The sequence below is a fragment of the Streptomyces caeruleatus genome (assembly GCF_001514235.1).
GTDB classification, from domain to species: Bacteria; Actinomycetota; Actinomycetes; order Streptomycetales; family Streptomycetaceae; genus Streptomyces; species Streptomyces caeruleatus.
Genome location: NZ_KQ948939.1, coordinates 56,336 through 110,570, shown reverse-complemented (window position 1 = coordinate 110,570; position 54,235 = coordinate 56,336). Strand labels below are relative to the sequence as shown.

The 54,235-nt window shown below is 70.3% G+C and carries 55 protein-coding genes, 1 tRNA gene and 1 pseudogene (2 of these 57 cut by a window edge); 36 read left to right on the top strand and 21 right to left on the bottom strand.

From position 1 onward, the window contains the following. Positions 1–846 carry the 3' portion of a GntR family transcriptional regulator gene (locus AQJ67_RS36585; RefSeq protein ID WP_062723797.1) on the top strand. The gene continues 63 nt to the left of window position 1, outside the view, so the window shows 846 of its 909 coding nt (coding positions 64–909); the start codon falls outside the window, past its left edge; it ends in the stop codon at positions 844–846. A gap of 5 nt (positions 847–851) precedes the next feature. On the opposite strand, the gene AQJ67_RS36580 is transcribed toward AQJ67_RS36585, so the two are convergent. Beyond that, positions 852–1,904, bottom strand: a complete 1,053-nt coding sequence (locus AQJ67_RS36580; RefSeq protein ID WP_159058901.1) for a hypothetical protein — start codon at positions 1,902–1,904, stop codon at positions 852–854. 107 nt (positions 1,905–2,011) lie between these two features. Between AQJ67_RS36580 and AQJ67_RS36575 the strand changes: the two genes are divergently transcribed. The 4 genes from AQJ67_RS36575 to AQJ67_RS36560 all read left to right on the top strand — a co-directional run bounded on the left by AQJ67_RS36575 (position 2,012) and on the right by AQJ67_RS36560 (position 6,912). Then, entirely contained in the window at positions 2,012–3,205 is a 1,194-nt protein-coding gene (locus AQJ67_RS36575; RefSeq protein WP_341846185.1) for a phosphotransferase, read from the top strand. Positions 3,206–3,289: 84 nt separating this feature from the next. Beyond that, positions 3,290–4,447: an aminoglycoside phosphotransferase family protein gene (locus AQJ67_RS36570; protein ID WP_341846184.1), complete on the top strand. Its 1,158-nt coding sequence runs from the start codon at positions 3,290–3,292 to the stop codon at positions 4,445–4,447. 50 nt (positions 4,448–4,497) lie between these two features. After that, a complete protein-coding gene (locus AQJ67_RS36565; RefSeq protein ID WP_062723793.1) occupies positions 4,498–5,124 on the top strand; it encodes a TetR/AcrR family transcriptional regulator in 627 nt (208 codons plus the stop codon). A gap of 60 nt (positions 5,125–5,184) precedes the next feature. Then, on the top strand, positions 5,185–6,912 hold the full coding sequence (locus AQJ67_RS36560) for a HelD family protein (protein WP_062723792.1): 1,728 nt from the start codon (positions 5,185–5,187) through the stop codon (positions 6,910–6,912). A 295-nt stretch (positions 6,913–7,207) separates the two neighbouring features. Here the strand turns inward: AQJ67_RS36560 and AQJ67_RS36555 are convergent, their stop codons facing one another. Further along, the gene (locus tag AQJ67_RS36555; protein ID WP_062723791.1) at positions 7,208–8,050 is read right to left on the bottom strand and encodes a nitroreductase/quinone reductase family protein; all 843 of its coding nucleotides are present in this window, start codon (positions 8,048–8,050) and stop codon (positions 7,208–7,210) included. Positions 8,051–8,235: 185 nt separating this feature from the next. Between AQJ67_RS36555 and AQJ67_RS36550 the strand changes: the two genes are divergently transcribed. Then, positions 8,236–8,859 (top strand): RraA family protein, encoded by a 624-nt coding sequence (locus tag AQJ67_RS36550; protein WP_062723790.1) that lies wholly within the window; start codon positions 8,236–8,238, stop codon positions 8,857–8,859. Positions 8,860–9,020: 161 nt separating this feature from the next. Further along, positions 9,021–9,539, top strand: coding sequence for an HAD domain-containing protein (locus tag AQJ67_RS36545; protein ID WP_062723880.1), 519 nt, complete (start codon positions 9,021–9,023; stop codon positions 9,537–9,539). Here the strand turns inward: AQJ67_RS36545 and AQJ67_RS36540 are convergent. Continuing rightward, positions 9,508–10,410 carry an NAD(P)-dependent oxidoreductase gene (locus AQJ67_RS36540; protein ID WP_062723789.1) on the bottom strand — a complete coding sequence of 301 codons (903 nt, stop codon included), beginning with the start codon at positions 10,408–10,410 and terminating at the stop codon, positions 9,508–9,510. The genes AQJ67_RS36545 and AQJ67_RS36540 overlap by 32 nt on opposite strands. 51 nt (positions 10,411–10,461) lie before the next feature. On the opposite strand from AQJ67_RS36540, the gene AQJ67_RS36535 reads away from it, so the two are divergent. Then, on the top strand, positions 10,462–10,809 hold the full coding sequence (locus AQJ67_RS36535) for a winged helix-turn-helix transcriptional regulator (RefSeq protein ID WP_062723788.1): 348 nt from the start codon (positions 10,462–10,464) through the stop codon (positions 10,807–10,809). Between the two features lie 197 nt (positions 10,810–11,006). On the opposite strand, the gene AQJ67_RS47960 is transcribed toward AQJ67_RS36535, so the two are convergent. From AQJ67_RS47960 to AQJ67_RS36520, 3 genes are all read right to left on the bottom strand, one after another. Then, a complete protein-coding gene (locus AQJ67_RS47960) occupies positions 11,007–11,246 on the bottom strand; it encodes a hypothetical protein (protein WP_062723787.1) in 240 nt (79 codons plus the stop codon). Positions 11,247–11,394: 148 nt separating this feature from the next. Then, entirely contained in the window at positions 11,395–12,255 is an 861-nt protein-coding gene (locus AQJ67_RS36525; RefSeq protein ID WP_062723786.1) for a GNAT family N-acetyltransferase, read from the bottom strand. Next, positions 12,219–12,734 carry a DUF4259 domain-containing protein gene (locus AQJ67_RS36520; protein WP_062723785.1) on the bottom strand — a complete coding sequence of 172 codons (516 nt, stop codon included), beginning with the start codon at positions 12,732–12,734 and terminating at the stop codon, positions 12,219–12,221. Before AQJ67_RS36520 ends, AQJ67_RS36525 begins: the two co-directional genes overlap by 37 nt. A 159-nt stretch (positions 12,735–12,893) precedes the next feature. On the opposite strand from AQJ67_RS36520, the pseudogene AQJ67_RS49810 reads away from it, so the two are divergent. The 3 genes and pseudogenes from AQJ67_RS49810 to AQJ67_RS36505 form a co-directional block, all read left to right on the top strand. After that, positions 12,894–13,260, top strand: a pseudogene (locus tag AQJ67_RS49810) (helix-turn-helix domain-containing protein); the annotation flags it as partial. Positions 13,261–13,796: 536 nt separating this feature from the next. Beyond that, positions 13,797–14,528, top strand: coding sequence for a hypothetical protein (locus AQJ67_RS36510; RefSeq protein ID WP_062723783.1), 732 nt, complete (start codon positions 13,797–13,799; stop codon positions 14,526–14,528). A gap of 189 nt (positions 14,529–14,717) precedes the next feature. Next, positions 14,718–15,050 (top strand): DUF2516 family protein, encoded by a 333-nt coding sequence (locus tag AQJ67_RS36505; RefSeq protein WP_030052179.1) that lies wholly within the window; start codon positions 14,718–14,720, stop codon positions 15,048–15,050. A gap of 35 nt (positions 15,051–15,085) precedes the next feature. Here AQJ67_RS36505 and AQJ67_RS36500 read toward each other — a convergent pair whose 3' ends face one another. From AQJ67_RS36500 to AQJ67_RS36490, 3 genes are all read right to left on the bottom strand, one after another. Next, positions 15,086–16,381 carry a PP2C family protein-serine/threonine phosphatase gene (locus AQJ67_RS36500; RefSeq protein ID WP_062723782.1) on the bottom strand — a complete coding sequence of 432 codons (1,296 nt, stop codon included), beginning with the start codon at positions 16,379–16,381 and terminating at the stop codon, positions 15,086–15,088. Positions 16,382–16,698: 317 nt separating this feature from the next. Continuing rightward, positions 16,699–17,784 (bottom strand): C40 family peptidase, encoded by a 1,086-nt coding sequence (locus tag AQJ67_RS36495; RefSeq protein ID WP_062723781.1) that lies wholly within the window; start codon positions 17,782–17,784, stop codon positions 16,699–16,701. Between the two features lie 164 nt (positions 17,785–17,948). Beyond that, complete coding sequence (locus tag AQJ67_RS36490) at positions 17,949–18,737, bottom strand: class I SAM-dependent methyltransferase (RefSeq protein ID WP_107123069.1); 789 nt, start codon at positions 18,735–18,737, stop codon at positions 17,949–17,951. 308 nt (positions 18,738–19,045) lie between these two features. On the opposite strand from AQJ67_RS36490, the gene mshA reads away from it, so the two are divergent. Next, on the top strand, positions 19,046–20,353 hold the full coding sequence (mshA, locus tag AQJ67_RS36485) for a D-inositol-3-phosphate glycosyltransferase (RefSeq protein ID WP_425264205.1): 1,308 nt from the start codon (positions 19,046–19,048) through the stop codon (positions 20,351–20,353). Then, complete coding sequence (locus tag AQJ67_RS36480) at positions 20,346–20,867, top strand: type III secretion system chaperone family protein (protein ID WP_062723779.1); 522 nt, start codon at positions 20,346–20,348, stop codon at positions 20,865–20,867. Before mshA ends, AQJ67_RS36480 begins: the two co-directional genes overlap by 8 nt. Positions 20,868–20,928: 61 nt before the next feature. Here the strand turns inward: AQJ67_RS36480 and AQJ67_RS36475 are convergent, their stop codons facing one another. Further along, the gene (locus AQJ67_RS36475; protein ID WP_062723778.1) at positions 20,929–21,735 is read right to left on the bottom strand and encodes a helix-turn-helix transcriptional regulator; all 807 of its coding nucleotides are present in this window, start codon (positions 21,733–21,735) and stop codon (positions 20,929–20,931) included. A gap of 49 nt (positions 21,736–21,784) precedes the next feature. On the opposite strand from AQJ67_RS36475, the gene AQJ67_RS36470 reads away from it, so the two are divergent. Then, positions 21,785–22,240: a DUF2000 domain-containing protein gene (locus AQJ67_RS36470; RefSeq protein ID WP_062723777.1), complete on the top strand. Its 456-nt coding sequence runs from the start codon at positions 21,785–21,787 to the stop codon at positions 22,238–22,240. Positions 22,241–22,305: 65 nt separating this feature from the next. Here the strand turns inward: AQJ67_RS36470 and AQJ67_RS36465 are convergent, their stop codons facing one another. Beyond that, the gene (locus AQJ67_RS36465; RefSeq protein WP_062723776.1) at positions 22,306–23,571 is read right to left on the bottom strand and encodes an MDR family MFS transporter; all 1,266 of its coding nucleotides are present in this window, start codon (positions 23,569–23,571) and stop codon (positions 22,306–22,308) included. Positions 23,572–23,745: 174 nt separating this feature from the next. On the opposite strand from AQJ67_RS36465, the gene AQJ67_RS36460 reads away from it, so the two are divergent. The 3 genes from AQJ67_RS36460 (at position 23,746) to AQJ67_RS36455 (ending at position 28,938) form a co-directional block, all read left to right on the top strand. Further along, positions 23,746–24,507, top strand: a complete 762-nt coding sequence (locus tag AQJ67_RS36460) for a phosphoglyceromutase (RefSeq protein WP_062723775.1) — start codon at positions 23,746–23,748, stop codon at positions 24,505–24,507. 171 nt (positions 24,508–24,678) lie between these two features. After that, positions 24,679–25,137: a hypothetical protein gene (locus AQJ67_RS47955; RefSeq protein ID WP_159058900.1), complete on the top strand. Its 459-nt coding sequence runs from the start codon at positions 24,679–24,681 to the stop codon at positions 25,135–25,137. Between the two features lie 141 nt (positions 25,138–25,278). Next, positions 25,279–28,938 carry a glycosyltransferase family 4 protein gene (locus AQJ67_RS36455; protein ID WP_062723774.1) on the top strand — a complete coding sequence of 1,220 codons (3,660 nt, stop codon included), beginning with the start codon at positions 25,279–25,281 and terminating at the stop codon, positions 28,936–28,938. Between the two features lie 11 nt (positions 28,939–28,949). Here AQJ67_RS36455 and AQJ67_RS36450 read toward each other — a convergent pair whose 3' ends face one another. The 3 genes from AQJ67_RS36450 to phoU all read right to left on the bottom strand — a co-directional run bounded on the left by AQJ67_RS36450 (position 28,950) and on the right by phoU (position 31,634). Then, entirely contained in the window at positions 28,950–29,654 is a 705-nt protein-coding gene (locus AQJ67_RS36450) for a hypothetical protein (RefSeq protein WP_062723773.1), read from the bottom strand. Positions 29,655–29,844: 190 nt separating this feature from the next. Then, positions 29,845–30,171 (bottom strand): carboxymuconolactone decarboxylase family protein, encoded by a 327-nt coding sequence (locus tag AQJ67_RS36445; protein WP_062723772.1) that lies wholly within the window; start codon positions 30,169–30,171, stop codon positions 29,845–29,847. A gap of 761 nt (positions 30,172–30,932) precedes the next feature. Then, positions 30,933–31,634 (bottom strand): phosphate signaling complex protein PhoU, encoded by a 702-nt coding sequence (phoU, locus tag AQJ67_RS36440; protein ID WP_062723771.1) that lies wholly within the window; start codon positions 31,632–31,634, stop codon positions 30,933–30,935. A gap of 341 nt (positions 31,635–31,975) precedes the next feature. On the opposite strand from phoU, the gene phoR reads away from it, so the two are divergent. After that, positions 31,976–33,268: a two-component system sensor histidine kinase PhoR gene (phoR, locus tag AQJ67_RS36435; RefSeq protein WP_062723770.1), complete on the top strand. Its 1,293-nt coding sequence runs from the start codon at positions 31,976–31,978 to the stop codon at positions 33,266–33,268. Between the two features lie 5 nt (positions 33,269–33,273). Then, complete coding sequence (phoP, locus tag AQJ67_RS36430; protein WP_004000192.1) at positions 33,274–33,945, top strand: two-component system response regulator PhoP; 672 nt, start codon at positions 33,274–33,276, stop codon at positions 33,943–33,945. Positions 33,946–34,077: 132 nt separating this feature from the next. Here the strand turns inward: phoP and AQJ67_RS36425 are convergent, their stop codons facing one another. Next, positions 34,078–34,785 carry a copper chaperone PCu(A)C domain-containing protein gene (locus tag AQJ67_RS36425; protein ID WP_062723769.1) on the bottom strand — a complete coding sequence of 236 codons (708 nt, stop codon included), beginning with the start codon at positions 34,783–34,785 and terminating at the stop codon, positions 34,078–34,080. Between the two features lie 616 nt (positions 34,786–35,401). Between AQJ67_RS36425 and AQJ67_RS36420 the strand changes: the two genes are divergently transcribed. The 6 genes from AQJ67_RS36420 to AQJ67_RS36395 all read left to right on the top strand — a co-directional run bounded on the left by AQJ67_RS36420 (position 35,402) and on the right by AQJ67_RS36395 (position 41,812). Continuing rightward, positions 35,402–35,884: a CarD family transcriptional regulator gene (locus tag AQJ67_RS36420; protein ID WP_003953493.1), complete on the top strand. Its 483-nt coding sequence runs from the start codon at positions 35,402–35,404 to the stop codon at positions 35,882–35,884. A 286-nt stretch (positions 35,885–36,170) separates the two neighbouring features. After that, positions 36,171–36,947 carry a 2-C-methyl-D-erythritol 4-phosphate cytidylyltransferase gene (gene ispD, locus AQJ67_RS36415; RefSeq protein ID WP_062723768.1) on the top strand — a complete coding sequence of 259 codons (777 nt, stop codon included), beginning with the start codon at positions 36,171–36,173 and terminating at the stop codon, positions 36,945–36,947. Beyond that, a complete protein-coding gene (gene ispF, locus AQJ67_RS36410; RefSeq protein WP_062723767.1) occupies positions 36,937–37,434 on the top strand; it encodes a 2-C-methyl-D-erythritol 2,4-cyclodiphosphate synthase in 498 nt (165 codons plus the stop codon). Before ispD ends, ispF begins: the two co-directional genes overlap by 11 nt. Positions 37,435–37,596: 162 nt before the next feature. Continuing rightward, positions 37,597–38,994 (top strand): cysteine--tRNA ligase, encoded by a 1,398-nt coding sequence (gene cysS, locus AQJ67_RS36405; RefSeq protein ID WP_062723766.1) that lies wholly within the window; start codon positions 37,597–37,599, stop codon positions 38,992–38,994. A 98-nt stretch (positions 38,995–39,092) separates the two neighbouring features. Beyond that, the gene (gene rlmB / locus AQJ67_RS36400) at positions 39,093–40,034 is read left to right on the top strand and encodes a 23S rRNA (guanosine(2251)-2'-O)-methyltransferase RlmB (protein WP_062723765.1); all 942 of its coding nucleotides are present in this window, start codon (positions 39,093–39,095) and stop codon (positions 40,032–40,034) included. A 134-nt stretch (positions 40,035–40,168) separates the two neighbouring features. Then, positions 40,169–41,812 (top strand): DoxX family protein, encoded by a 1,644-nt coding sequence (locus AQJ67_RS36395; protein ID WP_079056398.1) that lies wholly within the window; start codon positions 40,169–40,171, stop codon positions 41,810–41,812. A gap of 398 nt (positions 41,813–42,210) precedes the next feature. Here the strand turns inward: AQJ67_RS36395 and AQJ67_RS36390 are convergent, their stop codons facing one another. The 3 genes from AQJ67_RS36390 to AQJ67_RS36380 all read right to left on the bottom strand — a co-directional run bounded on the left by AQJ67_RS36390 (position 42,211) and on the right by AQJ67_RS36380 (position 44,776). Then, positions 42,211–42,942, bottom strand: coding sequence for a nucleotidyltransferase family protein (locus tag AQJ67_RS36390; protein ID WP_062723878.1), 732 nt, complete (start codon positions 42,940–42,942; stop codon positions 42,211–42,213). Between the two features lie 77 nt (positions 42,943–43,019). Continuing rightward, entirely contained in the window at positions 43,020–43,475 is a 456-nt protein-coding gene (locus AQJ67_RS36385; protein WP_062723763.1) for a hypothetical protein, read from the bottom strand. A 209-nt stretch (positions 43,476–43,684) separates the two neighbouring features. Continuing rightward, a complete protein-coding gene (locus AQJ67_RS36380; RefSeq protein WP_062723762.1) occupies positions 43,685–44,776 on the bottom strand; it encodes an ABC transporter ATP-binding protein in 1,092 nt (363 codons plus the stop codon). 216 nt (positions 44,777–44,992) lie between these two features. Here AQJ67_RS36380 and AQJ67_RS36375 point away from each other — a divergent pair. The 5 genes from AQJ67_RS36375 to AQJ67_RS36355 all read left to right on the top strand — a co-directional run bounded on the left by AQJ67_RS36375 (position 44,993) and on the right by AQJ67_RS36355 (position 47,409). Beyond that, a tRNA-Thr gene (locus tag AQJ67_RS36375) sits at positions 44,993–45,070 on the top strand. Positions 45,071–45,267: 197 nt separating this feature from the next. Continuing rightward, a complete protein-coding gene (locus AQJ67_RS36370) occupies positions 45,268–45,504 on the top strand; it encodes a hypothetical protein (protein WP_062723761.1) in 237 nt (78 codons plus the stop codon). A gap of 336 nt (positions 45,505–45,840) precedes the next feature. Beyond that, positions 45,841–46,212, top strand: coding sequence for a hypothetical protein (locus tag AQJ67_RS36365; RefSeq protein ID WP_062723760.1), 372 nt, complete (start codon positions 45,841–45,843; stop codon positions 46,210–46,212). A 195-nt stretch (positions 46,213–46,407) separates the two neighbouring features. Then, entirely contained in the window at positions 46,408–46,725 is a 318-nt protein-coding gene (locus AQJ67_RS36360; protein ID WP_062723759.1) for a hypothetical protein, read from the top strand. A 336-nt stretch (positions 46,726–47,061) separates the two neighbouring features. Next, positions 47,062–47,409, top strand: coding sequence for a hypothetical protein (locus AQJ67_RS36355; protein WP_244190708.1), 348 nt, complete (start codon positions 47,062–47,064; stop codon positions 47,407–47,409). A 153-nt stretch (positions 47,410–47,562) separates the two neighbouring features. Here the strand turns inward: AQJ67_RS36355 and AQJ67_RS36350 are convergent, their stop codons facing one another. The 3 genes from AQJ67_RS36350 to AQJ67_RS36340 all read right to left on the bottom strand — a co-directional run bounded on the left by AQJ67_RS36350 (position 47,563) and on the right by AQJ67_RS36340 (position 49,088). Continuing rightward, the gene (locus tag AQJ67_RS36350; protein WP_062723758.1) at positions 47,563–47,856 is read right to left on the bottom strand and encodes a hypothetical protein; all 294 of its coding nucleotides are present in this window, start codon (positions 47,854–47,856) and stop codon (positions 47,563–47,565) included. A 266-nt stretch (positions 47,857–48,122) separates the two neighbouring features. Next, on the bottom strand, positions 48,123–48,407 hold the full coding sequence (locus AQJ67_RS36345) for a hypothetical protein (RefSeq protein WP_062723757.1): 285 nt from the start codon (positions 48,405–48,407) through the stop codon (positions 48,123–48,125). A 201-nt stretch (positions 48,408–48,608) separates the two neighbouring features. Beyond that, a complete protein-coding gene (locus AQJ67_RS36340) occupies positions 48,609–49,088 on the bottom strand; it encodes a hypothetical protein (protein ID WP_062723756.1) in 480 nt (159 codons plus the stop codon). Between the two features lie 419 nt (positions 49,089–49,507). Here AQJ67_RS36340 and AQJ67_RS36335 point away from each other — a divergent pair, with 419 nt between their 5' ends. From AQJ67_RS36335 to AQJ67_RS36310, 6 genes are all read left to right on the top strand, one after another. Continuing rightward, a complete protein-coding gene (locus tag AQJ67_RS36335) occupies positions 49,508–50,278 on the top strand; it encodes a hypothetical protein (RefSeq protein WP_062723755.1) in 771 nt (256 codons plus the stop codon). Between the two features lie 75 nt (positions 50,279–50,353). Continuing rightward, entirely contained in the window at positions 50,354–50,635 is a 282-nt protein-coding gene (locus AQJ67_RS36330; protein WP_062723754.1) for a hypothetical protein, read from the top strand. Positions 50,636–50,709: 74 nt separating this feature from the next. Then, the gene (locus AQJ67_RS36325; RefSeq protein WP_062723753.1) at positions 50,710–51,987 is read left to right on the top strand and encodes a wax ester/triacylglycerol synthase domain-containing protein; all 1,278 of its coding nucleotides are present in this window, start codon (positions 50,710–50,712) and stop codon (positions 51,985–51,987) included. A 26-nt stretch (positions 51,988–52,013) separates the two neighbouring features. Continuing rightward, positions 52,014–52,289 carry a phosphopantetheine-binding protein gene (locus AQJ67_RS36320; protein WP_062723752.1) on the top strand — a complete coding sequence of 92 codons (276 nt, stop codon included), beginning with the start codon at positions 52,014–52,016 and terminating at the stop codon, positions 52,287–52,289. Next, entirely contained in the window at positions 52,286–53,503 is a 1,218-nt protein-coding gene (locus AQJ67_RS36315; protein WP_062723751.1) for a beta-ketoacyl-[acyl-carrier-protein] synthase family protein, read from the top strand. Before AQJ67_RS36320 ends, AQJ67_RS36315 begins: the two co-directional genes overlap by 4 nt. Beyond that, positions 53,500–54,235, top strand: partial view of a wax ester/triacylglycerol synthase domain-containing protein gene (locus AQJ67_RS36310; protein WP_062723750.1) — the 5' portion only. The gene runs 545 nt beyond the window's last position; only the first 736 of its 1,281 coding nucleotides appear in the window; it begins with the start codon at positions 53,500–53,502; its stop codon lies off the right edge, out of view. Before AQJ67_RS36315 ends, AQJ67_RS36310 begins: the two co-directional genes overlap by 4 nt.

The window sequence follows — 54,235 nt, the reverse complement described above, 5'->3', positions numbered from 1 at the left end:
GGCGGCAGGGCGTTCCACCGGGTCGCCGACGAGCTACGGGCTCGCATGGCGGACGGTAGGTACCCGCTGCGCTCCTTCCTGCCGTCCCAGCGTGATCTCGCCGAGGAGTTCGCGGTCAGCCGCGACACGGTCCAGCGCGTCATCCGGGAACTGGACAGCGAGGGGTGGACCGATACCCGGCAGGGAAGCGGCTCGCGCGTCGTCAAGAGTCAGCGCATCCAGTCGTCCACGCCCAAGGCGACCAGATCCCGCTCCGGCGCGACGCTGGCGCCGCTCATCAGCGAGGCCTTCGAGCAGCCGGAAGTGACCCTCGCGGTCTACACGCTGACGTCCGAGTCCCTCGACGCGCACATCCGGCTCCAGGTGGAGCGGATCCGCAACGGTTCCATCGTGCCCGAGCGCATCACCTTGCGGATGATCCTTCCCGCCGAGACACAGCACCTCCCTTATCCGCGGGTCAAGGAGGACAGGAACGATGAGCGCCTGCACCAGCGTCTGCGTGAGATCACGGAGCGGCACACGAAGTCGCTACGGGAGTCGCTGAGGGCGCTCAGGACCGAAGGGCTGGTGTCATCGGTGGAGGTGGAGATCCGCCGAGCACCGCTCATCCCGGCCTTCAAGCTCTATCTGCTCAACGGTGTCGAAGCGTTGCACGGGATGTACGAAGTGATCGAGCGGGAGATCGAACTGGAATCCGGTGAGGAGGTCACCTCGCTCGACGTTCTGGGCCTCGGCGCCACACTCACGCACCATGTGAAGGACACGGACCCGAACTCGCAGGGGACCGTCTTCGTGGACAGCATGCAGTCCTGGTTCGAGTCGGTCTGGCGACTGCTGGCCGTGTGACCGGACTATCGGGGCGCGGTGCGGTCCTCCGGCGGAATCCAGCGCGGGTCCGGAATGACCGGACGCGCCGGCTTGATGGAGTTCAGGTTTTCCCAGAGGTTGCGGTGCCATTCCATGTGATGCTCCGCCACCTCCCGGGTCGAGGTGGTCTGTGAGCGCCTGTCCCAGCCGATGATGCGGGCCTTCCCGTACTTCATCACGTAGCCGGCGGTGTCGAGGATCCGATAGGAGCTCTCATGCCAGCGGACGCGGGTGTCGACGATGCCGTAGGGCGCGTAGAAGAGCTTCTCCTGATTGAGGATGTAGAGCTTTCGCTCAGGTATCTGCGGGGACTCCCGCACCTCGCAGGAGATGGTGATGTGCGGATTTCTCTCGTGGACCCGGTCCAGCAGGTCCTTGAGGTCGTTCCAGTTGGGTTTCGTGAAGTCGTCCCGCATCCGCTGACGGTTTTCCTCGGAATCCTCGAAGTGGACCGTGTCGGTCGGAAGTCCCGAGTGCTCGGGGGCGGGCACCAGCTTTCCCGGCAGGCTCATCGGCAGGTTCAGATGGGCGATGATGACGCGCAACGTCAGTTCTCGTGTCCGCATGTGCTCGTCGCCCATCCGCTCCAGCGGTTCCCGGAGCAGATCGAGCAGCGTCTGCATGGTGAACCCGGAGAAGTCGACGCGCACGTGCCGCGCTTCGAACGCTTCCTTGATCGGGGCCCGCAGGTCGCTCAGATTGGCCAGGACATAGACGCCGGACACCTCCTGAGAGGTCGGTTCACTGATGGCGTCGAACAGTACGAGGGCCAGGAGTGCCGCGAAGGAGCCGCCCAGGAATCCCTGCCCCTTGAGTGCGTCACCGAGCGGGTCGATGATTTCGGCGGCGATTCCGAGCGCGGCGACCAGAGCGAGAAGCCATTTGACGATGCGCGGCTTCCATTCGTTGAGCGAGTCCCGGATTCGCTCGAGTCTGGACGGGCTCTCGTCACCTGGCCTACGAGGAGTCAACCTCCACCCCCTGTGCGCGCCGCGGATGCGAGGCGGCGGCGCTCGCTGAGATCGGCGATGCACCATGATGCCTCGCTCAACTGCACTACACCAGGAGGCCAGTTCGACATGCGCAGTGCCGTCGCACAGGTGCTCGTCCAGTCGCCGTTGAGTGGGGCCGAGGGCGGCTCCGTATGGCTTCTGGCACGATGCACGGGCGAAGGGGAGTAACGTACCTCCACTTCTGTATCTCTCGGAGAGATCCGAGGCGAAAGAAACGGGCAATGTCACCCGAAACGGCTTCCATCGCTCGACTGCGCGCGGTCGAGGTCAGTGGTGACCAGAGCCTGGTCGAAGGCCCACTGCAGGGCTACCACCACGAGACGTATGTGTTTTCCCTGCCTGGCGGTACGGGTACCGCGGGCCCGATCCGCTGCAAGTGCCGGGAGCCGCGTACCAATCTCCTGTGGTTCGATCGAAGGTGTTTCGCCTCGGAGGAGCAGTTGCTGCGGGCTCTGGCCGGCCGGATCCCCCATGTTCCGGACATCATCGAGGTGAGCGACCTCGGGCTCCAGCGTTTCATCGAAGGGCGGACGCTGGGGGCTTCCCACGCGTCCGGCAGACCTGTCCCGGAGCCGTTCGTCCGGCAGATCATCGGTCTCTTCGGGCAATTGGTTCGAGTGACCCCGCAGAATCTTTCCGTCGAACGACGGTGCGCCACCGAGGATCAGCCCTTGGACGGTGACACCGATGGCTTCCTCGAACGGCTGGTGTGCTTTGCCGAACAGCGGGTCTATCTGGAGAACTCGAAGCAGTTCGGCGAGCTCTTCGCGGAGCTGGGTGTGGGTGAGGAGGCTTTCAAGCACCTCAGGGCGTATGTCTCGGGTCTCAGCTCGCGCCCTTTCTGTCTGCTCCACGCCGATCTGCACCGCGAGAACTTCATCATCGACGCCCAGGCAAGACTCTGGACCATCGACTGGGAACTGGCGATGTTCGGAGACCCCCTCTACGACCTCGCCACCCACCTCTATCTGATGGGGTATCCGGGCCGCCAGGCTTCGACGATGATCGAGCAGTGGTGCAGAACCGTTGAGGCCGTACGCCCCGGAAGCGCCAACGGCTGGCATCACGATCTGCGAAGGCTCATCGGCTTCAAGAAGGCGCAGTCCGTGTTCACCGACGTCATCCGGATGGCCCTGTCGTTGGAGGCCGGTCCGACGGCCGACGGTCATCGGACCGCTCGGGTGGCGGTGAAGCTGCGGAGGGTCCTGGCCGAAGCGGTGGTGCCGCTCGGACTGGATTCGGTGCCGAGCCGCAACCACATCACGACGGCGCTGGAGCGCTGGCTCAGGGATCGCATGTGCGGGCCTGGAGGGGCGGAGCGGTGACGCGGCCTGGGAGTCGTCAAGTCGCCGCTCTATCGTGGTTGTTCGTCCGGTCGCTCGTCCCGTTGTTCGTCCTTCCCTCTTCGTGTGTCATGCCAGGAGCTGCCAGTGGATGTACTGGATGTACGTGCTGCCCAGGGCTCCTTGCGGAATGAGCCGTCACACTCCGTTTGTGACCGCTTCGTCAGACGCGCTGTGCGTGCGGGGGTCAGGAGCGGTGGATACCACAATCACAACTACGTGTTGCCGTTGACCGAGGACGTGGCCCGGCTCGTGGGCCGTGACAAGGGGACCCGTGTGACCGTGCGGATTCGGCGCATGGACGCGCTGCCGGTGGTCATCAGGACATGGCCGGAGGAATCGGCCGTCCTCGACGCGGTCCAGGGCGTGCTTCCCCACGTACCGGAGTGCCTCGCCACAGGGAACGACTTCGCCATCCACAGCTATGTGGAAGGAACGCCGCTGTCCGGGGTGTGCGGGGACAGCGAACCTGTCGGCCTTGAGGTCGTGCGTGCGCTGACCGGTCTGCTGGCCCGGACAGCCCGGGTCGGCCGCGCGGCCCTGCCCCCGCTGCCCGCGCTCTGGCCGGCCGACGACATGGACAGCCGGGGCTATCTGAGGACTTTGGTGCGCCTGGCCGACCTTCATATCCGGCAGCCCAACTGGCGGACCTTCGGCGGCCTGTTCGCGGCACTGGGCATCCCGCAGGACGCGCTGAGCGACCTGGCCGCACGGGTACCGGAAATGGCCGAACGGCCGTACGGCCTGCTCCACGCGGATCTGCACCGCGACAACGTGATCACGACCCGCACCGGCAGTCCGCCCCTGATCTGCGTCGACTGGGAACTCGCGACCTACGGCGATCCGCTGCACGACCTGGCGACGCACCTCGTCCGTATGCGGTACCCGGAATTCCAGTGGGACGAGGTGACAGCCTTCTGGGCGCAGGCCATGGAGCCGGTCCGCCCGGCGGCGGTGCGCGGACTGGCCGAGGACCTGCGGCATTACGTCGACTTCGAGCGTGCGCAGTCGGTCTACCCGGACGTGATGCGGGCCGCGAGGTCGTTGGAGGACACCCTGGACGACAAAGGGCTGGACGAGGCGACGCTCTCCGTGTGGCGGGCCCTTGAGGCGGCGGCGGAGCCGCTCCGGCTCAGTAGTGTGCCGAGCAGGCCCCAGATCGAGCGGGTTCTGGTGCGCTGGGCGGTGTCAAGGGCCGGCAACGGACTGGCCCCGGCCGCCTAGCAGGTCGGCGACTCCATCCGCTTCATCGCGGGGTGCGTAGGCTCAACCGCATGAGCAAGCCAGGCACCCCCGGGACCGGCCTCCGCGCACGCAAGAAGCAGCGCATGTACCAGACCGTCTCGGACACCGCCGTCCGCCTCTTCCTGGAGAAGGGCTTCGACGCGGTCTCCGTCGCCGACGTCGCCGCCGCGGCGGAGATCTCCAAGCCGACGCTGTTCCGGTACTTCCCGACGAAGGAGGATCTCGTCCTGTACCGGTTCGCCGATCACGAGGACGAGGCCGCGCGGGTGGTGCGGGAGGGGCCGTCGCCGGTCGAGGCGTTGCGGCGGCACTTTCTCGACGGGCTGGAGCGGTGCGACCCGATCACCGGGCTCAATGACCATCCCGAGGTGCTCGCCTACCAGTCGATGCTGTACGGGACTCCCGCGCTGGTCGCTCGTATGTACGGCTATCTGGAGCGTTCGGAGGCCGCGCTCGCCGAGGCGCTCGGGGGCGGGCTGGAGGCGCGGCTGGCCGCGGGGCAGATCGTGGCGGTGCAGCGGATCCTGGCGCAGGAGAACTGGCGGCGGATCGCGGCGGGGGAGCGGGCGGCCCAGGTGCGGGGGGATGCCGTGGCGGCGGCCGAGCGGGCGTTCGGGGTGCTGGAGGCAGGGCTGCCGGGGCTGGTCGCCTACTGACTGAACTGAGGCGGAGTAAAAGATTTAACCCGGTTACGTTATTTGGGTACGCTCCATGGAATGACGTCACCCGACCCTGCCCTCCGCCAGCACGGCCTCAGCCAGCAAAGCCTCCACCACGCCCTCCACCAGGAACGCGCCCACCACGACCGCTGCCGGACCGCCCTCGCCGCCATGGTCGACGGCGCCGACGAACAGGTCGTCGTCGGTGAGAACGCCTCCGCCTCCGGCGCCGACGCCGAGGTCCTCGGGTACCGGCTGCGCAGCCAGGCCAAGGCGATGCACGAGCTGCCCGAAGGGCCGTTGTTCTTCGGGCGGCTGGACTTCGGCGGCCAGGAGCGGCAGCAGGCGCTGCACATCGGGCGGCTGCGGATCAGCGAGCACCCCGCCGAGCCGCCCCTCGTCGTCGACTGGCGCGCCCCCGTCTCCCGCGCCTTCTACCAGGCCGGCCCCCGCGACCCGCAGGGCGTCGCCGTACGCCGGCGCTTCGGCTGGGCGCCGGGCAGCCGCGGGGACTCGGCCGACCTCACCGGCCTGGAGGACGAGCACCTCGGGACGGGCGAGACGGGGACGGGCGAGTCGGGGGCGGGCGAGTCGGGGACGGGCGAGTCCGGGGCGAGCGAGATCGTCGCGCGGGAGATCGAACGGCCCCGCGTCGGTCCCATGCGGGACATCGCGGCCACCATCCAGCCCGAACAGGACGATCTCGTACGAGGCGACCTCGCCCTCTCCGTGTGCGTCCAGGGCGCCCCCGGCACCGGCAAGACCGCCGTCGGCCTGCACCGCGCCGCCTACCTGCTCTACACCCACCCGCAGCGCATCCGCCGCGGCGGCCTGCTGATCCTCGGGCCGAACCCGACCTTCCTCTCCTACATCTCCGAGGTGCTGCCCGCCCTCGGCGAGACCGGCGTACGCCAGTCCACGCTGCGGGACGAGATCGCCCGGCATCCGGTCAAGGGGGCGGACGACGAGAGGGCGGCCGTCGTCAAGCACGACGCCAGGATGGCCGAGGTGCTGCGGCGCGCCCTGTACGCGCGCGTGGGCGGGGGCGAGGGCATCGGTCCGCTGGCCGTGCCCGAGGGGTCGTATCGGTGGCGGGTGGCGGAGGGCGAGCTGCTGCGGATCGTGGCGGGGGTGCGGGCCGAGGAGCCGCCGTACGCCGTGGGGCGGGAGCGCGTGCGGACGCGGGTCGTGCGGCGGATCCTGGAGCAGGCCGAGCGGCGGGGCGGGCCGCCGGGCGCCGCGTGGCTGCAGAAGATCTCGCGGGCGCGGGCGGTCGGGGAGTACGTCGACGCCGTGTGGCCGCGGGTGCGGCCGGAGGAGGTCGTATGCCGACTGCTCATGGATCCGGACGTGCTGGCGCTGGCCAACCGGCTGCTGGAGCGGCTGGACGTGGCGGTGCCGGCGGCCCGTTCGCTGCGGGGCGACGGGGAGCTGCGGTTCCGGGCGGCCGACGGCGATCTGCCGGGGGCGGTCGCGGGTGCCGTACGGGACGCGCTGGGCCGGGAGGGGTCCGTCGGGGTCGTCGCCGCGGACGGGGACGTCGACCGGGTCCGCGAGGCGCTGCGGGCGGCCGGGATCGAGGCGGGCGGCGCGGACGAGCTGGGGGCGCGGGTGGCCGTCGTACCGGCGAGTGTGGTGAAGGGGCTGGAGTACGACCATGTCGTCGCCGTGGAGCCGGCGGCGATCGTGGAGGCGGAGGAGCGGGGGCTGCACCGGCTGTATGTGGTGGTGACGCGGGCGGTGGCAGGTCTTGAGGTGGTGCACGGGAGGCCGCTGCCGTGGTGAGGGGGCTGGGCTGCGGCGGCCGCGGGGGGCGAGGGCCCCGAGTGGCGGTGGCCGCTGAGGGTGAGGGGCCCCGAACGGCGGTGGCCGCTGAGGGTGAGGGCCCTCGAACGGCGGTGGCCGCTGAGGGTGAGGGCCTCCGAACGGCGGTGGCCGCTGAGGGGGAGGGCCCTCGAACGGCGATGGCCGCTGAGGGTGAGGGCCCTCGAACGGCGGTGGCCGCTGAGGGGGAGGGCCCTCGAACGGCGATGGCCGCTAAGGGCGACGGCCACGAGCGGCGACGGCCTCCCGTGCGCTGTCACCCCGCGTCGAGAAGCGGGATCAACTGCCCCTCCTCGTACGTCAGATGCGCCTCCAGTGCCGCCGTCAGCCGTTCCACCTCGGCGCGGGCGGCCGCCGGGTCCGCGTCCGCGGCGGACACGACGCGGCGCAGGTCCTCGACGAGCTCGGCGATCCGCTCGTGCTCCTCGCCGAGCCGGGCGAGCGCGGGCGCGAAGTCGGGGTGGCGGTCGGCCAGGACCGGGAACATGCCGATGTCCTCGCCGGTGTGGTGGTTGTGCAGGCCCGCGCAGAAGGTCAGGCAGTTGACGCGCAGCTGGGCGCCGAGGGTCGTGCCGTCGCCGGTGCTCATCTCCTCGCGGATCAGGGCGAGTTCGCGGCGGAAGGCGTCGTGGACGACCTTGATGGCCTCGCCCATGGAGGAGGCGTTGATGTTCGGGGGCCCGCCCTGGGCGATCTCGTACAGGGCGACCACGGGAATCACCCGCTCCGTCTTCTCCTGGTACGCCGCCCAGCCCGGATCCGCCTCCACGGCCCGCGCGAAGGCCCGGTCACGCTCCTCGCCGTCGAGGACGACGGCCCGCGCCTCGTAGGTGAACGCGCCGCTCTCGATGGTCACTCGCGGGTTCGCCCGGAGGTTGTGGAACCACGCCGGGTGCTTCGGGGCGCCGGCGGCCGAGGCGATGACCAGGACACGGTCGCCGCCGTCGGGGAGGTAGCCGACGGGGGTGGTGTGCGGGCGGCCGGTGCGGGCGCCGGTGGTGGTGAGCAGAAGGAGCCGGGCGCCCACGAAGTAGCCGCCGACGCGACCCTTGTTGGCGCGGAACTCCTCGATGACCTGCTGGTTGAAATCGTGGGGCAATGCTCTCTCTTTCTCTTCCTCTGTCGCTGGATGTCCGTGCGGAGGGCACGGAGGGGATGGCGAAGAGAAAGAGGCGGGCTCCTGGCCCGCCGCCACAGCCTCACTCAGAGGCCGGGCAACACCCAACTCGCTCACGGCACATGGCCGACCCGGCAGTCATGGCTCAGGACGGTACCGTCCGTCCCATGACGACCGCCACGCAATTCCAGGACATCCCCACGACGACGCTCGCCGACCTGCTGGGCCGTGCGCAGGTCATGGGCATCGGCATCCGCCCGCTGTGGGGCCCCGTCCCGCGTGTCGCCGGCCCCGCGTACACCGTGTCGTGCCCGCCCGGGGACAACCTGATGCTGCACGCCGCCATCCACCGCGCCCCGGCCGGCTCCGTGGTGGTCGTGGAGTCGGGCGACCTCGACTACGCCCTGGCCGGCGGAAACGTCTGCGCCGTCGCCCAGCGCCGCGGAATCGCCGCGTTCGTCGCCGACGGCGTGATCCGGGACCTCGCGGAGGTACGGGAGGCGCGCTTCCCGGTCTTCGCGCGGGGCGTCGTCCCGATCCCGGGCACCAAGGCGGCCGTACGGCCGTTGAACGAGCGGGTGACCTGCGGGGGCGTGGCGGTCGACGCCGGGGACGTCGTGGTCGCCGACGAGGAGGGCGTCGTGGTCGTCCCCGCGGCCCGCCGGGAGGAGATCCTCGCGGCCGCCCGCGCCAAACTGGCCAAGGAGGCGGACGAATCCCTCGACGACTGGGAGACGGCACACCGGGCCCGGATCGACAAGATCCTGGCGGAGGGCGGGTTCGAGGGGTGAGCTCGCTGCCACCGGGGCCGTCGGGGCCGTCGGGGCCGTCGGGGCCACCTGGGCCACCTGGGCCACCTGGGCCATCGGGGCAACCGGGGCAACCGGGGCCGTCGGGACCTGTGGGGCCTGCGGGTGCTGCTGGCCCTGCGGGACCTTCGGTGTCGCCGTCGGTGCTCGTGTTCCTGGACGTCGACGGCACGCTGCTCCCGTTCGGGGCGGACCGCCCGTATCCCGTGTACGAGGCGGCCCACCCGCTTCCCGAGACGGCCACCCACCCCCTGCTCTCCCGCGTCGACCCCGCCCTCGGCGACCGCCTGACCGAACTCGCCGCGCTCGGCTGTGAGCTGGTGTGGGCCACGACCTGGCTGGACGACGCGAACACCTGCCTCGCCCCCTGGCTCGGACTGCCCGCGCTGCCGGTGGTGGAGTGGCCGGACGAGGGCGACGAACCGCGGCTCGGGCCGCGCGGCCTCCACTGGAAGACACGGCCGTTGGCGGCGTGGGCCGCGAGGCGGCCCTTCGTCCGGGTCGACGACGAGATCACCGACGCCGACCGGGCCTGGGTGGCCGGCCACCACCGCGCACCCGCCCTCCTCCACCGGGTCGACCACCGCCGTGGGCTGACCGAACGGGACTTCGCCGTGCTGGCGGAGTGGGTCAGCGCAGGTGGCGGCCCAGCAGCTCGCTGACCCGCATGTATCCGTCCGTGCCGTGCCCGAGGGCGATGACGCGGCGGGCCTGGCCCTCGATCGCGCGCATGACGGAGGCGTCGATGCCGTGGGCCTCGGAGGCGTGGACGATGTGGGACATGGTGGAAACGCCGGAGGTGATCGGGTTGAGCTCACCGGAGTAGGTGGCGTCGTCGACGTCGCCCGCGAACTCCTCGAACAGCGGCGGCAGGATCGTCGCGATGCCCTGCGCGAAGGGTGTGAGTTCCCGCGCGCTGACGCCCTCGGCCCGGGCCACGGCCAGCGCGTGCGCGAAGCCCGCCATCGAGGTCCAGAAGATGTCGAGCAGGGCGACGTCGTAGGCCGCGGCCCGGCCGATGTCCTCGCCGAGGTGGGTGTGGGTGCCGCCGAGCGCGTCGAGGACCTGCCGGTGTTCGCCGTAGAGCTTCGCGGAGCCGCTGTAGATGAACACCCCCTCCGGCCTGCCGATGGTCGTGGTCGGCGTCATGATCGCGCCGTCCAGATACCGGATGCCGTGCGCCTCGGCCCAGTCGGCCGCGTCCCGTGACCGGTCCGGGGTGTCGGCGGTCAGGTTGACCACCGTACGGCCCTTGAGCGCGTCGGTGACCGCGTCCTGCCGCAGGACGGCGTCGGCGGCGTCGTAGTTCACCACGCAGACGACGGTCAGCGGACTGGCGGCGACCGCCTCGGCGGCGGACGCGGCGGACGCGGCGGACGTGACACCGCGGTCGACGAGCTCCCGGTCCCGCCCCGGCGTGCGGTTCCAGACGGTGACACGCAGCCCCGCGTCCAGGAACGCACCGGCCAGCGCCCGGCCCATCGGGCCGAGCCCGATGACGGTGACGGCGGTCTCGTGGTCGAAGGTGGGCATGACTCAACTCCCTGTAGGGTGACGATAATTGATGACAAAAGGGGTGGTGACATGTCGCGTCGGCGCCATGATCCGAACGTCTGCGGAGTGACCGCCGCGCTCGCGGTGGTCGACGGCAAGTGGAAGACGTCGCTGCTCTGGCTGCTGGAGTCCGGCCCTCTCCGCCCGGCGGAACTGCGCCGCCGGCTGCCCGGCCTCAGCGAGAAGGTGCTGACGCAGGCGCTGCGCGAGATGGAGACGGACGGTCTGGTGGACCGTGAGGTGTACGACGTACTGCCGTTGAAGACCGTCTACTCACTGACCGGGTTCGGCCGCGACCTGGCCGAGGCTCTCGGCCCGCTCTCCGACTGGGGCCACCGCCGCCTGGAGCGACTGACCGGCGCCCAGCCGGTCTCCTGAACCGAAACGCCACCTCCGTCCGACACGTGCCACCGCCGTACGACTCCCCAGGTGACCGGGCGGGTCCGGCGCCTCGTCGATCACCTGCATCAAGGGTCGGACGGCGGGGGCGCGCTGCCAAGTACCCACAAAAAAGTGGGTATCGGAGTGAGGGCTGCGGCAGCGGGGGCGCGGACGCCTGGAAGGGCGGAGGGGGCCTAGAGCACGCGGAGGTTGGCGATCGGGATGTTCCACTCGTTCCGCTCGATGTTCCCGTGGTCGTCCTGGGCCTGGGCCTGAGGCTGGGCCTGAGGCTGGGCCTGGGCCTGGGCCTGAGGCCGGGGCTGGACCTGGGTATGGAGCTGAACCTCGGGCTTGGCCTGGGGCGCGGCCGGTAGCGCGACCGGCGTCAGGCCGGCGACGACAGCGGTCAGAACGGCGGCGGCAGCACGCTTCACGATTCCTCCTCGACGACGCCCGTACCGACCACCCTGCGCCGGGCCGCCGCGTCCGCCCGCGCGGACACGCCGTGCGGGCGACGGGTTCAGCCGCTCGGTGGCCGGGGCCGGGGGCGGGCGCGGGGGCGAGGGTGGGGGTGGGGGCGAGTCAGGAGAAGTCGTATGCCGCCCAGTCGGTGAGCGTGCGATAGCCGAGGCGCTGGTAGAGGGCGTTGCTGGTGGGGTTGGCCAGGTCCGCGAAGAGGACGACCTCCTTCGCGCCGGCGGCCAGCGCGGCCCGGCTCACCTCCGCAGCCGCGGCCGCCGCGTAGCCGCGACCGCGCAGGTGGGCCGGGGTGTAGACGATGTCCACCTGGATCTGGCCGCCGATCAGCGGGTTCATTCCCGCGATGGAGACCGGCGTGCCGTCCGGGGTCTCCCAGAGGGTGTAGCGCTTGTCGGCGTAACGCGTACCGGCCCACGACTCGGCGTCGATGGTGATGTCCTCGCCGACGGCCTTGGCGAACTCGCTGCACCAGAACATGACCTGATCGAGATCCTCCTCGCCCAGGACCCGCCCCCGGCCGGCCGGCATCGGGTCCGGCGGGGTGAGTGTGCCGAGGCGGTACAGCCGGAGCCGGATGTCACGGAGTTTCGGGGTGACGCCGGTGTGCCGCTGCCAGGCCTCGGCGAAGGCGGTGGCGGTGCCGTGGTCCGCGCTGACGGCGGGGAGGGAGTGCCCGAGTGCGGAGAGGTGGGCAGCGAGGCCATCGGCCTGCTCGGGCGTGAGCGGGGTGACGCACAGCGCGCGGGGCGAGAGCCGGTAGAAGGCGGCGCGCACCTCACCGGCCTCCTCCAGCACGCCGTAGACGGGCGCCTCACTCCCAAACGCCTCCGCCCCACGCGTCCGCACCCTCTCGGCCCACGTCAACGGCATGACATGCATCCCGGGCCGTGACCGCAGAAAGCCTCCGGCTCGGGCGAGGAAGTCGTCTACGTCTTGGGCGAGATGCCAGTCGTCTGGGCGCATGGGGGCAGCATTCCCGACGGGGTGGGTGGGGGCGCGGTGTGTGGTGGCGGGGGTGGCGGGTTCTGGCCAACTGGGGTGGTGGCCAGCGAATCATGGATCCGCTGCACCTCCCGGCGCCAAGCGGTGGCGTCGTTGCCGTCCACCCAGCCCTGGGTCATCTCGGACCCGTCTTCCGTGACCCGGCGAAGGGCCTCGCGAGCCAGTGCGCGCAAGGAGACCGGCAGTTGGGGGAGCGGCTCCCTCGGCCCGTCATCCGGGTCGATCACCATCCTGCTGCCGGGCACCTGAGCGGCGACCAGGGCAGCAGCGGCGACGGCTTCCACTCCGTCTCCGCCGTCCACCCGCGGGCCGGAATCAGCAACCCGCTGGAGGGTCTTCCGCAGCAGCTCGATGACCTGCTCGGGCGAGAGTCCCTCCAGCTCATCGACGAAGTCTGCGGCGAGGTCACTGTCGAAGGGACCGGTTCCCCACGTACCCATGCTCGGCTCCTGATCACGCTGGACTGTGGCGAGGGCAGCGTGTCAGCAGCCACTGACAGTGGCCCCGGAGATCTCCAAGTGCCCCCGTTCGAAGTGTCATGGCGCACTTTTGCAAGCGGGTGCTTGCAATAGTTAGCGACGGTGAGGCAAGGTGGGGACATGGCATCGCTCAACGTCGGCAATCTCGGTGAGTACCTGCGCGAGCAGCGGCGCACTGCGCAGCTGTCGCTGCGGCAACTCGCCGATGCCGCCGGGGTGTCCAATCCGTATCTGAGCCAGATCGAGCGCGGGCTGCGCAAGCCGAGCGCGGAGGTGTTGCAGCAGGTCGCCAAGGCGCTGCGGATCTCCGCGGAGACGCTGTACGTGCGGGCCGGCATCCTCGACGCCGAGCGGGACCGGGACGAGGTGGAGACGCGCGCCGTCATACTCGCCGATCCCACGCTGAACGAGCGGCAGAAGCAGGTGCTGCTCCAGATCTACGAATCCTTCCGCAAGGAGAACGGGTTCGGGATATCCCCCGAGGCGGGCGAGACGGACGAGGCCGCCGAGGCGGTGCAGCGAGCAGCCGAAGCCGTCTCGGCGGGCCAGGACACGGCGCACTCCGAACAGGGCGATACGACCGGCACGGACCGCACCGGCGGCGCGAACGGCTCGACTGGCTCGCACGGCACGGCCGACGCCGACCGCAAGCCCGCCGCGCGCCGTACCCGTAAGACCGGCAGCACCAGCAGCACCAGCAGCACCGGTAGTACCGGTAGTACCGGTAGTACGGGCAGTGCTGGCAGCACCGGTAGTACCGGCAGCACTCGCAAAACCGGCACCACCCGCAACACCCGCACGCCCCGCAACACCCGCACGCCCCGCAACACCCGCACGACCCGCAACACCCACACCTCCGACGGCAGCGCCGCCGCCCCGGAGAACCCGATCGACCCCCAGCAGTCGGCGGGCTGACCACAAGCTGCCGTACGCGCGACCCCCGTCCGCGTCGGCAGGCATCGGCCCGGCCGATCGCGGGGACCCAAAACCCTCACCTCAGAGCAAACCGGGAGGACCATCACCATGGCCATCACCGACGACCTGCGTAAGACCCTCAGCGACCCGACCCCGCTCTACTTCGCCGCCGGCACCGCCGACCTGGCCCTCCAGCAGGCCAGGAAGGTGCCCGGCCTGGTGGAGCAGCTGCGCGCCGAGGCGCCGGCGCGGTTCGAGGCCGTACGCAACACCGACCCGAAGGCCGTCCAGGAGAAGGCCACCGCCCGCGCCAAGGAGGCGGGTACCAGGGCGAAGGAGGCTCAGGAGAGCTTCCAGACGAAGGTCAACGAGTTCGTCAGCGGCCTGGACGCCGACATCAAGAAGTTCGGCACCAACCTGGACGCGGACTTCAAGAAGCTCGGCAGCAACCTCGACGCCGACCTGAAGAAGTTCGGCGAGAGCGCCCAGGACATCGCGCTGCGCACCCTCGGTGTCGCCGCCGAGTACGCCGTGAAGGCCCGCGAGACCTACGAGAAGGTCGCCGAGCACGGCGAGCAGGCCGTGAAGACCTGGCGCGGCGAGGCAGCCGAGGAGATCGAGGAGCTCGCCGTGGCCGTCGAGCCGAACGCCGAGCCGGTCGAGGTCAAGGCGGACAACACGAACAACACGAACAAGACGAACAACGCGGGGAAGGCCGAGGCCAAGCCGGCCGCGACCACGCCCGCCGCCGAGGCCGCCCCGGAGAAGAAGGCCCCGGCCAAGAAGGCGCCGGCCGCGCGCAAGACCACCGCCAAGAAGACGACTCCGCCCGCCAAGTAACCCCCTGGCCTGCTTCCGGGCCGGCCCGCCCCACGTACCTCCAGGTCACCCGGGCGGGTGAAACGGGGCCGTCGGGCACGGGCCGGGCACTTCACAGGTGCTCGGCCCGTTGTTCGGGTAGCCGGCCTGCGCTTGCGGGTACGGTGACCGCGTAGATACGAGCCGAGTCGGGTGGTGGACGTAGTGCTGATGCAGGGCTTCGCGGGGTTCATGTGGCTGCTGAGCATGGCCCTGATCCTTTTCAGCGGCTTCGCGTTGATCGACGCGGCCATCCGCCGCGAGGACGCCTACCGCGCGGCCGACAAGCAGACCAAGCCGTTCTGGATGATCGTCCTCGGGCTCGCCTTCGTGGTGAACCTGATCTTCAACATCCTGTCGTTCCTGCCGATCATCGGCCTCATCGCCACGATCGTGTACATGGTCGACGTACGCCCCGCGATCAAGGGCCTCCCCGGCGGCGGCCGCAGCAGAAAGGGCTCAAGCAGCGACGGCCCGTACGGCCCGTGGAACGGCGGCCGCTGATCAACGCCCCCCGGCGGTGACGCCCGGCGAGCCCCTCAGACCCCCCGGTCCAGCAACAACACCGCCACGTCGTCCGCCAACTCGCCCCCATTGAGGTCCCGGACCTCGTTGACCGCGGCCCGTAGCAGCGCCTCACCGCGCAGCCCCTCGGACAGCTGCCGACGGACCATGGACACCATGCCGTCCTGGCCGAGCCGCTCCCGCCCCTCACCGACGCGCCCCTCGATCAGGCCGTCGGTGTAGAGCATCAGGGACCACTCCGCCCCGAGCTCCACCTGCATCCGGGGCCAGCGAGCGCCGGACAGCAGCCCGAGCGCGGGCCCGTTGTTGTCGTACGGCAGCAGCCGTGCCGCCCGCCCGGGCCGGGCGAGCAGCGGTGACGGGTGCCCGGCCAGGCACAGCCCGGCGCGTCGGCCGTCCGGCGCGATGTCCACCGTGCACAGCGTCGCGAAGATCTCGTCGTCGGCCCGCTCATGCTCCAGGACCTGCTGCAGCGTGCCCAGCAGCTCGTCGCCGCACAGCCCCGCCAGCGTCAGCGCCCGCCAGGCGATCCGCAGCTCCACACCGAGCGCGGCCTCGTCGGGCCCATGGCCGCAGACGTCGCCGATCATGGCGTGCACGGTGCCGTCCGCGGTCCGGACGACGTCGTAGAAGTCACCGCCCAGCAGCGCACGCGAGCGCCCCGGCCGGTACCGCGCGGCGAACCGCAGCGACGAGCCCTCCAGCAGCGGCGTCGGGAGCAGACCGCGCTCCAGGCGACGGTTCTCCTGGGCCCGCATCCGGCCCTCGGCGAGCCGGCGCTCGGCCGTGTCGGATCGTTTCCGCTCGACGGCGTACCGGATCGCCCGGCTCAGCAGCCGCCCGTCCAGCTCGTCCCGGAAGAGGTAGTCCTGCGCGCCGACCCGCACGGCCTCCGCGCCGCGCTCGGCGTCACCGGAGGCGGTGAGGGCGAGGACGGCATGACGGGGGGCGAGCTCCAGGACGTGCTTGAGCACGCCGAGCTCGTCCTCGTCGTCAGTGCGGCCGGGCAGGGCGAGGTCCAGCAGGATGCAGTGGACGTCGTCGGTGAGCAGCCGCTCGGCCTCGGTGAGGTTGCGGGCGGTGCGCACCCGGATCGGCTTGCCGGCCGAGTCGATCAGTTCGGGCACGATCGCGGAGCCGCCGGGATCATCCTCGATCAGCAGCAGCGTCAGGTTGGTGTGGCTGGTGTTCTCGACCGTCGTTTCCTTACGCGGGGCCTCTTCCGTGGAGGAGCCGCCTGGGGACGCGGCCTGCGCCTGACCACTTTCCACGGCCGGGATCGCTCTCTGCCGCGGTATGGGTACGGGCATCTCTTGAGTTCCTTCCCTCCCCCCGAGGGCATGGTGGGAACGAGGGGTCTCGATCCACCGACGGGGACCATAGCGGTTGTCGGCGTCGCAACGGAATGGTGTGGCGCACGTCGGCTGGGCGCTGGCCGCTGTCATATGCCGCGTTCCCTACCGCAGTTGGACAGCCCGGGGGACGCTCGGGGATGACGAACGTCACGTCAACAGACAGACGGAAGCCGGGCGGCGTGGGTTGGGTCACGTGGCGCGGATCACGGTCCGCCGCCCCGGCATCCCCCCGACCCCGCCCCGGCCCCCGCCCCGTAAGTCACCCTCAATGCCTACGCATCAGGGCGAACCACTCCGAGGATCGGCATCGATCCGGCCCCCGCGACCGTCACCGTCCGCCCCGGGCGCGGGGCGTGGATGATCGCGCCGTCGCCGACGTACAGGGCGACATGGCTGGCGTCGTCGTTGTAGATGATGAGGTCGCCGGGGCGCATGTCCTCGATGTCGATGTGCCTGAGCTGCTTCCACTGCTCCTGCGAGGTCCGTGGAATGCCGCTGCCGGCGCTCGCCCAGGCCTCCGAGGTGAGACCTGAACAGTCGTATGTCTTGGGCCCCTCGGCGCCCCATTCATACGGTTTGCCCAGCTGGGCCGTGGCGTATTCGATGGCCTTGCGACCCTTTTCAGATGCCTCGCCCTTGATGTCCTTCAGGATGCCGGAGTCCAGCCAGGCGGTCTGAGCCTTGTGCGCGGCCTCCGCCTCCAGCTTGGCGAGGCGCTCCTTTTCTTCCTCCTCCAGCTGGGACTCCAGCTTCTCGGCCGCCGCGATCTCCTTCTTGATCTTCTTCTTGGCGGCGGCCTTGGCCTTGCGGCCGTCCTCCAGCTTCCGCCACTGGGCGGAGGCGTCCTTGGCGTACTGCTCCAAGTCCTGCTGGGTGCGGGTCATTTCCGCGAGCAGCCCCTTGGTCGCGCGCTGCCCCTGCAGCACCCGGCCCGTGCCGTCGAGGAACGCCTGCGGGTCGTCGCTGAGCAGCAGATGCGCCTCGTCGGGCAGCCCGCCCGAGCGGTACTGGGCGGCCGCGGCGGCGCCCGCGCGCTTCTTCAGGTCGGCGAGCTTCTCCTGGCCTTCGACGATCTTCTTGGCCAGCGCGACGATCTGGGCGGACTGCTCGTCGGCGGCCTCCTCGGCGGCGTTGTACGCGTCGGTGGCGACGGCGGCCGAGTGGTAGAGCTTGGCCAGCTTCTTGCGGACGGCCTCAAGGTCGCTGTTCGACGCGGCGCTCGGGGTCGGGGTCGGGGTCGGTGAGGTACTCGGGGTCGGTGAAGGTGCCGCGAACGCCGTTCCTGGTGCCCCCAGAACGGTGACCGCGCAGACAACGGTCACGGCCGCAGCGACCAGGCCGCGCTTGCCCGAACCCATACCAGTGCCCCCAAACTGATGTCCCGTCAGTAACTTACGGGGGATCGTGCCATGCCGGCGCGCAAAGTGACAGAGGTCTGCTTCCCCCCTTTCCCTCCCCGTCATGGCGATCTCCCCGCCTTTGTGACGAACAACTCCCGGAGATCGTTCCCACGGCCCCGCCCTCACCCGCGCGGCGCCAACGCCTCCCACCGCACCGTCACTTCCCCCTGCCGCCACCGCCCCGGCCCGTCCACCACCGGCCAGTCCACGGCAAGGTCCCGCACCGCCCGGATCCACCGCTGCCGGGCACCGTAGGAGGCATAGGGCGCCGCGGCGGCCCAGGCCCGGTCGAAGTCCCGTAGAAACGCATGCACGGGCTCACCGCTCACATTGCGATGAATCAGCGCCTTCGGCAGCCGCTCGGCAAGGTCCGAAGGCCGCTCCAGCGACCCCAGCCGAGCCGCGAAGGTCACCGTGCGAGGCCCCTCCGGCCCCAGCGCCACCCACACATGCCGCCGCCCGACCTCGTCACAGGTCCCTTCGACCACCAGCCCGCCCGGCGCAAGCCGAGCACACAGCCGCTCCCAGACCCCCGCGACCTCCCCCTCCTCGTACTGCCGCAGCACATTGGCGGCCCGCACGAGCATCGGCCGCTCCGCGACCGGAATCTCGAACCCCCCGTGCCGAAAGACCAGCCCGTCCCGCTCGTACGGCCTGGCGGCGGCAACCCGAGCCGGCTCGATCTCCAGCCCGACCACCCGCACCAGAGGCGCGACGGCCCGCAACCGCCCGAGCAACTCCACAGCGGTCCAGGGAGCGGCCCCGTACCCGAGATCAACAGCCACAGCCTCACCGGCCCGCCGCAACGCACCCCCGTGCACATGCGCGATCCACCGGTCCATACGGCGCAACCGATTCGGATTGGTGGTCCCACGGGTCACCGTCCCCACGGGACGAACGCGGGCTGTCATGCGTACGAGATTAATTCCCGCCCCAGCCGCCCCATCACCCGCACCGGCGCAACGGCGCGGCCCCGACCCACCCACTCACCGAACCGCGCTACGCGAACCCCCACCGGACAGCAACGGGCCGCCGCCGGCATCCCGGCCCAACCGCCGGAGGCACCACGCACTACACTCCCGAACAGTTGAGCGACACCCGGTAATTCCTAGGCAAAAACCACCCCACCAGGAATGGGAACCCCGCCCTCCGCTGTTGCACCCCCTTGGAGGGCCCACACCCTCCCCCAGGCATGCCCGCAGCCAAGGAGGACCGCCACGTGAGCCACTACGTCAACCGGCTCGGGTGGCTCCACCGCCGCCCCCGCCGCGTAGCCATGCTCAGCGTGCACACCTCACCGCTCCACCAGCCCGGCACAGGCGACGCCGGCGGCATGAACGTCTACATCGTGGAGCTCGCCCAACGCCTCGCCGCGATCAACATCGAGGTCGAGATCTTCACCCGCACCACGGCGACCGACCTCCCGCCCACCGTCGAGCTGGCCCCGGGCGTACTCGTCCGCCACGTGGACGCGGGCCCGTACGAAGGCCTCAACAAGGAGGACCTCCCCGCCCAGCTCTGCGCCTTCACCCACGGCGTGATGCAGGCCTGGGCCGGCCACCGCCCCGGCTACTACGACCTGGTCCACTCCCACTACTGGCTCTCCGGCCACGTGGGCTGGCTCGCCGCGCAGCGCTGGGGCGCCCCCTTGGTGCACGCCATGCACACCATGGCCAAGGTCAAGAACGCCAACCTCGCCGACGGCGACACCCCCGAACCCGCCGCCCGGGTCATCGGCGAGACCCAGATCGTCACGGCCGCGGACCGCCTGATCGCCAACACCTCCGAAGAGGCCGACGAACTGGTACGCCACTACGCCGCGGCCCCCGACAAGGTCGCGGTGGTCCACCCCGGCGTCAACCTCACCCGCTTCTCACCGGCCGACGGCCGAGCCGCCGCCCGAGCCCGCCTCGGCCTTCCCCAGGACGCGCTGATCCCCCTGTTCGCGGGCCGTATCCAGCCCCTGAAGGCACCGGACATCCTCCTGCGCGCCGTGGCCGTCCTCCTCGACGAGCACCCCCACCTCCGCTCCCGGGTCCTCGTCCCGATCGTCGGCGGCCCCAGCGGCAGCGGCATGGCCAAGCCCGAAGGCCTGCAGAAGCTCGCCGCCCGCCTGGGCATCGCGGATGTCGTACGGTTCCGCCCACCCGTCGGTCAGGAGCAGCTCGCGGACTGGTTCCGCGCGGCGTCAGTGCTGGTCATGCCGTCCTACAGCGAGTCCTTCGGCCTGGTGGCCATCGAGGCGCAGGCGGCCGGCACGCCCGTCCTCGCGGCAGCCGTGGGCGGCCTGCCGGTGGCGGTCCGGGACGGCCGTACCGGCTATCTGGTCCAGGGCCACAACCCGGCCGACTACGCGCGCGTGCTGCACGGATTCGCCGAGAACCCCGACCTGGCCCCGCGGATGGGCGCGGCCGCGGCCCGGCACGCCCAGTCCTTCGGCTGGGACACCGCGGCCGCCGCCACGGCGGACGTCTACACGGCCGCGACCCAGGCCCACCGCCGTCGCGTACGCTCCCACCATGGCTGACGCACAGAAGGCGGAGCAGGTCGCCGCGCAGGTCGTCGAGGGGGCCCTGAAGGACGCCGACCTCGAATGGGAGAGCCCGGCCCCCGGCAACTACGTCGTCAAACTGCCCGGCACCCGCAAACTGTCGACGACGGTCTCCCTCCTCGTCGGCCGCCACTCCCTCTCGCTCAACGCCTTCGTCATCCGCCACCCCGACGAGAACGAGTCCGGCGTCCACCGCTGGCTCCTGGAGCGCAACCTCAAGCTGTACGGCGTGAGTTACGCCGTCGACCGGCTCGGCGACATCTACGTCACGGCCAAGCTCCCCCTGTCCGCCATCACCCCCGACGAGATCGACCGTCTCCTCGGCCAGGTCCTGGAGGCGGCGGACGGCGCCTTCAACACGCTCCTGGAGCTCGGCTTCGCCTCCGCGATCCGCAAGGAGTACGAGTGGCGCGTGGCGCGCGGCGAGTCGACACGCAACCTGGACGCGTTCGCGCATCTGACCAAGCGATCCACCGTATCCACCGACTGAACTCCCGCCTGGAGCTGTACGGCACGACGGACGCCGTACGCCCGCGCACTGTGTACGACGCTCAGCGCGCGCTGCCGCGATAGCGCCCCGGTGGCACGCCCACCAGCTTGCGGAAGTGCCGGGTGAGATGGGACTGGTCGTAGAAGCCGGTCGCGGTGGCCACCTCGGCCGGCGACCGGCCCTCCAGGAGCAGCCGCCGCGCCCGGTCGACGCGGCGGGACATCAGGTACTGGTGCGGGGCGATGCCGTACGCCGTGCTGAACGACCGTACGAGATGGGCGGGATGGGCGTGCAGCAGCCCGGTCGCCTCGTCGAGGGCGAGGCCCCGTACGACGCGCTCGTCGAGGAGTTCGCGCAGCCGGCGGGCGAGGGCGGGGTCGCGGCGCGGGACGTCGGTCACGGCCTCGGGCCGCAGGTGGGCGCGCAACCGGTCGCCGATGAGGGTCAGCCTGCTGTCCGCCTCCAGCTCGTCGCCGGGCCGGACGAGGGCGGTGTGCAACTGGCCGACGCGCCGCCGGAGCACCGGGTCCCGCAGGTCGGGGGAGTCGACCGCCCGGCCGATCAGATCGTCGCCCAGCCGGCTGCTGTCCAGGTACAACACCCGCTTGCGGAAGCCGTGCGGGGTGGCGGGGGAGCCGTTGTGCGGGACGTGCGGCGGCAGCAGCGTCACCGTGTCGTGCGGGGTGCCGTGCTCGTGCCGTTCGAGGTCGTACCGGACGGCGCCGTCGTCGACGATCAGCAGCGTCCAGGCCTCGTGGACGTGCATCGGGTACGCGTACTCGGTGAAGTGGGCGTGGAAGACCTCGGTGACGCCCGGGACGCAGGGGCGCCACGCGGAGACTTCCTGGCGGTTCCGTGCGGCGGCCATGCAAAGAACGTACAAGACGGGGCCGTACGGCGGCCGCGAGTCTCGTCGTATGAGCGACGCGAGCCACACGAGCCGTACGACCGACCAGGCCCCTGTCCGTTTCGACACGAAGATCGCCGTGCTACTGCGCGACGACCTGGAGACCTGGCAACGCCTGAACGTAACCGCGTTCCTGGTCAGCGGCCTGGGGACCCAGCTTCCCGAGGTGATCGGGGAGCCGTACGAGGACGCCGACCAGGTGCCCTACCTGCCGATGTTCCGCCAGCCGGTGCTGGTCTTCGAGGGCACCAAGGAGACGCTGACGACGGCCCACGCGCGCGTGCTGTCCCGTGCCCTGCCGCGCGCGGTCTTCACCTCCGACCTGTTCACGACGGGCAACGACCGGGACAACCGGGCGGCGGTGCGGGCCGTGCCGACGGGGGAGCTGGATGTGGTGGGGCTGGCGGTGTACGGGCCACGGAACGCGGTGGACAAGGTGTTGAAGGGAGCGCGGATGCATCCGTGAGGTGCGAACGCGCTCGGGGCTGGTCAGGCGGGGCTGGTCAGGCGGGGCTGGTCAGGCGGGGTTGGTCAGGCGGGGCTGACCTCGGGCTTCGCCGTGGCGGCCGGGGCTTCGTCGGTGGCGGGCTCCTGAGCGTCCAACCGGCGCATCAGGACGGCGTACCCGATCGCCGCCACCGTACCGATGACCGCGCACATGCCCCACAGCCACTCGGCGCCGAAGCGGTCGATGACGAGGCCGGACATCAGAGGCGCTACCAGGGCCGCCACCGACCAGGACAGGGTGTACATGCCCTGGTAGCGCCCCCGCCCCTGGGTGGGGGACAGCCGCACCACGAGACCGGTCTGGGTGGGCGCGTTCAGCATCTCGCCCAGCGTCCACACGCACACCGTCAGCGCGAAGACGCCGACCGAGCCGGCGAAGGCGGTGAGCCCGAAGCCGTAGCCGGCGAGCAGGGACGAGACGACGAGGATGCGGGCCGGGTCCCGGCGTTCGATGAACCGGGTGACCGGGATCTGGAGCGCGACGATCAGCACCCCGTTGACGGCGAGGGCGAGCCCGTAGTCGGCGGGCGAGAACCCGGCCGTGCCCATCGCCACCGGCAGTCCGACCGCCCCCTGCTGGAAGACGAGGGCGACGAGGAAGGACAGCCCGACCACCCCCATGAAGCGCCGGTCGCGCAGCACCGTCCCGAGCCGGACCTCGTCGCCGCCGCCCTTCCCCGTGCCGGTCTGCCGGGGCGGCCGCGACTCGGGCAGCTTCACGAACACCACGACCGCGCAGACGGCCGTCATCCCGGCCTCGATCAGGAACCCGGCGAGGTAACTGACCTCGGCGATGAACCCGGCGGCCATCGAGGAGACGGCGAACCCGAGGTTGATCGCCCAGTAGTTGAGGGAGAAGGCGCGCACCCGGTCCTCGGGCCGGACGATGTCGGCCATCATCGCCTGCACGGCGGGCCGGGAGGCGTTGGAGGCGGCGCCGACGAGGAAGGCGACGCCGGCGATGGCGACCGGGTGGTGCATGAACCCGAGGAGCGCGACGGAGGCGGCCGTGGACGCCTGCGCGACGAGCAGGGTGGGCCGCCGCCCGAGCCGGTCGGTCATGACCCCGGCGCCGATCGACGAGACGACCCCGCCGAGGCCGTGCAGCGCGGCGACCAGACCGGCGTAGGTGGCGGAGTACCCGCGGCCGAGGGTGAGGTACAGGGCCATGAACGTGGCGACGAAGGCCCCTAGCCGGTTCACCAGCGTGCTGGTCCACAGCCACCAGAACTCGCGGGGGAGCCCGGAGACGGTTTCTCGGGTGGCGCGTCTCAGGGCGGCGACGGACATGCGGAATCCCCCACGGAGGTAATCGGATGTAGCCCGGATGTAAGAAGCCAAGGCGGCGAACGCAACTTACAAGCGGGCCGCTCCGCGAGGCCACTCAATTAACAGATCCCGTCAACCGTCCGCTCCTCGGGCGGGGGGCACGCCCGGCCGAAGCCTTGGATTAGGCTCGGACGCATGGCCGACGCACCGTACAAGCTGATCCTCCTCCGCCACGGCGAGAGCGAGTGGAACGCGAAGAACCTGTTCACCGGCTGGGTGGACGTCAACCTCAACGAGAAGGGCGAGAAGGAGGCGGTCCGCGGTGGCGAGCTCCTGAAGGACGCCGACCTCCTGCCCGACGTGGTCCACACGTCCCTCCAGAAGCGAGCGATCCGCACGGCCCAGCTGGCGCTGGAGTCGGCCGACCGCCACTGGATCCCGGTCCACCGCAGCTGGCGCCTCAACGAGCGCCACTACGGCGCCCTCCAGGGCAAGGACAAGGCCCAGACCCTCGCCGAGTTCGGCGAGGAGCAGTTCATGCTGTGGCGCCGCTCCTACGACACCCCGCCGCCGCCTCTCGAGGACGGCACGGAGTTCTCCCAGTCCGACGACCCGCGCTACGCCACGATCCCCCCGGAGCTCCGCCCCCGCACGGAGTGCCTCAAGGACGTCGTCGTCCGCATGCTCCCCTACTGGTACGACGGCATCGTCCCCGACCTCCTGACCGGCCGCACCGTCCTCGTCGCCGCCCACGGCAACTCGCTGCGCGCCCTCGTCAAGCACCTCGACGGCATCTCCGACGCCGACATCGCGGGCCTGAACATCCCCACCGGCATCCCGCTCTACTACGAGCTCGACGCCGACTTCAACCCGGTGACGCCGGGCGGGAAGTACCTGGACCCGGAGGCGGCTGCGGCGGCTATTGAGGCGGTCAAGAACCAGGGCAAGAAGAAGTAAGCCGTATTGATCAAGCCCCCTGCCTGCGGTTTCTCCGCCGGCAGGGGGCTTCGGTGATGGTTGGCCGTCTCTGTGCGTCACGGGCGCCGTCGAATCCGCCAAAGCACGGGCTCGCGCGCCCTATGCGTCAGCCTACCCGCCTCGTAATTTGGCCGCGTGGGATGGTTAACGATGATCAGTACTTTGAGCGGGGGCGTGCTCGGGGTCAGTTCGACGCTGGTCGTCGAAGCTTTTCGCAGCAAGCGAGATCAAAAGCTCCGGCACTTGGAACTGCGTCGTACCGCGTACGTCCGCTACCTCACTGCGCTGACCGACACGGAGACAGCACTGCAAACGCTTGCCTTGAGCCGCCCCACACCAGTCGCGAATGGCGAAGTGGTGGCAGCCTTTCGCTCGCAGGGCGTCATAGCAGCAAGGTACGAAGTGTTTTTGGTGGCACCACCTGTTGTCTACGACGCTGCGCGTGACGCCTACAACCTGCTGAGAGCTCAACGAGTTGCCATTGCGACGACAGATGTTGCCGTGGGCGACGATTCTTCCGAATGGCAGGCTCTCCATATCCCGTACGACGTCGCCTTCCGTCACCTACGCGCTGTCATGCGCGACTCACTGGGGTCTGCCGGGAACTGACTGCCGTCCGGAATGCGCGACTGGACGCACCCGTACTTCGGCCACATCGAGGCCGCCCGCCCCGCTTCGCGTACACCACCGTGCCACGACTCCCGTTTCCCGCCGCGCAGATCGTACGATCGACACGAGGTGAGGGGGCCCGTGGACGACTTCCAGCTGCGCAACCCGTACGACTACCGCAACCCGGTGCGCGATGCCGCCGTCTTCGCCGGTCGGGCCGAGGAAGTATCGGCGATCCAGTACGAGCTGGCCCAGGCAGGGGTCGACCAACCGTCGGTCTGCATCGCACTGCACGGTCCCCGGGCGGCCGGGAAGACGAGCTTGCTCTACGCCACGGAACGGGTGGCAGCGGCACGGGGGCTGACGACCGCGCGGGTGGAGTTGATCGAGGGTGACGGGGAGCCCGTCACGTTCTTCCGGAAGCTGTACGACGAGTTGATCGCGGCTGTCGTGGCAGCGGCCGAGCGGAGCGGGAAGCCTCTCCCCTTCGACGTCTCGGCCGTGCGTCGGGTCATCGCCGGGGCCGGCGACGTGGCATCGGTGTCGCCGCTCCAGTTCCCGGAGGCGGTGGCGCTCGCGGGGCCCGGAGGGCGGGTGCCGGAAGCGGCGCTGCGGACCGATCTCAACTTCTTCGTGCGGTGGCTCGGCCACCCGATCGCTCTGCTGGTGGACGAGTCCCAGCTGATCGTCGAGGACGCCCAGGCGCTGTCGGTCCTGCGCTTCCTCACCACCCGGGTCGACGGGCTGGTCCTGGTGCTCGCGGGGACGTCCGGGCTGATCGACCGGATCATGGACGTGCACTCGCCGATTCTGCGGCAGTTCCAGAAGTTCGAGATCAGGGGGTTCGCCGAACGGGACGACGTCTGGGACTGCATCGTGCGCCCGCTCCACAACGCCGGCATCTTCGGACTGGGCGACGACGAGCTCGTGTCCTCCCTGAACCAGCTCACGGACGGCAACCCGTACGAGATCCAGCTGTACTGCCACGAGATGTTCGCCCGCATGCAGCGCGGTCTCGCCGACGACCTGGAACTCACGCCCGAGGTGCTCGAGGACATTCGGCGGCGCATGGAGTCGGGCGGCAGTGACGTCCTCGACCGTCCGCTGATCCGGGCCGTGCGCGCCATGAATCCGCGCGAGTTGATCGCCTTCAACATTCTGACCTCGGCACTGGGGTACGCGACCGCCGACGAGGCATGGTTCGCGTACTGCATGACCGGGGCACCGGAGATCACCCGCGCCGAGTGCGACGAGTTCCGCGACGCGCTGGTGGCGCAAGGCATCCTCGCACCGGAGCAGCACCTTCGATTCGCCATCGACACGGAGCTCTTCGACGAGATCTACGCACGACTGTGGACGGCCGTCACCCTCGGGAAGGCGCCGCACGCCCGGGCCATCACCAGCCGGACCGATGTCCGGAGCATGCTGGTCGACCAGTTGTTCGGCCTCCTGCGGGGCTTCGCCGACGAACGTCTGCAGATCTACCCGACCTTCGGCTCCCAGATGAACGCGGAACACGTCGAGCAGAGCTTCCGCGCCCTGGAGACACTGCCCGCCGCAGGACCCGACAGCGTCCCGGCGGTCGATTTTCTCCACTACGCGATCCTCAGCGCGGGTGAACCCGCGGCCCTCGACGTCACCACCGTGACCTGTACGTACGGCGACCACACGGTCCAACGCTGGCTGTTCGCGGCGGACAGGGACGACATCGCGTTGGCGCGGACCGCCGACTTCAGGGTGGCTGCCGACCGGGTCGAGAAGCTCGGCGGCCGGCTCACGGCCGAGCGGGTTCGCCTTCCTCTGCGATCCTGGCCGGCCGAGAGCTGGTTCCGGACGGCCACGGGGAACCTGCGGACCGAACTGGCGAAGAACCATCTCCTGGTCGCCTACGACGCGTACGAAAGCGGTGACGTCACCCGCGCCTGGACCCGGTTCCAGTCGTCCTTCGCTCTGGACCCGGGCTGGGAGGAGGCCAACTGCCTGACCTACCTCAGCCTCGCGACCGGCAGCCGGGACAACGCCCTCAAGTGGTCCCGTCACGCTCTCGGCCTCGCCGAGAAACCGTGGGACCGCGCGCTGAGCCACTACAACGCCGCCATGGCCCACCTCCTGGACGACGACAAGGACAGCGCGGTACTGCAACTCGCCCGCTCCGCCGAGGTGTTGGACAGCATCTCGATGCCCACCCACCTGATCCACTACCTGTTGCTGCCGGATCCGGCAGAGCCCCGCAGGTTACGCGAGGAGAAGTCCGTCGACCTGGTCGAGGCGGTGCGGCGCGCCCGTGCCGCACTGGGAGTGCCACAGGATGTGAGGCGGGAAGAGGCACCGGACACTGACCCGCAGACCCAGGCCCAGGCCCAGGCCCAGGCCCAGGCCCAGGCTCAGACCCAGGCCCAGGCCCAGGCCCAGGCTCAGGCCCAGGCTCAGGCCCAGGCCCAGGCCCAGGCCCAGGCTCAGGCTCAGACCCAGGCTCAGACCCAGACCCAGGCCCAGGCCCAGGCCCAGGATCAGACCCAGGCCCAGGGTCAGACCCAGGCCCAGGCCCAGTCCCAGAGCAAGTCCCAGTCCCGCCCCGATACGACGGCACGCGCCGCTCGGCCCCCGGTCGTCCTGTCCGTGGCCACCGAGTGGACCTCCTCCCACGGCGGCCTCAGCACGTTCAACCGTGATCTGTGCGTGGCGTTGGCCGCCGCCGGCGCGCAGGTGATCTGTGTGGTGCTCGACGCCAAGGACGTGGACATCGCCGAGGCCGCCGGGCTGGGGGTCGACCTCAGGAAGGCCCGCGAGGGGGCGGGGGCCTCCCATGACCTACGGCTCGCCGGCCGGCCCGAACTGCCGGACGAAACGGTGCCCGACCTGATTCTGGGGCACGGCCGGATCACCGGGCCCGCGGCGCAGGCACTGGCCGAGAACCTCTTTCGCGACGCCCGTCGCCTGCACTTCGTGCATATGGCTCCGGACGAGATCGAGTGGTACAAGCCGGCCCTGGACGGCGGTGCGGGCCGGAAGGCCGAGCAGCGGACGGACATCGAGCGGGATCTCGGCAGGACCGCCCATCGCGTGGTCACCGTAGGGCCTGGGCTGCACGACGAGTTCCTCGCCGAGATCAAGAGTCCCGCAGGGCTTTCCCCGCTGCGCGTCGATCCGGGGTTCGACACCCGGCTGCCGGGTGCGGAGGATCGCGTACCGCCCGAAGGAAAACCCCGGGTCCTTCTGCTGGGCCGCGTCGAGGACGCCGAGCTCAAGGGTGTGCCCCTCGCCGCCGCGGCCTGCGGCAAAGTGGAACGGTGGCTGCGCGGCGAGGGCCTGTGGCACATCCGGCTGCTCGTACGCGGTGCCCCGGAGGCCGACGTGGACGAAGCACGTCAGGAGATCCTGGCGTGGGCGGCGCATCCCGGACTGGATGTCGTGGTCCGCGCCTACACATCGGAGCGGGACCGTATCGAGAACGATCTGAACAGTGCCAGTCTGGTGATCATGCCGTCCCGGAAGGAAGGATTCGGCTTGGTCGGTGTCGAGGCCATCACACGGGGCATCCCGGTTCTCGTCGGCTCGGACAGCGGACTGGCGGCGCTGCTGCGGGAGAAGCTCGGGCTGGTGCGGGCGAGCCAGTGCGTCGTCGAGGTGTCGGGCGAAGACGAGGAGGACACCGAGCGATGGGCGCGGGCCATCGAAAGAAAGCTGCGGGATCGCGAGGCCGCTTTCAGCCAGGCCGCGCTGCTGCGTGACGAACTGGCCCGGCAGGTGACGTGGGCGGACGCGGCCGCCGTGGTGCTCGGCGAAGCCCTGGACCGCTGAGCGACAGCGCCTCACGGCCCGAACGCGGCCGCGGAGACCTCGCGTTCCAGCTCCGCCCGGTGGAACTCGTACGTCCCGATGCCGGAGATCTTGATCAGCACACAGAAGCGTTCCAGCGAGGAGAGTCGCCCGGCCACCCGTGCGTACTCGCGCCGCAGAAAATGGATCGCGGCGAGGTTGGCCACCGACGTCTGCCCGGACACCAGGAAGACAGGGCTGCTGGACTCCACGGGCGTGAACTTCGCCACCAGGGCGTACTCCTGGTTGCCGCGGTCGAAGAGGTACTTCTCCCCGCCGACCTCTATGGCCACCGAGTTCGGGCGAGTCCCGTCGTAGGGATGGACGGTGACCCCGGGCAGATGTGCGGCCAGATGTCCGCCGGTACGGATGTTGGCGCCCCCGGTGGGTCCGCCCACACAGAACTCGGTGCGGTCCCCGTTGCCGCCGCGGAAGTCACCGGGCTCAACGGTGACCTCGCAGCCCAACTCGCCTGCCAGTAGCGACAGTTCGATCGCCGCACGCACATCCCGGTAATGCGCGGTGCCGGGCGCGTTGTACTTGTTGCCCAGCACGATCAGGCAGGTCTGCCCCGGCCGGACGCCGAAGAACGCGGCCCGCCGGTTCACCTCGCGTGTGCGCTTGGCCCGCTCCCACAACCAGACGAAGACACCGCCGAGCAGGCTGGTCACCAGCCCGATCCCGATGTTCGCGACCACCGACAGAATCGCGTCCCCCTCTCCCCGCCCGCCATCGTGTCATGACCACGCGCACCGACACAGGTGGCGCATCGGATCGGCCAAGGCAAAGGCAAAGGCCAAGGCCGAGGCCGAGGCCGAGTGCCTACGGCTCTCCGCGGGACCGCCTCACCCCTCCGACGCGATCCCGCAGACCGACCCGCTCCTGTCTCTAGCCCTGCCCCTGAGCCTCCCCCTCCGCGACCGCGATCGTGATGCCGAGCGCCTTGGCGATGTTCCCGGCGGCCGTCATGACACGTGCCGTACCCACCACCGGCGCGATGGCGACCAGCACGTCCTGCACCTGCTCGGCGGTCAGCCCGGCCTGGATGGCGGGGTCGATGTGGGCGACGTACGAGATCGGCGGGGCGTCCGAAGCGGCGAGGGCCGCGATGCGGGTGAGCATGAAGGTCTCCGGGACCAGCCCGCACCGTTCGACCGAGTCGACCGTCATGGCGGCCAGGGTGTCCATTACCGGGGTTTCAGATGCTGTGGCCATGGCAGCTCGTCTCCTGTGAGGTCGTGAGGGAAGCCGATGTGGCGGAAGTCCGTGTGGAGGAATCCGTGAGGGTAGTGGCGCCAAGTCGACGTGAAGGAAGTCGACTTGAGGGAATACGAGTCGAGGGCAGTCGACGGGCGGGGACACCGTGGGGCGCCTCACCCGGCGCAGCGCTCACCGCTCGACCGTAAGTCCGTTTGCCGTAGATCGCCTGTCGAGGAGCGCGCCCCGGGGACTGCTTCCGACTCGTCCGATACGGCGTTCCCGAGCAGGGCAAAGGGCGCCGGCGCACACGGCAGAGGGCCCCGGCGCATCCACCGCACCGGAGCCCTCAGCGTCGAGCCCTCACCGTCGTACGAGAGTCCTCACCCGCACTGGCAAGGATTCCCCGACTGGCACCCGCACCCGCACCCCGAGCCGCAGCCGCAGGCACCGAAGAGCGGGAGGCTCCTGACGTCGGCGGGCTGCTCGGACGGGCGTTCCCGGGTGGGGTCGGGGGTGGTACCGGGGGTGCTGGGGGTGCTGGGGGATTCGGCCATGGATCCTCCTCGAGGCTGGAGCCTGTGCCCATTCCATGCCCGCCCCCCTGGGCGCATCAACGGCGCACAGAGGCTCACGCACGCCCCGAGCCGGCCTTGAACAAGCCCCGAGCCGGCCTTGAAGAAGCCCCAAGCCGGCCCTGAACAAGCCCCGAGCCGGCCGGAACAAGCCCCGAGCAAGCTCCGCCCCGGCCCCGGCCCCGGCCCCGACCCCGCTTCGGCCTAGGCCCCTTCCACCCCCGCCGCCGGCTGGATGTCCGGCTGGATGTCCGTCTGCAGCTCGTCCGCGTGCTCACCCGTCACCAGGAACACCACACGCTTGGCCACGGCCACCGCGTGGTCGGCGTAGCGCTCGTAGTAGCGGCCGAGCAGCGTCACGTCGACCGCCGTCTCGATGCCGTGCTTCCAGCGCTCGTCCAGCAGGTGCTGGAAGAGGGTGCGGTGCAGGAGGTCCATCGCGTCGTCGTCCTGCTCCAGCTGGAGCGCGAGGTCGACGTCCTTGGTGACGATCACCTCGGCCGCCTTCGCCATCAGACGCTGCGCGAGCTGGCCCATCTCCAGGATGGTGGCGTGCAGGTCCTGGGGGATCGCCCGCGCCGGGTAGCGCAGCCGGGTGAGCTTGGCCACGTGCTGGGCCAGGTCGCCCGAGCGCTCCAGGTCCGCCGACATACGCAGCGACGTGACGACGATACGGAGGTCCGTCGCCACCGGCTGCTGGCGCGCCAGCAGGGCTATGGCCCGGGCCTCCAGGTCGTGCTGGAGGTCGTCGACCTTCTGGTCGGCCTCGATCACGCTTTCGGCCAGCTTCAGGTCGGAGTCGAGGATCGCCGTCGTGGCGCGCCCGATCGCCGACCCGACCAGTCGGGCCATCTCCACCAGACCGTCGCCGATCGAGTCCAGTTCCTCGTGGTACGCGTCCCGCATCAGGGTCCCTCTCTTACGTCTGCCTCGGGGGTTCCGGGCCAGGAGACTGTCCTACTTGTCCGCCTGCTGTCCGGCCTGCTGTCCGGAAAGTCTTACCGTCCGGACCTCCGACAGTAAGACCGTCGTGAAAACGACAGTAGGACTGTCGTGAAACCGCCAGTGTGATCCCACGCCAAACCACCTGTGCGAACCCCACACGTCGACTATTCGGGCCCTACGCGTCCGTTTCCGCCACCCCAAATGAACCACCACTGGCTCCAAGGTGAACTCTGGGCGACGAGTGTTCGAGCTCGCACTCCGACGGCTGTGGCCACTGCCCGCGTCATGCCTAACCTGGGTGCATGGACGTGAACGCGGCGGTCGCCGCAGCGGCAGCGATAGCCGGGGTACTCACCGGCGTCATCGCCATGCTGGCGTTCCGCTGGAGCGAACGCGACCTGAAGCGACCCACTCGGACCTCCCTGCACACCGACCCCGTCCTGCCGCCCGGCGTGGACACGGTCCTGTCGGTGCTGCGCTCCTCCGCCGTCGTCCTCGACGAGGGGGACGCCGTGGTCAAGGCCAGCTCGGCGGCGTACGCCCTCGGTCTGGTGCGCGGCGGCAAGCTCTCCGTGGAGCCCATGCTCCAGATGGCGCGGGACACGAGACGGGACGGCGAGATAAGGCAGGTCGAGCTGGATCTGCCCCGACGCGGTACCGGACGCGGCGATGCCCTCGCCGTGTCCGCGCGCGTCGCGCCCCTCGGTTCCCGCCTCGTCCTCCTCCTCGTCGAGGACCTCACCGAGGCCCGGAGGATAGAGGCGGTGCGGCGTGACTTCGTCGCGAACGTGAGTCACGAGCTGAAGACGCCGGTCGGCGCGCTCTCCCTTCTGTCCGAGGCCGTCATGGACGCCTCCGACGACCCGGAGGCCGTGCAGCGCTTCGCCGGCCGGATGCAGATCGAGGCGACCCGCCTGACCAGCCTGGTGCAGGAGCTCATCGACCTCTCCCGGGTGCAGAACGACGACCCGCTGGAGGACGCCGAGCCGGTCCGCGTCGACGAGCTCGTCGCCGAGGCCGTGGACCGCTGCCGGCACGCCGCCGGTACGAAGCAGATCACCATGGCAGCGGGGAGCACCAGCGACGACCTCAGCATCTGGGGCAACCGCGGCCAGCTCGCCGCCGCGCTCGGCAACCTCGTCGAGAACGCCGTCAACTACTCGCCCGCCCGCACCCGCGTCGGCATCGCCGCCCGCCGGGTCAGCGCCCCGGGCGGAGACCTCATCGAGATCGCCGTGACCGATCAGGGCATCGGCATCTCGGACAAGGACAAGGAGCGCATCTTCGAGCGCTTCTACCGCGTCGACCCGGCCCGTTCCCGTGCCACCGGTGGCACCGGCCTCGGTCTCGCGATCGTCAAGCACGTGGCCGCCTCGCACAGCGGGGAGGTCACGGTGTGGAGCTCCGAGGGACAGGGCTCCACGTTCACCCTGCGGCTGCCGGAGGCGGGCGTGGCCCGCGACCGTGGGCAGCAGCACCCCGATCTCGACGACGAGGCCGGGCACTCCGCCGGATCGAATCCCCGCAGATCCACTGCTTCACCCCCTGAGCCAACCGCGTACGAAACGCTTTCCGCCCCGGAGGTCCTTCCGTGACCCGTGTGCTCGTCGTCGAGGACGAGGAGTCCTTCTCCGACGCCCTGTCGTACATGCTCCGCAAGGAGGGCTTCGAGGTCGCCGTCGCGACCACCGGGCCCGACGGACTCGACGAGTTCGAGCGCAACGGCGCCGACCTCGTCCTCCTCGACCTGATGCTGCCCGGCCTGCCGGGCACCGAGGTCTGCCGCCAGCTGCGCGGCCGCTCCAACGTCCCGGTGATCATGGTCACCGCCAAGGACAGCGAGATCGACAAGGTGGTCGGCCTGGAAATAGGAGCCGATGACTACGTCACCAAGCCGTTCTCCTCGCGCGAGCTCGTCGCCCGTATCCGGGCCGTCCTGCGCCGCCGCGGCGAGCCCGAGGAGGTCACCCCGGCCGCCCTGGAGGCCGGCCCGGTCCGCATGGACGTGGACCGCCATGTGGTCACGGTCTCCGGCTCCAAGGTCGACCTCCCCCTCAAGGAGTTCGACCTGCTCGAGATGCTGCTGCGCAACGCCGGCCGCGTCCTGACCCGCATGCAGCTCATCGACCGCGTCTGGGGCGCCGACTACGTGGGCGACACCAAGACCCTCGACGTCCACGTCAAGCGCCTGCGCGCCAAGATCGAGCCGGACCCGGGCGCGCCCAGGTATCTGGTGACGGTGCGCGGTCTGGGCTACAAGTTCGAGCCGTAAACCGCTGTAAACAGCCGTAAACCGTTGTAAACAGCCGTAGACGTCAGAGGCAAGGCGTACGACAGAGGGCGGGGCCCCGGATGATCCGGGGCCCCGCCCTTTTCTACGGCTCCACAGGCGCCGTACGGCAGCTCAGTGACCGGCAGCCGACTGCGAGGCGCTGTCGGACGGCGTCGCCGCGCCCGCGCCCGCGCCGGTACCGGCCTCGGTGCCGGCGCCCGGCGTCTCGCCGGCGGAGGCCGAACCGGTCGGGGTGGCATGGGTGCCGCCGGCCGGGGTGCCGGTCGGCGAACCGCTCGGGGAGGCCGACGTGCCCGGCGCCGCCGGGACCTTGCTCGGGCCCCAGCTCTCGAAGTAGTGCTCGGCCGGGACGACGAAGGCGCGCAGGCTCACGTCACCGGTCTTGCTGAAGGTGAAGGTGATCTTCTGGGCGTTGCCGTCCTGGATCGCCTCACGGCTGCCGGGCAGCGTCGCGGAGGCGTTGTCCTTGCCGCCGATGATCAGCGAACCGCCGGCCGGGATGGTGAGGCTCCCGCCCTTGGCGGGCTTGAGCTCGGCACTCTTGCTGGTGCCGTCCACCTTGATCGAGTCCAGCGTCTGCGCGGTGCTGCCGGAGTTGAACAAGGTCGCGGAGACCGCGGCGGGGCCGGTCGACTCCGGGTCGGGCTGGGTGATGACGATGGCGTTCTGGATCTTGATGTCGCCCACGGAGGTCGCCGCGTTGTCCGGCTTGATCTCCAGCGTCTGGCTGTTGTTGCCGGCGGCGCACGCACCGAGCGACGTGATCGAGAACGCGATGGCGGCCGCGGCGAGGGCGCCGCGTCGAAGGCTGCTGCTCACGGCGGCGGCAACTCCTTGACTTGAACGGAGCGGGCTGCATAAAGCCGCCCTAAGTATCTGTCAGCGGCCTTAGGTTACCGAGCCGTTCCCGCGCGACCGCACCCGACCCTCCCCTGGGCGCCCAAGTGCCGTCGAAGTACCTCTTCCACCACCCGTCCCTTCACCCACAGGTGGCCCGGGAGTCACATTGCCCCGGGGCTCGTCCCGCATTCACATAAGCCCCCTCGCAAGACCCCCGCAAAATTTCCGTGAAGGAATGCGCGACCTTCTCCGAAATTGATCACCGACCGTGCCCCCGACCTGGCTGTGATCAATTCCGGAATCGTCCGGGACCTGACTCCGGGACGCCGAACGGAGTAGCGAAAGTCGCACGCCTGGAACCGGACATATGTGTACGTTCGGCCAATCGGAGGTGCCTCCGGATGCGTGTAACGTGCGCGTTTCACCTCGCCCGTAGAGCCGCTCCGACCTGCGAATACCTTCTTCCACTCGGCCCGCGAAGCACGTTCGTGTTGGACTTGTCAAGCCCCGAGATATGCCCTGACCTGCGAAAACGCCATTCAGAACCCGCAGTTTCCGTGTTACCCTGGATAGCCACGGAAGGGGTACCTGTCACATGACGTTCAAGGTTGGCGACACCGTGGTCTATCCCCATCACGGGGCCGCGCTGATCGAGGCCATCGAAACTCGCCAGATCAAAGGCGTGGACAAGACCTACTTGGTGCTGAAGGTCGCCCAGGGTGACCTGACGGTACGTGTGCCAGCGGACAATGCGGAGTTCGTCGGCGTGCGTGATGTGGTCGGTCAGGACGGGCTGGACCGGGTCTTCGAGGTGCTGCGCGCGCCGTACGCCGAGGAGCCCACGAACTGGTCGCGTCGTTACAAGGCAAATCTGGAGAAGCTCGCCTCCGGCGATGTCATCAAGGTCGCGGAAGTCGTGCGTGACCTGTGGCGTCGTGAGCGCGAGCGTGGACTCTCCGCCGGTGAGAAGCGCATGCTCGCCAAGGCCCGCCAGATTCTGGTGAGCGAGCTCGCCCTCGCGGAGAACACGAACGAGGACAAGGCCGAGGCCCTGCTCGACGAGGTCCTCGCGTCCTGACGCGGTCCGTCCGCCTCAGTTCAGCACACACTGCTGTGTTGCTTTAAAAAAGTGCCGCGGTGCCCGATGACGTTTTTACTGTCGCCGGGCGCTGCGGCATGTTCGCTTGACGACGCGGTGCATCCGTCTCGCGGTGCGTCCATCTCGGGGGCGCCCCCGATACTTGATGTGCCGGGTCCGGGCAGCTGGCTCGACCGTTGTCACGGAAGGGTTCGGTCAAGCCGTCCCACCCGGCACGCTGAGGCCATACCCACGTAGGCAGAGCACACAAACCTGACAGGAACCGATGTCTGACGTTTCGCGTCCTTCGCCCACGGGTGCCCCCTCCGAAGGTCGTACCGGGGCCCGTACCGCCGTGGTGATCCCGGCCGCCGGACGGGGCGTACGCCTGGGTCCCGGCGCCCCCAAGGCGCTCCGCGCGCTGAACGGCACGCCCATGCTCATCCACGCCGTCCGCGCGATGGCCGCCTCCCGCGCCGTCTCCCTCGTGGTCGTCGTGGCCCCGCCCGACGGCGCCGCCGAGGCCAAGAGCCTGCTCGATGCCCACGCGCTGCCCGAGCGCACCGACTTCCTGGTCGTCCCCGGCGGTGAGACCCGCCAGGAGTCCGTGAAGCTCGGCCTGGACGCGCTGCCGCCGGACCACGACATCGTGCTGGTGCACGACGCGGCGCGCCCCCTGGTCCCGGTGGACACGGTGGACGCGGTGATCGAGGCCGTACGGGACGGATCGCCGGCCGTGGTGCCCGCACTGCCGCTCGCCGACACCGTCAAGGAGGTCGAGCCGGCCACCGTCACGGGCGAGCCCGAACCGGTGGTCGCCACGCCGCGGCGCGCCCGCCTCCGCTCCGTACAGACTCCCCAGGGTTTCGACCGCGCCACGCTGATCCGCGCCCACGAGACCGTGACCGGCGACGTCACCGACGACGCGAGCATGGTCGAGCAGCTCGGCCTGACGGTCGTGGTCGTGCCCGGCCATGAGGAGGCCTTCAAGGTCACCCGCCCGCTGGACCTGGTCCTGGCCGAGGCGGTCCTGGCGCGCCGGAGGCTGAACGATGGCTTCTGAGCAGCTTCCAGTGCTGCCGCAGGTCGGCATCGGCACCGACATCCACGCCTTCGAGGAGGGCCGCGAGCTGTGGTGCGCGGGCCTGAAGTGGGAGGGCGAGGGCCCCGGCCTCGCGGGCCACTCCGACGCGGACGTCGTCGCCCACGCCGCCTGCAACGCGCTCTTCTCGGCCGCCGGCCTCGGCGATCTGGGCCGGCACTTCGGCACGGGGCGGCCCGAGTGGTCGGGTGCGTCGGGGGTGACCTTGTTGACGGAGGCCGCCCGCATCGTCCGTGAGGCAGGCTTCCGGATCGGCAATATCGCCGTACAGGTCGTAGGCCCGCGCCCGAAGATCGGCAAGCGCAGGGACGAGGCTCAGAAGCTCCTGTCGGAGGCGGCGGGGGCACCGGTGTCGGTGTCGGGAGCGACGACGGACGGGCTGGGGTTCCCGGGCAGGGGTGAGGGCTTGATGGCGGTGGCGACAGCGCTGGTGGTGCGGGTCGGCTGAGAGGGTGGGGCTCCTAGCGCAGGGGGAGTGTGCCAACCCAGGGGCGCGGGGCTGTATCAATATGCGGCTCCGCCGCGTGGGCGCGACCAACCCCCACCGGCTCGCACCCGACAATCAAGGCACTGCTCCACGCACCCCCACCGGCCTACTACCCTATGTGTCGTGACGATTCGCCTGTACGACACCAGCGCCCGGCAGATCCGTGACTTCACCCCGCTCACGCCGGGCTGTGTCTCGATCTACCTCTGTGGCGCCACCGTGCAGGCCGCGCCGCACATCGGGCACATCCGCTCGGGGCTGAACTTCGACATCATGCGCCGCTGGTTCGCCTACCGCGGCTATGACGTGACGTTCGTCAGGAACGTCACGGACATCGACGACAAGATCATCGCCAAGTCCGCCGAACAGAACCGCCCCTGGTGGTCGATCGGCTACGAGAACGAGCGCGCCTTCACCGACGGCTACACCGCCCTCGGCTGCCTCCCGCCGACGTACGAGCCCCGCGCCACCGGCCATGTCACCGAGATGGTCGAGATGATGCGCGGTCTCATCGAGCGCGGACACGCCTACGAGGCGGACGGCAGCGTCTACTTCGACGTCCGGTCGTGGCCCTCCTACCTGGAGCTGTCCCGGCAGGACCTCGACGAGATGCGGCAGCCCGCCGAGGAGGGCATCTCCGGCAAGCGGGACCCGCGTGACTTCGCGATGTGGAAGGCCGCGAAGCCGGGCGAGCCCGACTGGGAGACGCCGTGGGGGCGCGGGCGCCCTGGCTGGCACCTGGAGTGCTCGGCGATGGCGCACAAGTACCTGGGCTCCGCCTTCGACATCCACGGCGGCGGCCTCGACCTGATCTTCCCGCACCACGAGAACGAGATCGCGCAGGCCAAGGCCTACGGCGACGAGTTCGCCCGGTACTGGGTGCACAACGCGTGGGTCACCATGAGCGGCGAGAAGATGTCGAAGTCGCTCGGCAACAGCGTGCTCGTCTCCGAGATGGTCAAGCAGTGGCGCCCGATCGTCCTGCGCTACTACCTGGGCACGCCGCACTACCGCTCCACCATCGAGTACAGCGAGGACGCCCTGCGCGAGGCCGAGTCGGCGTTCGCGCGCATCGAGGGCTTCGTGCAGCGCGTGGTGGAGAAGGCGGGTGACGTCGAGCCGTCCGCCGAGGTGCCGCTCGCCTTCGCCGAGGCGATGGACGACGACCTGGGCGTCCCGCAGGCGCTCGCGGTCATCCACACCACGGTCCGGCAGGGCAACTCCGCCCTGGCCGCCGACGACAAGGAAGCCGCCGTGGCCCGCCTCGCCGAGGTGCGCGCCATGCTCGGCGTCCTGGGCCTGGACCCCCTCGACGCGCACTGGGCCGGCGAGACCGACCGCGGCGAAGATCTGCACGGCGTGGTCGACAGCCTGGTCCGGATGGTCCTGGACCAGCGCGAGGCGGCCCGCTCCCGCAAGGACTGGGCCACCGCGGACGCCATCCGCGACCAGCTGGGCCAGTCCGGCCTCGTCATCGAGGACAGCCCGCAGGGCCCGCGCTGGACCCTCGGCCCGCGCTGACCGAACCGGTCCGCCGGAAGATCGATTGTGCCGCCCGGGCCTCCGGGCGGCACACTGCATAGACGTACATTCGAACGCTCACGACAGACAGGTAGGTCATGGCCGCGAACAACCGCCGCATGTCCGGCAAGAAGGGCGCGCAGGTCGGCAGTGGCGGCCAGCGACGCAAGGGTCTCGAAGGCAAGGGCCCGACGCCGCCCGCCGAGATGCGCAAGAAGCACAAGAAGAACCGCATCGCGACCGCCAAGGCGAAGCAGGCCGCGCGCCGCCCCGCGCCGCGCGGCCGCGGCGGCAAGGGCACGTCCGAGATGGTCGTCGGCCGTAACCCGGTGGTGGAGGCCCTGCGCGAGGGCGTCCCGGCGTCGACCCTCTACGTCCAGCAGTTCATCGACAACGACGAGCGCGTCCGCGAGGCCCTCCAGCTCGCCGCCGACCGCGGCGGCATCAACCTCATGGAGGCCCCGCGCCCCGAGCTGGACCGCATGACCAACGGCCTGAACCACCAGGGCCTCGTCCTCCAGGTCCCGCCCTACGAGTACGCCCACCCCGAGGACCTCGCCGCCGCGGCTTACGACGAGGGCGCCGACCCGCTGATCGTGGCCCTGGACGGCGTGACCGACCCGCGCAACCTCGGCGCCGTCGTCCGCTCGGTCTCCGCCTTCGGCGGCCACGGCGTCGTCGTACCGGAGCGCCGCGCGGCCGGCATGACGGCCGGTGCCTGGAAGACGTCCGCCGGTACGGCGGCCCGCACCCCGGTGGCTCGCGCCACGAACCTGACCCGGGCGCTGGAGTCGTACAAGAAGGCGGGCCTCGTGGTCGTCGGCCTGGCGGCCGACGGCGAGGCCGAACTCGGTGACCTTCAGGCCCTGGAGGGCCCGGTGGTCATCGTCGTCGGCAGCGAGGGCAAGGGTCTGTCCCGCCTGGTCGGCGAGACGTGCGACTACCGCGTACGCATCCCGATGCCGGGCGGCGCGGAGTCGCTCAACGCCGGTGTGGCGGCCGGGATCGTCCTCTACGAGGCGGCTCGCCGACGCGCCTGAACAGACATCCGCGGCGTCACCCGTGCGGGTTAATTCTGGTGACAGTGGTGCGACCTGCGCATCTTTGACGGGGTCCGGACAGATCGGACCGGTCAAGGCAGTGTCCAAACCACACGTCACTCGGTTAGTTGAGTGTGGACACCAGAACACCCCGCACACCCACGGGGGACCGCTCGTCGGGATACGACGACGCTCCCGCGCTGAGCATGGTGAAGGTGCCGAGCGATCCGGCGCAGATCATCGTCAATCACGCGAGTTTCCGCGTGTTGTTGAACGCGTCGACCGGGCGTAGCAAATCCCCGCGGATCACACGGCACTTGAGCGCCACCGAGGACACCGCCCGTATCCCCGCCGTCAACGCGGCCGGCAGAGCGGGAGCGGCCACCGGCGCCCGCCGCCGGGTCGCCGTCTGGAACGGCACGTCCGCGCCGGACGACACCGGCGCCCACCGGCTGCTCCAGGCCGTGCGGGACGGCAGCGTCCGCCACGGCGACGAACCGCTCCCCGGTGGCGGGGGCACCCAGGTCATCCCGCGAGTCGACGTCGGTGGCGGCTACGACGGCGGCTACGACGGCGGCTACGACGACGTGTTGGAGCAGACCGTCGAGACGCCGATCGTGGGCGCGCAGCGCACGCACGAGTCGCTCGAGGCACGGCTGCTTCCGAACATGCGCACGGTCGAGAGCGCCTACGACGAAGAACTCGCCTACGACGACGAGGGTTTCGCGGACGAGACCCACGACCCCAACGGGCCCGACACCCCGCTCAGGCGATCCGGCGACGACCCGGCGCGGCACGCCTACTACCCCGGCCGCCGCATGAACCTCGGCGTCGTACTCCTCCCCCTCCGGGTCTTCCTCGGCTTCATCTCCATCTACGCCGGCATGGGCAAGCTGTGCGACCCCGTCTACTTCGACGGTGGCAAGCGCGGCTCGATGGTGAAGTGGCTGAACACGCTGCATCCCTGGGAAGTGGCCGAGCCCCTCCGCCAGTTCGCCCTAGAGCACCCGGTCGGCTCCGGTCTCGTTATCGCCTTCTTCCAGGTCATCGTCGGCGTACTGACGGTCCTGGGCTGCTGGCAGCGAGTGGCCGCGGTGGTCGGTGCCCTGCTCTCCACCGCGCTCCTGGTCACCGTCAGCTGGAAGAGCGTCCCGGTCTACGACGCCCCCGACATCATCTACCTCGCCGCCTGGTCCCCGCTGATCATCGCCGGTGCGCCCGTCTACTCGATCGACGGCCGCTTGGCCGGCATGGCCTGGCGCCGCCTCGGACCCCGCTCCGACATCTGGGAGCTGCGTCAGTACGTCCTGCGCCGTGGCGCCCTGGTCACGGCGATCGTCATCGGGCTGACCCTGCTGATCGGGTCACTGCTCGGCGGTGCGGTCCGCGACGCCGACCGTGTGGTCGTTCCCGGACCTGGGGAGGCTCCGCGCAACGAGCTGCCCGGTTCGCCGCTCCCGCAGGAGCCCGGTCAGCGGCACCGGAAGACGCCGTCGGCCTCCAACTCGCCCACGCAGGGGGCCACGTCGGGGGCTGCCACGCCGTCGGGGGCCGCTACGACGCCGGGGGCCACGAGTGAGGCGGGCGCCGGGGGTGTCGGTACGCCGAGTCAGACGCAGGGGACGGCCGGGCAGGCCCCGCCCCAGCAGTCGACGCCGGCCGACGAAGCTCCCAGCACCAGCACCGGTCCGACCTCCGGGGGCCCGTCCTCGGGTGGCGGCTCGACGGGCGGCTCGTCCCCCGACGAACCGGGCCTGGTGGGCGGCCTACTGGGCTGACCTCCCCCCACCCCCGATGGGCCCCGGAACCCTTTCCGGGGCCCATCGCCATTCGCCCCCGCCGCCCCTACCCGTCCCATCCCCAGGAGCTCCGCCCCTTCGACCCCGCCAGGGGGCTGCGCCCCCTGGACCCCCATCGGCCTTCGGCCTCGTCCTCAAACGCCGGACGGGCTGGAGGGGGGGGGCTGGGGATGGTCTTGTTCGCGGACGCCGGACGGGCTGGAGGGGCCTGGGGTGGCGTCGTCCTCTGCGGGGGACGGTCTTGTCCTCGGACGCCGGACGCCACAGAGGCCGCTGGACGGCGTACCCCCCGGCGCGGCCCCGACCCACCCAGCTCACCGAACCGCGCTACGCGCACCCCCACCGGACAGGAACGGGCCGCCGCAGGTATCCCCCGCTCACCTGCCCAGCGCCGCCAGTTCCCTCGCCGCCTCCGTGAGGTCCTTCGCCGTGTCGATGGCTCGCCAGTAGGCGCCCTGGGGGATGGGGAATCCGGACAGGCGGCGTTCGCGTGCCAGGTGCGGGAACGTGGTGCGTTCGTGGTCGCCGCGGGCGGGGAGCAGGTCGGCGAACGTGGAGGAGAAGACGTAGACACCGGCGTTGATCTCGAACGTCGACGGCGGGGCCTCGATGAAGTCGGTGATGTGCCCGAAGCCGTCGGTCTTCACCGCGCCCCACGGAATGCGCGGCCGCGCAAGCGCGAGCGTGGCGACCGCGTCGCGCTCGGCGTGGAAGTCCGCCATGTCGCGCAGCGAGAAACGGGTCCAGATGTCGCCGTTCGTGGCGTACCAGGGCTGATCCGGGTGCGGAAGATGCGCGGCCGCGTACTTCAGGCCACCGCCCCGCCCGAGCGGCTCCGCCTCGACGACCGTCGTCACGCGGACCGGCAGCTCGGCCGACTTCAGCCAGTCCTGCAGCACCTCGGCGAGATGCCCGCAGCTGACCACGACGTCCGTCACACCCTCCTCGGCCAGCCAGGCGAGCTGGTGGCCGATGATCGGCGTCCCCGTGCCGGGGATCTCGACCATCGGCTTGGGCCGGTCGTCGGTGTACGGGCGGAGCCGGGACCCCTGGCCCCCGGCCAGGACGACGGCTTGAACGGGGCGGGACGCGGCGTTCGGATCAGTCATGACCGAACTGTACGCGGCGCCCCGCTCGCGGCATCGGGCCGACAACCGTTCTCCAAGAGCCCGCCGGTGACCATCCGCTAGCTGTGCGCCGCGGCCACGCCCGAGGCGAACGCGGTGTCGCAGACGGGGCGGGCATACGACTGCGCCCGCGTCGGACCGTACACACGGACCGCGGCGCGGCCCAGCGCGCGGGCGATCGAGGCGCAGTGCCGCGTCAGCGACGGGCGCTCGTCGACGGCCTGCTGGAGGTGGGTGAGGGCGACGCCGGGGTTCTTCTCCTGCAACTCGGTCAGGAGCTGATCGCGCAGCACGTCCTGTGGCGCGCGGGGGACGGCGTTCTTCCCCTTGCCCGCGGAGACGTCGGTCGCGGTCAGCACCGAGTCCGAGGGGTCCCCTGACCAGTTGACCCGGGTGACCGCGAGCGTCCCGGAGAGCACCAGGAAGACGGGCAGGACGAGGGCGAGTGTGCGGCCGAGCTGGCGGGCGGGGCCCCGGTGGCCGCGTCGTGTCTGTTGGGTGGTGGAGTGCTTCACGCGAGTGAGGGTAGCGTTCGGTGCTGATATGGCGACATTTAGTCACCGGTTCGGGGGATGAAGAGGCCCTCGTTTTTGGGTAGCGCGTTGACGCACAGCACTCGAAATGACCGGTATGCCGGGGTATTTGTCGACAACGAGAAGGGCCCCGCAGCCGTCTGCGGGGCCCTCTTCGTCAAGCTGGGTGAATTACCCGGGGTTGTGCTGCCTCAGTCGGACAGCCGCGCACCCGTGGAGGTCGAGAACACGTGGGTCTCGCCCGAACGCGGGACGATGTACAGCGTGCTGCCCTTCTCCGGCACGGCACGGCCGCTGACGCGGACGACGAGGTCCTTGGAGTCGTCGCCGCCGACCTTGGCGGTGCCGTAGACGTACGCGTCGGCGCCGAGCTCCTCCACCACGTTGACGGTGACGGCGAGGCCCTGGCCCGAGTCGGAGCCGGCCACGTCGAAGTGCTCGGGGCGGACACCCACGGTGACCGTCTTGTCGGTGGCGGCGGAGAGCGCGTCACGGTCGACGGGGACGACCGCGTTACCGAACTTCACGCCGCCGTCGGTGATCGGCACCTCGACCAGGTTCATGGCGGGGGAGCCGATGAAGCCGGCGACGAAGAGGTTGGCCGGGCGGTCGTACATGTTGCGCGGGGTGTCGACCTGCTGGAGCAGACCGTCCTTGAGGACCGCCACGCGGTCGCCCATCGTCATGGCCTCGACCTGGTCGTGGGTGACGTAGACGGTGGTGATGCCGAGGCGGCGCTGCAGCGACGCGATCTGCGTACGGGTCGAGACACGGAGCTTGGCGTCCAGGTTGGACAGCGGCTCGTCCATGAGGAAGACCTGCGGCTCACGCACGATGGCGCGGCCCATGGCGACACGCTGGCGCTGACCACCGGAGAGCGCCTTCGGCTTGCGGCCGAGGTAGTCGGTGAGGTCGAGGATCTTCGCCGCGTCCTCGACCTTCTGCTTGATCTCGGCCTTCGGCACGCCGGCGATCTTGAGCGCGAAGCCCATGTTGTCGGCGACGGTCATGTGCGGGTACAGCGCGTAGTTCTGGAACACCATGGCGATGTCCCGGTCCTTCGGCGGCAGGTGCGTGACGTCGCGGTCACCGATGCGGATGGCGCCGCCGTTGACGTCCTCGAGCCCCGCCAGCATGCGGAGCGAGGTGGACTTGCCGCAGCCGGACGGGCCGACGAGGACGAGGAACTCTCCGTCCTCGATGTGGATGTCGAGCGCGTCCACGGCGGGCTTCTCGGTGCCCGGGTAGATCCGGGTCGCCTTGTCGAACGAGACAGTGGCCATGATGAATGGGCCCCCTTCTACCGGCAGGAACGTGCCGGACGATCCGTTGTAGGAAGGTGGTTGGTTTAGTCCACATGTGCGGACTGGATCTGGACGGTACCTGGCGTTCGCCTCTATGTCAGTACCTGGAGGCATGTGAACTTCGCGGAAATTTTCGACGGGGCCCCCTCGGAACCTGGGTACACTGCACGGGCGCGTGCGTGACAGCGCGTGCAGGCCTCCTTAGCTCAGCTGGTCCAGAGCGGCTGTCTTGTAAACAGCAGGTCGTCGGTTCGAATCCGACAGGGGGCTCCAAAACAGGCGGGGCGGTTGTCGACGACAACCGCCCCGCGGTTCGTTTTTCATTCCTTCTTTTCATTCGTCCGCACCCCCATGTCCCCGTTGGGACACGGGACATGTGCCGGTATGGAATAGCGTCGCTACTGCTAGTGTCTGTTCAGTCACAGTAGGCAATCAGCCTCAATGTACATGTAATGAAATCCGAGGGTTCCATGCGCAAGCTTCACCAGGTCATGATCGTCGCGGCGGCGGCCGGCAGCCTGTCCGCCATCGGTGCCGGTACCGGTGTCGCGTACGGGAGCGGGCCGACCGTGTCCGACCTGTACCGCCCGTACCAGGAGTGCAGCCCGCAGACGGTCGGCGAGGCCGACATCCCGATCGCCGTGCTCGGCCTTTCCGAGACCTTCGACACCACCTGCGGCCAGTTCAACAACGCCTTCACCGGCTGAGGTCGGCGGCTTGGTCGTGCGCGACGCCTTCCGCGGGCCCCTTCGGGGTCACCCCCGAGGGGGCCCGTTCATGTGCGGCTGCCCGGAGCGCGAGGTTGCTCCCTCGGCCCGTATGCGTTCGCTGCGGTCCTGAACTCCGGCGCGCCGATGAGCGGTTGGTCCCCCGCGGATCAGTCACCCTCAGGTCGGTCCTTCACTGCGTAAGCGAAAAGGCCCCCGATGCCCCGGACATGGACCGGGTGCAGGGGCCTGTCTCTCCGACACCCCCAGGGCCCGGCGCTGCCGGTTCGCGGTGTATTGCGCCCGGGCAACCCCCCGCAAAAGGAGACGCAACACATGTTCAACGGAAAGAAGATCGCGGCCGTCGCCGGGCTTCTCGGCGGCCTTGCCATGACCTGTCTCGGTGCCGGCCAGGCGCACGCCGCCGCGAGCCCGGGCGTCTGCGCGCTCGACGCGCAGGGCAACATCGTCTGCACCCAGCAGCTGCAGGGGCAGACGCCCGAGGGTGACGGGTTCACGGTCCGCCGGTCGATGAACTGCCAGCCGACGAAGCCCTTGACGCTGCCCACCCCGGGCCTGCTGGCCAGCGGGCAGACGCGGATCGGCCCGCACATCACCTGCTCCGACCTGACGCCCGCACCCGCGGCCGCGGCCGACAACAACGACACGAGCGACGCCAGCCCGTTGCTGGCCCGCCTCCTGGGCTGAGCCCCTCAAACAGCGGATGGCCGCACCGGGTTGACCGGTGCGGCCATCCGCTGTCTCGTGCCCGCACGGCGGTCGGCGGGTGACCCGACACGACACAGATAAGGGTCAAAGATCCCAAATTGCTACGGATTACGTGTATATGCTCACACTAAGTAGTCAACCAGGGCTTCGTGCCCGGGAAGAAAGGGTCAGATTATGCGCAGGTTTCAGCGCGTTGCGGTCGTAGCCGCGGCCGTCGCAGGGCTGTCCGGCTTCGGTGTCGGTGCCGGTGCCGCTTTCGCTCACGAGGGCGACTTCGACGGTCAGGTCGTCTCCGCGGTGGCCACCTCGACGGCGAACGCCGTGGCCAACTGGGGTGCGCCGACCGACAAGGCGCACGCGGCTCCGGAGGCGGCTCCCGCCGCTGCTCCGCAGGTCGCGCCGGAGGCCGCTCCCAAGGCCGCCGCGCCGGAGTACGGATACGGCGAGTACAGCGCTCCGTCGTACACCACCCCGTCGTACACCGCTCAGTAAGAAGAAAGACGCCGAGGGTCCGATGCGCGGGTTTCAGGGCACTGTGATTTCGTCGTGACCGCCGCGGGGCGGGTGGCTGCCAACTCCACGCCACCGCCGGCCCACTAGGCCATCGCCGCGAAGCGTCACGACAGGCGCATCGATATCCGTCGGAACACCGTTATGCATATCGCGCGGTCTGAACGCCCAGCTCCTGGATCAGACCGAGCTGTTTTCAACGGTGTGCTGGACAACACCCTTAGCAAATGCAGCCCGGCCGCGCAGCAGACCCGTCAGGGTGCGCGGCCGGGCTGCCGCAGTTCCGTCGTACTCGACCTTTGCAAAGGAACGCCGTACATGAACGGTCGACAGAAGATCGCAACCGTCTCGGGGCTCCTCGGAGCTCTAGCCGTGATCTACAGCGGCGCCGCGCCGGCGTACGCCGACGATCCCAAGGGCGCCTGCTCGTTCACCGCCCAGGGAGACATCGTCTGCGTCAAGAAGAGCGAGGTCGTCCACAAGGACAAGCGCAACGGCTACGTCCTCAAGCAGAGCCAGGACTGCTCGACGGTCGAGCGGCCGCGAGTCGTCGGCCCCCGGGACCAGATGCTGAACGACGGGTCCGTGCATTCCGGGCCGACTGTGGAGTGCAACAACACGGCGAAGCTGCCCAAGGGCATCAAGATTCCCAAGTTCGACTTCTGAGGCGCGTGAGCGGCCGATGCCGGACCGGGAGTGATCCTGGTCCGGCATTCGCTTTCCCGGCCTCCGGACGGCGCTTCCCGGGGCGGGGCGGACTGCAAAAAGCCCGGTGCCCCGGCCGGAAGGCCGGGGCACCGGGAAAGGAAGCGGTCTACGTCACTTGCCGAAGGCGCTGTTGCTGCAGCCCATCTCCGAGCCGAGCCCGGTCTCCTGCGCGCCCGGGCTGCCCTCGCCGTTCAGCAGGTTGCCGCCCAGGCCGTTGGCGATACCGACCTGGCCGAGGATGTCGACGTTGGCGTCGTGCGACCGGCAGTTGCTGCTCTGGAGGACGTCGACGTTCGTGCCCTTCTGGCCCCAGCCACCTCCGTCGGCGTGGGCGGCGCCGGAGGTCAGGAGGCCGACGCTCCCGAGAGCGGCGACCAGGACGGCGGCCTTGCGGAGCTTGTACATGTTCTTCTCCGGTGGAGTGAAGTGGGTTGCGATCCATTTCGGACCGACTTCGAACAGTTACGGAGGCTAATAGGAAGTAATGCGGAGCAATGGGCGGCGCGCCGAATTCTGGAAATTCTCACCATCTTGGCCGATGGCCCGGAAATTAATCCCTCGGCGAGGAATCGCGGGGCAAAGGCGTGTCGCAAAAAGGAGTCCCGGCACCGGGCCTGGGGCTCGGTACCGGGACTGTTTCCCGCTTCGGCCGGCTGCGCGGCCGTCAGTGCCTAGAAGGCGCTGTTGTTGCAGCCCATCGACGAGCCGAGGTGGGTGTCCTGCGCGCCCGGGTCGCCCTCGCCGTTGAGCGCGCTGCCCAGCAGGCCGTTGAGGACGCCGACCTGGCCGAGGACGTCGACGTTCAGGTCGTGCGACTTGCAGTTGGAGCTCTGCAGGACGCTGAACTTGCCCCCGTCCTTGCCGCCGTGGCCGTCGGCGGTGGCCGTGCCGGCGCCCAGGAGTCCGATGGTGCCGACGGCGACGACCATGACGGCAGCCTTGCGAACCTTGTGCATGTTCTTCTCCGGTGGAGTGAGGTGGGTGCGATCTGTAGAAGATCGACTTCGTACAGTTACGGAAGATTAATACGAAGTATCCCGATATGTCCCGGAGGCACGCCGAAGTTCGCACTTCATACCGGAAGCACCCAAAAGCCGCATCGAGTAACCGTGAGGAGATGAGGTTCGGATCTCCTCCGGGCGTCGTCGCCGGCGCGTCTAGCGGGCGTGGGCCAGGGAGTTCGCCTGGCTGTTGGCCTGGTCGCAGTCGATGCCGCGGGTCTCGGAGGCGGCCAGTACGGCGACCGGGACAGCCGCGTTGACCAGCGACTGCGGGCTGCACTCCTGGTACGGGCGGAACAGGTTGGCCTGCTCGATCGGGCCGGACGGCGCCGCGGCCGGCTGCTGGTTGACCTGCGGGCTGATCTTCGGGCTCAGTTGGGGGCTGACCTGCGGGCTGACGTCGGCGCCCCGCTGCGGGCCCGGGGCCGCCTGGCCGTGCGCGGTCGGCGAGTTGGAGGACTGCGCGGAAGCCTGCGAACTGCCCCACGAGGTGGCCTGGACGTCCGGCTGGCCGACGGGAGCCGGTGCCGTGCCGCCGTATCCGACGGGCGCGTCGGCGACGCTGGGTCCGGCGCCGATGGCCGACAGACCACTGGCTGCTGCTACGACGAGCGCGACCTGATGAAGCTTGCGCATGGAACCCCGGCCCTTCATTGACCTGTGCATGGAACATATGGAAATGCGGCTGCGATGCACCATCGCTCTGACCCTGGGGGGAACGAGAGAAGCGTCGGGCCGGTCACGTGCGCGAAGATGCCGTCACTCATTTGCCAGAGGGTGTTCATCAGAGCCTTTTATCGGATGGATGGCAATTGAGTGACGGAAATTTGGATCCCGTGACCTGCTCAGGGAAATGTCGTTGCCAGCTGAGAGAGGGCAGCGATCCGGAATCAGAGAGAGGCAACGGGATCCGCTGCCTGCTCCGGCGTGAAGTCCACATGACAGCTCAGGCATTACCCCTGTAAGGGCGCAGTACGAATATCAGACTGAGCGCACGCAAGACTGACTGAATACAACGGATTTCCCTGTACAGGTAATGAAGGGCCGAGGGTTCCATGCGCAAGCTTCACAAGGCCGCGCTCGTCGTAGCGGCGGCCGGCGGTCTGACCGCCATCGGTGCCGGCGTAAGCGAGGCCGCCGACTATCCCGTCGGGTACAGCGGTGCCGCGCCGGCTCCCGCTCCCGAATATCCGGCACCTCAGTACGCTCCGGCGCCTCCTCCCCAGTACGCGGCGCCCCAGTACGCTCCGGCGCCTCCTCCTCAGTACGCGGCTCCTCAGTACGCTCCGGCGCCCCAGTACGCGCCGCCGCAGTACGCCCCGGCGCCCGCTCCCCAGTACGCGCCGCCGCAGCCCCAGGTCATGGCGTCGGCCCGTTCGACGGGTGCCGCGCAGGCCACGCGTCCGCAGCCGCAGCCCCAGCCGGCGCCGCACTACGCGCCCCCGGCGCCCGCCCCGCGCCAGGAGAGCGGTTACGCCTCCGCCTCGGCCTCGTCGGGCGGCTACGCGGAGGCCTCCGGTGCGCCGCACTCCGCGCCGGCCGCCGCGCCCCAGCCCGTCGCGCCGCAGGTCGTGCCGCAGGTCACCCCGCAGACGGCGCCGCAGGTGATGCCGCAGGTCGCTCCGCAGGTCTCCGCGCCGCAGGTCTTCAACCCGGAGCCCCCGCCGCGGGTCGCCCCGCAGGTGAACCCGCAGGTGAACCCCGAGGTGAACCCGCTGATCAACCCGCTGATCTCGCCGGCCAGCGCACCGCAGGTGCCCGGCCTCGGCCTGGGACAGGTCGCGGCGCCGCCCGTGGGCCAGTTGGGTCTGCCCCGACTCGGCTGACGGAGCGGGCCGTACGTGTCACGCCTCCCCGCTCGATCTCCCGCACACCCCATCTGCTCGACCAACGGAGAAGAAATGCGCAAGCTTCACAAGGTCGCCCTCGTGGGCGCCGTCCTCGGCAGCGTCGGCTCGTTCGGCGCCGGCACCGCCGCCGCCCACGGTGAGGCGATGGCCCACGACGTCGACATCACGCAGGGCATCGAGTGCCGTTCGCACGACATGAACATCGACATCCTCGGCAGCCTCGGCCTCGTCAACGGCGCGCTGGGCAACGCGCTCAACGGTGAGGGCTCCCCGGGTGCGCAGCCCAGCCACCTCGGCTCGGACATGGGCTGCAACAGCGGAGCGCTCAAGTAGACCGTAGGAAGTGTTCGGTTCAACGCCCGCTCCATCACGGGGCGGGCGTTTGGACTGCGAGCCGGAGAGACCGCATGAGACTGTCCTATGCCGACGAGATGCTGCTGCTCAACGGGTGTCCGGGTGTGATCGGCCTGGCGGTGGTCCTCTCCGGCGAGCAGCCCGACGTGGAGCAGGTGCGGGCCCGTGTCGCCGAGCGGTGGGCGGGCCTGGAGCGGATGAACTGCGTGCTCGACGGCCCCCGGGGCGACGGTACGGCGGTGCGGCGGGGGCTGTTCGGGCGGCGCGGGCGGATGCGGTGGGCGGTGCCGGGGCCGTTCGATCCCGGTGCGCATGTCGGCGTGGCGTCGGCCAAGTTGGACGACCTGTGGGCGCGGAGCGTGGACCGGCCGCTGACCGGCGGGCTGCCGCCCTGGCGGCTGCACGTGGTCCCGGACGCGGCGCACGGCGGTGACTTCGCGCTGGCGCTGGTGGCCCAGCACGCCTTGCTGGACGGGCGGTCCCTGGCGACGTTGATGCGCGCGCTGATGGACGGCCCCGCGGCCAGGGAGTCGGTGCGGTCGGCGCCGCCGCCGCGGGTCGGCCTGCGTGCGGCGGGCAGGGAGCTCATGACGCTGGCGGCCGCGGGACAGGCCCTTCCGATGCGGCCGCCCGGGGAGCCGTGCTCCTCGGTCGCGGTGCGCGAACTGCCCGCGCACATGGTCCGGTCCGCCCGCCGGCAGCCGGCCGACGGCCGGGGCGCGACGCTGAACGAGCTGCTGGTCGGCGCCGTGGCCGGGGCGGTGCGGGACCGGTACGGGCCGGTGCGGCAATGGCGACAGCGCGACGAACCGGTCTACACGGCCGTACCGTGCGATCTGCGCACCGGGGCAACCACGGGCGAACTCGGGAACACCCTCACGGTCGTCCGGGTTCCGCTGCCCGTCGACGTGGACGGGCCCGTGGCACGGCTGCGGGCCGGTCAGGCCGCGATGGCCGGTGTGCCCGAGCGGGCCGCCGCGCACGCCACCGTGTTGTTCCCGGCCGCAGAAGCGGTTCGCCGGACGGGGCCCTGGGTCACCGGGCTGCTGGCCGACCGCGGGCGGCACAACTGCTTCGCGGCGACCGCGACCACGGCCATGAAGTGGCCCGGCGGGGCAGGCACCTTCCAGGGCCGTCGGCTCGTGCGCACGGTCGGCCTGCCGCCCCTGCAGCACCCGGGCACGGTCAGCTTCGCCCTGGCACAGGCAGGGGACGCGTTCACGCTCACCGTGGTGTGCCACCTGCGCCCGAACGACGCGGAGCGGCTCGCCGACGCGGTCGTCACGGAGTTCGAGACATGGGCCGGGATGGCGACGCCGTCAGTGCCCTGACGGCACCAGGAGATGGAGGCAGTTGCATGGAAGCGGAACACGGCGACGTATGGGAAGCGCTGCGCCCGCTGTGCGCGCGGGTGATGTCGGTGCCGCCGGAGGCGGTGGTCCCGCAGGCTCGGCTGGTCGCCGACCTGGGCGCGGACAGCCTGGACATCACCGAACTGGAAGCGGCCTCGGAGGAGTTGTTCGGCGTCTGTCTGAGAGGGACCGACAAGGTCGGCGTGTCCACCGTGGGTGATGTCGCCGACCTCATCGTGCGGCTGCGTACCCCCGGCGCCCACAGCACCCTCGCCCGATGACCGGCCGACCCGCCGTCGCCGTCACCGGCCTCGGGGTTCGCTGCGCGGCCGGGGCGAGTCCCGAGGAGCTCTGGGAGAGTCTCGTGCGGTGCCGTTCCGCGACGGGGCTGCACGCCTTCGACGACGAGGGCACGGTCGTGTACCCGGCGTCCGCCATGACCGCCTTCGACCCGGCCGGCTCACTGGCGCCCAAGGAGATGCGCCGGATGGACCGTTCGGTGCAGCTGGCCGTGTGCGCCGCCGTGGACGCGGTGGCGGACGCCGGAGGACTGCACGTCGGTCCCGGCCGGCGGGCTGTGGTCACCGGCACCGGGTACGGCGGGGTGATCAGCCAGGAGAACGGCATCGGACAGCCCGACGTGCTCTACGCGCCCCGGCTGATGAACAACGCGGGCGCGTACTGGATCAGCGCCAGGCTCGGGATCACCGGGCCCAGCCTGACGGTCTCCACCGCCTGTGCCTCCGGTACGCATGCCGTGGGCGAGGCCATGCAGATGATCCGGGCGGGGTGCGCGGACGTGGTGGTGGCCGGGGGCCATGACAGTCCGCTGACCCCGACGACCGCGTTGGCGTTCGGGCGGGCCGGGGCGATGGTCACCGCGTGCGAGGATCCCGCTTCCGCGTCACGGCCGTTCGACGTCGGGCGGCAGGGGTTCGTCCTCGCCGAAGGGGCGGCGTTCCTGGTGCTGGAGCGGCTGGACCTCGCCCGCGCGCGGGGCGCCCGAGTCCACGCCACGCTCACCGGGTACGGGCGTACGTCCGACGCCTTCCACCTGACGGCACCGCACCCCGACGGGTCGGGGGCCCGGGCGTGCATGGAGCAGGCGCTCGCCGACGCCGGTTCGACCGCGGACGCCGTCACCCATGTCAACGCGCACGGCACCGGCACCGAGCTGAACGACCTCGCCGAGGCGCAGGCCATCAGCGCGCTGTTCGGCCCGCGCGCCGTGCCGGTCACCGCGCCCAAGGCCGTGACCGGGCACGGGCTGGGGCTGGCGGGGGCGCTGGAGGCCGTGATCACCGCGCTGTCCGTGCGGGAGGGGCTCGCGCCGCCGACCGCGCATCTCACCCGGCTGGATCCCCGGTGCGAGCTGGACATGGTCGTCGGGGAGCCGCGCAAGATCCCGGACGGGCCGGTGATCAGCAACAGCTTCGCCTTCGGCGGCCACAACGCCTGTGTCGTGTTCGACTCGCCCCACGGCTGTGGCACATGAGGCTGACGGCCATCGACGAAGGGCATCTGCGCAACGGGCTGCCGGGGACGATCGGTATCGCCGGGGTGTTCCCCGGCGAGCCGCTCGACCTGGAGCGGGTGCGGGCCCGGGTCCGTGAACGGTGGGGCGGGCTGGAGCGGATGAGCCTGGTCCTGCGGCCGCCCACCGGGTCGGGGGCGCTGTCGGGCCACCGCTGGGAGACCGCCCGGCCGTTCGACGCCGGCGCGCACATCACCACCACGGACCAGGATCTGCGGTCCCTGCTCGCCGACGGCGTGAGCCGGCTGCTGCCGCCCGAACGGCCGCTGTGGCGGCTGCTGGTCGCGGGCGACGCCCTCGTGCTGTTCGCGCATCACGCGCTGCTGGACGGCAGATCGCTGGAGACGGTCTTCCGGCTGCTGATGGACGACGCCGTACCGCCGCTGCCGCCGCGCGGGCCGGCCGCGGCGGACCCGACCGCGACCGTACGGCGGCGGCCGGCCGTCAGCGCGGCGGACGTGGGCCGGGAGTTGCGCCGGATCGGGGCGCTCGGACGGCCGCTGCCCACGGCTTCCCCCGACGAGGCGCGGCCGTCGGTCGCGGTCGTGGAGCTCGATCCGCAGGTGATGCGTACGGCACGCCGGCAGCCGGCCGACGGGCGGGGGGCGACTCTCAACGAGCTGCTGCTGAGTACGTACGCCGGTGCCCTGCGGGTCTGCCACGGGCCGCCGCGGGCCTGGCCGAAGGGATCGC

Bases quoted from the DNA above. Each gene is read 5' to 3' on its own strand.
- ispD (WP_062723768.1), top strand. From the start codon at position 36,171: ATGTCTGACGTTTCGCGTCCTTCGCCCACGGGTGCCCCCTCCGAAGGT.
- AQJ67_RS47955 (WP_159058900.1), top strand. From the start codon at position 24,679: ATGATCAGTACTTTGAGCGGGGGCGTGCTCGGGGTCAGTTCGACGCTG.
- AQJ67_RS36340 (WP_062723756.1), bottom strand. From the start codon at position 49,088: ATGCGCAAGCTTCATCAGGTCGCGCTCGTCGTAGCAGCAGCCAGTGGT.
- AQJ67_RS36315 (WP_062723751.1), top strand. From the start codon at position 52,286: ATGACCGGCCGACCCGCCGTCGCCGTCACCGGCCTCGGGGTTCGCTGC.
- AQJ67_RS36470 (WP_062723777.1), top strand. From the start codon at position 21,785: ATGAGCGACGCGAGCCACACGAGCCGTACGACCGACCAGGCCCCTGTC.
- AQJ67_RS36445 (WP_062723772.1), bottom strand. From the start codon at position 30,171: ATGGCCACAGCATCTGAAACCCCGGTAATGGACACCCTGGCCGCCATG.
- phoR (WP_062723770.1), top strand. From the start codon at position 31,976: ATGGACGTGAACGCGGCGGTCGCCGCAGCGGCAGCGATAGCCGGGGTA.
- AQJ67_RS36320 (WP_062723752.1), top strand. From the start codon at position 52,014: ATGGAAGCGGAACACGGCGACGTATGGGAAGCGCTGCGCCCGCTGTGC.
- rlmB (WP_062723765.1), top strand. From the start codon at position 39,093: ATGGCCGCGAACAACCGCCGCATGTCCGGCAAGAAGGGCGCGCAGGTC.
- AQJ67_RS36505 (WP_030052179.1), top strand. From the start codon at position 14,718: ATGCAGGGCTTCGCGGGGTTCATGTGGCTGCTGAGCATGGCCCTGATC.
- AQJ67_RS36420 (WP_003953493.1), top strand. From the start codon at position 35,402: ATGACGTTCAAGGTTGGCGACACCGTGGTCTATCCCCATCACGGGGCC.
- AQJ67_RS36465 (WP_062723776.1), bottom strand. From the start codon at position 23,571: ATGTCCGTCGCCGCCCTGAGACGCGCCACCCGAGAAACCGTCTCCGGG.
- ispF (WP_062723767.1), top strand. From the start codon at position 36,937: ATGGCTTCTGAGCAGCTTCCAGTGCTGCCGCAGGTCGGCATCGGCACC.
- AQJ67_RS36380 (WP_062723762.1), bottom strand. From the start codon at position 44,776: ATGGCCACTGTCTCGTTCGACAAGGCGACCCGGATCTACCCGGGCACC.
- AQJ67_RS36350 (WP_062723758.1), bottom strand. From the start codon at position 47,856: ATGTACAAGCTCCGCAAGGCCGCCGTCCTGGTCGCCGCTCTCGGGAGC.
- AQJ67_RS36365 (WP_062723760.1), top strand. From the start codon at position 45,841: ATGTTCAACGGAAAGAAGATCGCGGCCGTCGCCGGGCTTCTCGGCGGC.
- AQJ67_RS36390 (WP_062723878.1), bottom strand. From the start codon at position 42,942: ATGACTGATCCGAACGCCGCGTCCCGCCCCGTTCAAGCCGTCGTCCTG.
- AQJ67_RS36575 (WP_341846185.1), top strand. From the start codon at position 2,012: ATGGCTTCTGGCACGATGCACGGGCGAAGGGGAGTAACGTACCTCCAC.
- AQJ67_RS36370 (WP_062723761.1), top strand. From the start codon at position 45,268: ATGCGCAAGCTTCACCAGGTCATGATCGTCGCGGCGGCGGCCGGCAGC.
- AQJ67_RS36475 (WP_062723778.1), bottom strand. From the start codon at position 21,735: ATGGCCGCCGCACGGAACCGCCAGGAAGTCTCCGCGTGGCGCCCCTGC.
- AQJ67_RS36520 (WP_062723785.1), bottom strand. From the start codon at position 12,734: ATGGGTACGTGGGGAACCGGTCCCTTCGACAGTGACCTCGCCGCAGAC.
- AQJ67_RS36490 (WP_107123069.1), bottom strand. From the start codon at position 18,737: ATGACAGCCCGCGTTCGTCCCGTGGGGACGGTGACCCGTGGGACCACC.
- AQJ67_RS36550 (WP_062723790.1), top strand. From the start codon at position 8,236: ATGACGACCGCCACGCAATTCCAGGACATCCCCACGACGACGCTCGCC.
- AQJ67_RS36480 (WP_062723779.1), top strand. From the start codon at position 20,346: ATGGCTGACGCACAGAAGGCGGAGCAGGTCGCCGCGCAGGTCGTCGAG.
- AQJ67_RS36560 (WP_062723792.1), top strand. From the start codon at position 5,185: ATGACGTCACCCGACCCTGCCCTCCGCCAGCACGGCCTCAGCCAGCAA.
- AQJ67_RS36335 (WP_062723755.1), top strand. From the start codon at position 49,508: ATGCGCAAGCTTCACAAGGCCGCGCTCGTCGTAGCGGCGGCCGGCGGT.
- AQJ67_RS36510 (WP_062723783.1), top strand. From the start codon at position 13,797: ATGGCCATCACCGACGACCTGCGTAAGACCCTCAGCGACCCGACCCCG.
- AQJ67_RS36345 (WP_062723757.1), bottom strand. From the start codon at position 48,407: ATGCACAAGGTTCGCAAGGCTGCCGTCATGGTCGTCGCCGTCGGCACC.
- AQJ67_RS36540 (WP_062723789.1), bottom strand. From the start codon at position 10,410: ATGCCCACCTTCGACCACGAGACCGCCGTCACCGTCATCGGGCTCGGC.
- AQJ67_RS36330 (WP_062723754.1), top strand. From the start codon at position 50,354: ATGCGCAAGCTTCACAAGGTCGCCCTCGTGGGCGCCGTCCTCGGCAGC.
- AQJ67_RS36325 (WP_062723753.1), top strand. From the start codon at position 50,710: ATGAGACTGTCCTATGCCGACGAGATGCTGCTGCTCAACGGGTGTCCG.
- phoU (WP_062723771.1), bottom strand. From the start codon at position 31,634: ATGCGGGACGCGTACCACGAGGAACTGGACTCGATCGGCGACGGTCTG.
- AQJ67_RS36495 (WP_062723781.1), bottom strand. From the start codon at position 17,784: ATGGGTTCGGGCAAGCGCGGCCTGGTCGCTGCGGCCGTGACCGTTGTC.
- AQJ67_RS36355 (WP_244190708.1), top strand. From the start codon at position 47,062: ATGAACGGTCGACAGAAGATCGCAACCGTCTCGGGGCTCCTCGGAGCT.
- AQJ67_RS36360 (WP_062723759.1), top strand. From the start codon at position 46,408: ATGCGCAGGTTTCAGCGCGTTGCGGTCGTAGCCGCGGCCGTCGCAGGG.
- AQJ67_RS36525 (WP_062723786.1), bottom strand. From the start codon at position 12,255: ATGCGCCCAGACGACTGGCATCTCGCCCAAGACGTAGACGACTTCCTC.
- AQJ67_RS36460 (WP_062723775.1), top strand. From the start codon at position 23,746: ATGGCCGACGCACCGTACAAGCTGATCCTCCTCCGCCACGGCGAGAGC.
- AQJ67_RS36580 (WP_159058901.1), bottom strand. From the start codon at position 1,904: ATGGTGCATCGCCGATCTCAGCGAGCGCCGCCGCCTCGCATCCGCGGC.
- AQJ67_RS36500 (WP_062723782.1), bottom strand. From the start codon at position 16,381: ATGCCCGTACCCATACCGCGGCAGAGAGCGATCCCGGCCGTGGAAAGT.
- AQJ67_RS36565 (WP_062723793.1), top strand. From the start codon at position 4,498: ATGAGCAAGCCAGGCACCCCCGGGACCGGCCTCCGCGCACGCAAGAAG.
- AQJ67_RS36535 (WP_062723788.1), top strand. From the start codon at position 10,462: ATGTCGCGTCGGCGCCATGATCCGAACGTCTGCGGAGTGACCGCCGCG.